Consider the following 45,453-nt stretch of genomic DNA (forward strand, 5'->3'; position numbering starts at 1 on the left):
CCTTCCTGCTTCTTTTAACCACAGAGAGCACAGAGATACACAGGGATGATTCTATTTTTAAATGGTAAGCTATTCAAGTACGGAACAACTAAAAATGCACAAATCACTAATCCTTCCTGCTTCTTTTAACCACAGAGAGCACAGAGAACACAGAGATGGTTCTATTTTATTAACCACAGAGAACACAGGGATACACAGAGTTAAAAACAATCACATCAAGTTGCCATTCAACATATTTGAAAATCACATCAACTCGGTTGTTTTAACTACTTTTAATGCTCACAATTCAACCTTAAATTAAACAAGCAAAACACACTTTTATGAAACGTAAGCTAAAACTCATCCTCATTGCCATTTTCATCCTGGCAGTTCACAATTCCTATGGGCAAAAAGATCCTGTGGTAAAAAAAATTATCGAGATTGGAAAAACCGACAACCAGTGCATGGATCACCTGGATATCCTGAGCAACCGCTTCGGAGGCAGACTAATTGGTTCGAATGCCTATGACAATTCTGCTGCATGGGCAGCAAGCAAATTCAAAGAATGGGGCATGGAAGTGATCATGGATGAAGTTGGCAGTCTACCCGTAGGCTTTAATCGTGGTCCATGGTTCGGAAGAATGCTTGGCGGAGACAACATGCACCTGCACTTTGCAACTCCTTCGTACACAGTAGGAACAAAAGGAGTACAAAAAGGACATGTGCTGTTAGAACCCAAAACTCAACGTCAATTCGATCGCATGAAGGGCAAACTAAAAGGTGCCTGGGTGCTTATTGGTGGAAAAAACAAAGGGTGGCCAATCGATTATTCGGAAAAAGCAGAAGAACGCAGAGCAGAAATTCGTGCAGAAAATGCAAAAATTGAGAAGAAAAACGACAGCATCAGAAGAATTAACTGGAGAAACAGACATGGAGAACAAGTTGAATTGATTCCCCTAAAAGAAGAGCCAGCTTTATTCTACAAACAAATGGTAAATGCTGGTATTCTGGGAATTATTCAGTCGGCTAAACTTCCAATTGCTGCCATGTACGACAGAAAGAACCTGATGGATATGACTTTTGAGACACTTCCCGAAATTCCGGACATCAAACTGAATGAACATCAATACAAAACCATTGCTCAAATGGCAAAAGAACGCCAACGATTTGAACTGGAGTTTGACATTCGCAATCATTTTAGAATGGGTCCCGTGAAGTACCATAGTGTAATTGGTGTCATCAAGGGAAGCAAATACCCGAATGAGTATGTAATTATGGGTGGACATTTGGATGCTTTTGATATTGCAACAGGAGGTGTTGATAATGGATCTGGTGTTTCGCCAGCCATGGAAGCTGCCCGCCTGATCATGAAAGCAGGTGGAAAACCAAAGAGAACGATTTTGGTTTGCCTTTGGGCCGGTGAAGAATTTGGCTTATTAGGTTCAAAACATTGGATCAAAACCAACCCGGAAAAGTTGGATAAAATTGCGAACATGTTTAATCGCGACAGCGGACCAACAGCTACCACTAGCCTGAGCGTTACGGAGGCCATGTGGGACGACATGGAAAAGATCTGCAAACCACTCTCAACCATTAATCCAGATATTCCTTTTACACTGAAAAAGCGACAGGCAACCAAGCGTCCTAAAACGCCATGGGGAACCGACAGTGGTCCGTTTGCAGTAGCAGGCGTTCCTACAATGGAATTTGGAAAAACCGATCATTTTGGATATGATTTCAGCTACAGGGAAATCTGGCATACCGAGAGAGATTTGTACAACATGAGTATTGCAGAATACCAGGAACATTCTTCTATTGTAACAGCCGTTGTGGTATATGGAATTGCGAACCTGAATCATCTTCTCTCCCGTGAAGGATATTATATAAAGGAAGGGGACAAGAAGGAGATGACGGAGAAGTAAATGAGTAAATGAGTGAATGAGTAAATGGGTGAATGAGTGAATGAGTAAATGAGTGAATGTAGATAGAACTCATGTCATTTCACCCTTTTACCAAAAGAGAGAAAAAACAAAACAAGCCAGGGTAAGAATGCTGATAAACTTCAACCCTGGCTTTGTATTTTCAAATCAATCTCGCTGCCACTTGCAAGGAGATCATCCTCAATTTCATAACTTTTCCTTACAGGTCCTTATAAATTCTCACCTGCCTGAAACCAAGAACAAAAAGAGCAAGTAACTTGATCACTTCCATTGCTATATACATTAAATGAACCGAGCTTTTTTCGGGCTGCATTCCTTGCATGATTAGTTGTGTATGCTCATTAAGTTCTGGCAGGAGATAACCCGATTGTGCCACAATAAATGTAAAGATTGTGATCCCGGTTACCACTACCACCTTATCGGTATAGTATACAAACAGGTACACCAGCATAATAGCGGTAAAAATCCGCTCTACAAAATTCAATGCCCCAAACACATGCATTCCTACCTCTAAAGCCGTTGGAGTATCTAGTGATTCTGCACGAAATTTAACCCAGGCCTCCATAAAACTAATGGCAAGAATAAAACCTGCCCAAATAAAAGTGACTACAAAACCGTATTTTATAAATTTACTCATATCTTATTTTATTATTTTGAATGAATAAAAATAAGAAAAGAATCATTAGCTCAAACAAAAAAAAGAAGTACCGATTCAAAAAAATCAATGAGAATCCGAACTCAAGTCGGAGTCTCAAACTGCTAAAATTTAAATCCGCGTAAATCCGTTGCATCCGTGTCATTCGTGTTCCATGACCTCCACTCAGAAGCCCTGGAGCCGGACAATTAAGAAGCTAACCTGTGCAAATCATTGATATTATTATTTCACTTCACGAACTACTATTTCACTGCTCTAGCCGCAGAGGCTCTTACTTTTTCCATTGATAAAAAAGTAAGCAAAAAATCTAGGGCGAGTAAGCTCAAACCACCTATACTTGAAAACTTAAAGTGCGGCCGGGTGATCTTCGAACAAAGTTCTCAGCTTCCCGGTCTTACTAAAAGTTTTCTGCGTCTATCTGGCTTGATCTTCCAATGCCCCGTTGGGCCGCCATAAGCCTGTAACTCCCTTTAAGAATTTCAAACCAAGATGACACTTCTAGCAAGTTAATACATGAATCATTTCCGAACCTTCATTCACAAAAAAGGCCTCATTAAAAATGAAGCCTCTCCTTTATCTTATATAAATCATTACTCTCTCCTACCCATATACATCATCACGTAATACATTAGCGTAGCCAAAGAAGACAATGCAGCAACAATGTATGTATATGCTGCCCATCGCAATGCATCATCTGCACTTTTTTGTGACTCGTAAGTAGTAATCCCGGTTGTCTTCAGCCACTTTAGCGCCCTGTTACTGGCATCAATTTCAACTGGCAAAGTAATAATACTAAACAAAGTAGTTGCTGCAAACATTACAATACCCGCAAGTAGTAACTGTGGAAAGGAATTAATCATGATAATACCAGCCAATAAAATCCACTGCACCCATTTCGAGCTAAAGCTTACCACCGGCACCAAAGCCGATCTCATTTGCAACCACGAATAAGCCTGTGCATGCTGAATTGCATGTCCTGTTTCGTGAGCAGCCACTGCAGCAGCTGCAACATTTCGTCCATGATACACTTCCTGGCTCAAGTTAATTGTTTTCTCAGCCGGATTGTAATGATCTGACAACTGTCCACTTACTGATCCTATCCTAACTCCCGTTACTCCATGATCTCTCAACATCTGCTCTACCACCTCTTTTCCACTCATTCCATTTGAGGTAGGAATTTGAGAGTATTTTTGAAATCGCGACTTTAACTGATGACTTACCAGCCAACTCAACAAAGTAAATCCTATAAAAATTATCCAAATGCTCATATTCTCTCGTTTTATTATTTCAATTCACTTGAATCAAATTCTTTGCCAATATATAATCATTTCATATTAGTGCCGATTTGTCAGTCACAACTTTGAGCTCATGCTGTTTGTATCACAATCAAAATCACCCCCCTAAACTTGTTATCCTAAAATCCAAATCTTTGAATTTCAGACAGATTTACAAGCTGAAAATCCAAAAAATCGTTACATTTTCTTAGATTTACACATATAATGCTTATTTTTGCCACTCCTTAAAAAACTAATTCAACCAAAGAATGATCACCGAATCAGATTTTGATGACATAAGACCATATAACGATTCAGAGGTAGTTGAAGTCATTAATCGCCTTCTTCAGGAAGAAGCGTTTATTAAATTTGCGCAACAACTTTTTCCAGGTTTCACAAAAGAAATGATAGAAAAAGCCTTGAGCGAAGTGAAAAGCATCAAGGAATTCCAGGGTAATTTTATTATCCGATTGGCGCAACACATTATCGACAACACAACCAAAGGAATCACAATTGACGGATTGGAAAACTTAGACCCTAACGAAAGTTATCTATTCATTTCTGATCATCGTGATATTATCCTTGATTCAGCACTACTTAATGTAATGCTACATCACCATGGTTTTGAAACCACTGAAATCGCAATTGGAAGTAACCTATTGATTCAGCCATGGATTGCTGATTTAGTAAAGCTGAACAAAAGTTTTGTTGTAAACAGAAATGTAACCGTTCGCCAGATGTTGGAAAGCTCAAAACAACTTTCGAATTACATCAACTTTGCTTTGAACACCAAGAAATCCTCTATTTGGATTGCCCAGCGTGAAGGACGAACAAAAGATGGTGATGACAGAACGCAACAAAGTCTTTTAAAAATGCTACAAATGAGTGGTGGAAAAGAATTTTGTTCTCACTTTAAAAATCTAAGAATTGTTCCTGTTGCCATTTCTTATGAATACGAGCCTTGCGATGCAATGAAAACGCTCGAAGTTCATTTAAAAGAAACCGAATCCGGATATCAAAAAACTGCGAAAGATGACTTAAGAAGTATGATTCGCGGAATGATCAACGAAAAAGGTCGTGTTCACTTCCACATTGGCAAACCAATATCTCAAATGTTGGATACCATAGAGGACATGGATGAAAGCAAAGATAAATTCAAAGCACTTGCTGATTTAATTGATTACAGAATTCACAAAAATTACAAATTGTGGCCTGACAATTACATTGCTTACGACATTGTAAACAACAGCAAAGAGTTTCTTGACAAATACACCATTGAGGAAAAAGAATTGTTCCTTAAACATATGGAAAAGAAAATTGCTACAATCGAAGACCGTGCAGAAAACATGGAAAGATTACACCAGATCTTCTTTGAGATTTACGCAAACCCTGTAAAAAACAGGTTAGAATTAACAAAACCAGAATTTGTTGAAGATTAAATAACTCAAAAGGCTTTCATAACGAAAGCCTTTTTTATTGCTTTTTCTTTTTATTGAACGAGAATTTTAATAATTTCGGTCAACGAAAAATCAACTATACAATTATGAAATTGATAAAGTTTCTTCTGATCATGTCTACCTTTTTAATAATGGTAGCCGCAATTTTTAATCTTTTAAATGCCAATGCCGAAACACCGGACAGAACCGGCGTTTACATCGAGCTAGTTGTAATGTTTGTACTTACGCTTACGATGGTATTATTGAACAACGTAGAAAAAAAGATGAAACAATTGGAAAACAAACAGGATCAGGAGCTTTAACAGCTCCTTTTTTTATGCCCAAAACCTACAAATCACAGGCATTAAAAAGTTTGAAAAATTGAATTACCCAAATCCTAAATAATGTTAAGGCTTGTTAATGCATTCAATATTTCAATAAAGATTTTGGTATATTCGAATGCAAGCTCAAAACAAAAAGAAAAAAGTAATGCTAGAACAAACAAAAATTGTACTATCTAACGTCAGCTTTGACTTAGGCTTATTTCGAAAAGAACTTATTAAGGCACTTAAATGGTTACAACCATCAGAAGTTGCCGCTCTTAAAAATTGGTGTTCGGAAAATTTTTCAGGCCGTTTCGATGAAATCGCAACTGAAGTTCTCCATCCACAATTGTCTTTATAATATTTATAGCAAGAAATAATACAGAGAGGTACAACACACCTCTCTTTTTTTTTGTTTGTAATACCGATTATGAATTAGAATGGCTCTATGTGATTTATAATGGGTAATTCTAAAGAAGTGCCTAAAGTACTTAGAATACTTGCAGTACTTAAAGTATTGGTACGATAATGTTTTTTTAATCCCTTTATTCAATACAAGCTTAAATGAGTAATTGTAATGTTTATACCATACATTTTAATTTTAAGTACTATTTAGTAACTCACCCACTAAAAATCATTTAGAACCATTAGAATGAACCTTTTGTTCGCATTACTCCAAAAGACTAACCAATTATATATCGGCATTTCAATTTAACATTCCACAGTTTCGCTAAAGCTCTCCCGATTGCAATCGGGACTGAAATTTAAGTGGTATAATTTCCTATCAGTGACCCATTTCCAATTCGAAAAATTAGCTTAACTTCGCAGCTGATAAAATTTAAAGAGATGATAAAGTTTAAACGTCATATTAAAGTTGATGATCAGGTATTCGAAACCTGGTTTGGGATGGACATTAAGAAAAAAGGTGGAAAACCTAATGTGAGTATATTTTACTATACCGATGATCCAAACGAAGAATTAAGTGTTCACCAACTAATTAAAGGGAATTTTACAAGCAAAGATGAAGCTGTAAAATATGGAACACGTTTTATGCGTAGAATGTATCAAGATATGATTAAACGTGAAAATGAAGGCAACAGTCAAGACAATGATGCAAATGAAGGCAGTGAGCTTTTAGACTGATCTCCTAATAATAACATGAGTATTTAAATGATGAGGCTGTCCAAAAAAGTAAGATTGCCAGTATTATTTATGAAAGCCATTGAGCCTGCATAAAAGTTACTTTTTTGAACAACCTCATCAAGAGCAAGAGTACGGGAGTATCACTCTAAGCGACTCCCAGGAGTTTTAGTTAACATCCCACCATAAGCTGGTAGTGGCAAGGTCACCACCAATAGCTTTGGCAGCAGCAGCATAATTAGGATTCATATCATTCTCGTCGAAAGGATAAGGATATCGCTTAGGAATGTCTTTATACTTCATCTCTTCAGGAACATTCAAAACTGGGAAATCCAACCTTCTCCATTCAGTCCAGCCTTCTACTCCACGGTTATACATTGCAATCCATTTCTGTGTTCCAATCTTTTGTTTCCAGTCGCCTACTGCTGTAGCATATGCAACTTCCGGTTTTGCCAGATAAGTCGCAGCATCTGCAGCGGTTCCTCCATAATAAAGGATATTGGCAGTTATTGCATTGTTATAATGTTGTTCCGCCGTTCCTCCTACAGCATATCCTCTTTCTACAGCTTCGGCCAGGAAAAATTCCATTTCCACATAATCAGCTAAAATTACAGGCAAATCGGCCTTGAAAAACATAGCAGAAAAATGTGAAAAATTATCGTATGTTCCACCGTCAGTTTTACCATAAGTCAACCCCACATAAGCTCCGTCCTTTTGTGAAAACCACAACGCACGTCTGGGGTCATCCAATTTATTCATGATATCAATCAATGTATTTGATGGCACATAGTCGGATCGATTATCTATAACAAACCCACGATATATCGTATTTACATAAGGGTCCGTTCCAAGATATTTAAAAATGGCACCTTCTCCACCAGCATTATAAATCCCTGCTGTAACCGCAGCCTCTACTACCGATTTTGAGTTAAACGAAGGTACATCAGCCATTCTCATTCCCATTCTTACTTTCAAAGCATTTCCATAAGTTTTCCACTTGTCAATATCTCCTCCAAAGAATATATCTTCAGCACCAAACGAACCCGCACCTGCTTTAAATGATTTCAAGGCAGCATCAAGACGCTTAAACAGGTCGGCATATACTGTTGCTGCATCATCATACTTAGGTGTAGTATTTTCAAGCCCTTTCAGAGCTTCAGTATAAGGGATATTACCAAATGTTTCGGCAAGCAAAGCGTATGAAGCAACTTCCATTATCTCGATGATAGCCTTTTGGTTATTTGCCTTTTCAGCCAAAGCTCCTGTGAATCCGGCATCCTTAATAATCCTTTTTGCTTCATGAAGGTCTTGTAGCACATCCCTATATATTTCAAGCCAAAACCCATCAGAAATACCTCTATCCTGGAAGTTATACCTACTTTCGTCTGTATAAGTTGTTTCCATCCAATATTGGGCTAACAAACGTGAAATATTATAATTCACACTCATATTATCATATTGGTTAACAAACTGAATCTGAGCATTTGTCAACAGTGTTCCTTCCGGCACTTTGGTTGCCTTTTTAGGGTCAATATTATCATCTAGTTCACATGAAGTGAAGCCAATGCCCATCAACAGGGCACCAATTATAAAGTATGTTATTTTTTTCATCATGTCAATTTTCATAAGTGGTTAGAATCCTAATGTGATATTAAATCCAAAAGACCTGGTAGTTGGATAAGATGCATTTGCAATACCTTGCCTGTTACCGGAACTTTGACCTGTTTCAGGATCGAACCCGGGAGTGTTTTTATGAAGAATTGCCAGGTTGCGGCCAATAGCAGAAATTACAGCTTTTGTAAAAAAAGTTTTGTTTAAAACACTTTTAGGAAGACTATAAGACAATGAAACTTCTCTTAACTTCACATACGATGCATCATAAATATATCGAGCCGTTGGAGTACGTCCGTAATACTGGTCTCCTCCCCAGGAATCAGCTCTTGCGTATATTGTATTTTGGGAACCATCTTCGAGAACAGCTTCGGCATGTAAAATACCACCACCATCGGCAACAGCATCTCGTTTAGGATTGCCTTTTGAATTTAAGCCGGCTGTTTCTTTGTATAAACCTGTTGCAAGGCCATATTTACGATCTACCGAATAAATATCGCCACCTTGTTGAATATCAATTAAAGCTCTCAACACAAATCCTTTGTAACTAAATGAATTTGTAATACCTGCATTCCAATCCGGCTGAATATTACCAATAACATTATCAGTTTCTGCTGTTTTCTTATAATAACCTCTTGAATCAACTGTTTTCCTACCTTTGGTGTAAACAAAATCGGTACCTCTAATCACACCATATGGTTCACCAACCTGGGCATTCACAGTAACATCCCATGCTGAAGTGATCAAGATATTATCAACACCATTATAAAGTGATTTTACTTCATTTTTGTTCACAGCCCAGTTCGCATTCAAATTCCATTTGAAATCACCTGATTGAACAGGTGTTGCATTCAAACCTAACTCTATCCCCTTGTTTTCAATCTCACCAGAATTCACATAAACTCTTGAGTACCCCGAAGCACTAGATACATTAACTGGCATGATCTGATCAAAAGAATTGGATTGATAAAAGGCCAGGTCGAACCCAACACGATTATTAAAAAAGTTAGCTTCCAATCCAACTTCATAACTTTCTGTCTTTTCCGGTTTTAACTTAGGATTCTGAAGGGTATTATTGACAGAAAAGGGTGCCTGATTCTCCCAATTCTTTCCCTTAACATAGGTTGAAATTAAATTATATGGCCCGGTATCATTACCTACTTCTGCGTAATTTGCTCTTAACTTAGCAAATGACAAGAAGTTTAAATCTTTCAATCCCTCCAATTCAGAAAGAATAAAACTGGTAGATACTGCCGGATATACATACCTGTTTTCATCAGAAGGTAAAGTAGATGATTCGTCAACTCTTACCGAACCTTCAACGTAGGCAATATTTCTATAGCCTACAGAAAAATTAGCATAAACACTATTCAGGTTGTTTTCATACAAATTTTCTGTTGGCGATGCTTCAACTTTAGAATTGGCAACAGTATAAAGCAAAGGCACAATTAGCCCCCCTTGCGTATATGACCAAATTGTTGAAACTTTATTTTCCCTGTAGGCAATACCAGCCAATCCGCTCAAACTAAAATCATTAACCTGTTTTTTAAATTTCAGCATAACATCACTATTCAACTCCTTAAAAGTTCTCCTGAAGTTGGTAAACTCAGATTGCCCATTGCTGCCTACTGCTATTCTTTCATTTTGTTCTTCATGGTAATAATCCAGAGCAGTTCTCCAACTTAAAGTAAACATGTCATTGAACTCATACTCTAAGGTGGCAAACCCATAAATACGATTTCTTGTATCTTCCTCAAAGTTCATATAACGAGTCCAATATGGATTGTTTGCATAAATTGGATCCAGGTTCGTCGGACTTTTTGCATTCCAGGTACGCTGGTCACCATCGGGAGCTTTGTAGTTATTCTTTAAACGTTTGAAATCAACATTTGTCTGGAACCATTGTGCAAAGTTCTGCATTGGGTTATTGTCATTATAACCAGTTCCATAACGACCTTTCCCTTTTGTATTCACATAGCTACCACTAAATTCAGCAGATAACTTATCATCCAAATGATATTTTGATCGAAACGAAACCGTATTTTTCTTGATTGAACTGTTTGGCAGAATGCCTGATTCATCAGAATTGGTATAAGCCAACCTAAAACTATATTCATCGCGACTACCTTCCAAGGCTACACTGTTAATGTATTTAATACCTGTTTCAAAGAAATCATACACTGTAGATTTTGGAGCAACCCAAGGTCGCTTCTCTGCAAAATTATCAGCGGCAGGGTCTAAAGCATCCCAGTGAACCACTTTCAAATTTGGATCGAAAGCAGGGCCCCAGGAGGCATCATCATTCACATTTACAATTCGTTCCTTTTTTCCATCCCCGTCAAGATCTTGCTCAAAACTCCATTCAGGGCTATAACCTGCACCATATTCATACTGATACTCAGGCATGGTACTCTTATTTATACGACTAAATGTAATACCGGAATTAATGGTAACCCCAATTCCTTTTTTCGTTTCACCTTTTTTGGTAGTAATTAAAATAACGCCGTTAGCAGCCCTGGAACCATACAATGCAGTAGCAGCCGCACCTTTCAGAATCGACACCGATTCAATATCTTCAGGATTAATATCCGATGCTGCATTACCATAATCGTATCCTCCCCAACCGGCAGTTTGATTACTAGAGTTCGTATTACTATTGTCAACTGGTACGCCATCAACAACAAATAAAGCCTGGTTGTTTCCGGTTAATGAAGCAGAACCTCGAATAACAATATTGGCCGATCCCCCCATGGTATTGGCTTGGCGCACCTGTACACCAGCTGCTTTACCCGATAGAGAATTAACAATATTGGTTTCCTTTACTTCACTAACATCATCCCCTCCTATTTCAGTAACAGCATATCCCAATGACTTTTTCTCTCTTGTCACGCCTAATGCAGTAACCACAACCTCATCCACACCAATTGAATTGGTTTCCATTACCACATTAACAACAGTTTTATTTCCAACTGTAATTTCTTGAGTTACCATTCCTACGAAACTAAACACCAGCACGTCTGATGGCGAAGCTACGAGCGAATATTTTCCATCTATACCAGTACTGGACCCAATGGTAGTACCCTTAACAATTACCGAAACCCCGGGCATTCCAAGCCCATCATCGGCCGAAGTAACAATCCCCGAAACTGTTTTGGTTTGCGCAGATACATATTGCAAACCAACACATGCAAGGATTACTAAAAAACAAATTACTTTTTTCATTGAATGTAAATAATTAGTTAATAAATATTTAATTATCACCTTTGTTGTAAAGGCGATTCGGTTAGACAGAACAAAAAAGAATGGCAAGCAATGAATTCAATAATATAAAAGAGGTAATTACCATTAACCACAATTTCATTACCTCTCTTTAGTACTAACCATATATGCTAAACATGCAGATATAATGATTGGAAAAACTACATGTGATTAGCCTAAACCAAAACGAGAGCAGGAACACAATCAACCCTTATTTTTTACGGATTACACATTGCCAACAACAAGAGATACGGGTATGTTAATAATATTAATTTGCACTTTCGTGCGGACAAGTGCCTGTGATATCCTACACACAATGCTAAGTTCTCTATTTTACATTTAGCAATTCTTGAACTAATTCAAGATCTTTAAAAAATTCAATATCATTTCACCATTAACATCGAGGCATGCTAAAATCATAGACCAGGCTTGGCATATTGACTCAAATTTTACCGCACCTAAACTGTTAATCTTTAAAATGATTTTGGAAAGTTGGTATTTAACGTGAGTTCGATAGGAAGCTTAGGTTAACAGGTGGTTGATAAGGATTGAGGTAAGAGGTCACTAACTTCAGATGCTTCACACCTGGTTTTTGAGAATTTTTTTGGGAGAAGAGAGTAATTCATATTTCTGAATTAAAACACTACGCACATATATTTATTTTAGTGGCTTAGAGCAGAAGAATGAAAACTTAAAACCAATCTATCTTATTGCTTTTCTTTAATTTACTTAACCATTCCTGGCTAATTCCCATAAATTCGGCAATATATTTCGATGGAATATTATAAATCAACTGGGGATGAAATTTTACCAAATAAGCATATAATTTTTCAGCAGGAAGGGAAAGCAACTTGCTCCTTAAAGTTATTTCGTCGCTTAAACTTGTAGTAAGCAATGAGAAATAAAGCTGATAAATTAAAGGAGCGCTTTTATACAATTCGGCAACTACAGGCCTTTTCAGTACAAGAACTTTTGACGGCCGAACTGCCTTTAGTTTATATTTCGATTTTTTATTAAAGAAATAGCTCTCTACCGAGGTCATAAACGGGTGAAAATAAGCTGTATGAAAATTCACAGTTCGTTCCACAAGCGACTCTTCCTCAAAATACTGGCAAACAAATGCACCATCAATCACCAAAAAACATTCTGAACACTGCATACCACAATCAACAACAACTTGCTGACTCCTAACCATTCTTAACTCTCCCACATCAGAAATAAACTCATAAATTTCAGGAGGTAAATCTACCGACAGGGCATTTTCACCATCAAAAAGAGTCTTTACCAACTGTAAAATTTCTTTATTTGATAAGCTTTTTAGATCCATTTTGTTTTCAACAAACAAGCAACAGGTACCTTCCTTAATTATAGGGGATATGCAAGAAAAACATCTGTTTAGCAAGAATTACGAAATAACAACGCCTGCTTGTTATAAACATAATCCAGTAAAGATATCAATTTTATTTGTTCGATATATTGAATTAATTCAACATCTTAATTTTGTTAGAAAAACTTTACATTATCTTAACATTAGGTGAGTTTGATATCAAACTTTTTGGTGTACAGGTGATTCAAGATTTCAGGCTTAACAGGTTGCTAAGTTCTGATACCAGATACTTTGTTTTTGAATATTTTAGCTTTTTACCTGAGTTCGTGTAGGTGAGATCATTTGTTATCCTTTTTAAGCAACTGCCGGATCTAGGGTAAGTACGATACAATCGTAGTAAAACAGGTGATTGTTAATGGATTATCCGCTTAAAAAAAATAGCAGAACACAGATAAAATCCGACTTATCCGTGTTCCAATAAGTGAGAAGAAACAAGACTATAAATTACCTCATAAAAAAACCCGATCAATTGATCGGGTTTTTCTTTATCTGAATTGTAAATTATTTTTTTCTATAGTCAAGTCCTAACTCCACCATTTGCTCATCAGCAATTGTTGAAGGTGAATCAATCATCACATCGCGACCTGAATTGTTTTTAGGGAATGCAATTACATCACGGATAGACTCGATTCCTGCAAACAATGATGCCAAACGGTCGAAACCAAAAGCAATACCACCATGAGGAGGTGCACCATACTGGAATGCATCCATTAAGAAACCAAACTGTGCTTTTGCTTCCTCATCGGTAAATCCAAGATGCTTGAACATTTGAGCTTGCAAATCGGTATCGTGAATACGGATTGAACCACCACCAATTTCAACACCATTAATAACAAGGTCGTAAGCATTTGCACGAACTTTTCCTGGCTCTGTTTCCAACATGTGGAAATCCTCTGCCTTAGGAGAAGTAAATGGGTGGTGCATTGCGTGGTATCTTTGAGAATCCTCATCCCACTCCAAAAGAGGGAAATCAACAACCCACATTGGTTTGAATACCTTGTTATCACGTAAACCTAGCTGAGTACCCATTTCCAAACGAAGCTCACAAAGCTGAGATAAGGTTGACTTCTTATCGCCAACCAAAATCAAGATCAAATCGCCTGGTTTTGCATTACAAGCTTCGGCCCACTTTTGTAAATCTTCAGCACTGTAGAACTTATCTACCGATGATTTAAATGAACCATCTTCGTTGTATTTCACGTAAACCAATCCTTTAGCACCAATTTGCGGACGCTTTACAAAATCGGTTAATTTATCCAATTGCTTACGGGTGTAGCTTGCACATCCTTCGGCACAAACTGCCCCAATATATTCTGCTTCGTCGAATACTTTAAAGTCATTTCCTTTTGCAATAACGCTTAAGTCTACGAACTCCATTCCGAAACGGATATCTGGTTTATCGCTACCATATTTTTCCATAGCTGTAGCGTAATCCATGCGTGGGAAATCGTAATCGATATCCACATTTTTCAATTTCTTGAATAAGTTTTTGGTCAATCCTTCGAAAGTATTCAAGATATCATCTTGCTCCACAAAGGCCATCTCGCAGTCAATTTGAGTAAACTCAGGCTGACGGTCGGCACGTAAATCCTCATCGCGGAAACATTTTACAATTTGATAGTAACGGTCGAAACCAGAAATCATCAACAATTGCTTAAACACCTGTGGCGACTGAGGCAAAGCATAAAACTCACCCGGATTCATTCTCGATGGAACGATAAAGTCACGAGCTCCTTCAGGAGTAGACTTAATCAATACAGGAGTTTCTGTTTCGATGAAATTCAATTGGTCAAGATAGTTGCGAACCTCGATACCCATTTTGTGACGCATCACAAGATTTTCGCGAACACAAGAACGACGCAAATCAAGGTAACGATATTTCATTCTTAACTCATCACCACCATCGGTATCATCTTCAATTGTGAATGGAGGCAAAGCCGATTTACTTAACACCTCAAGTTTTTCAGCAATAATCTCCACATCACCTGTAGACATTTTATTGTTTTTGCTTTCTCTTTCTGCAACTTTACCTGTAATGGCAACAACGAACTCACGTCCTAGCTTACGAGCTTGCTCACACAATTCAGCATTTGTTTCCATATTGAAAACAAACTGTGTAATGCCGTAACGATCTCGAAGATCGACAAAAGTCATTCCACCCAAATCGCGTGCTTTTTGCACCCAACCACTTAATGTTACCGTTTCGTTTACATTCTCAATTCTTAATTCTCCGCAAGTATGAGTTCTGTACATCTTTTACCAATTAATTGAATTAAACTAGCTTTTAGCCTTTAGCTATTAGCTCTTAGCTTTTAAAATTCCACACCAGAACATCAAAATCACACCATCAATTCGAAAATGGAATTCATTCTTTGTTACTGGTTTTGTTAACTTTGCGAAAATACTAACAATTTGTGAAACAGAACAGCTTTCATTAACAGATTTATAAAAAAGATTATTTATGAATTCGAACGATACAATTACTCCATTCTCCGATGAATATTTTATGAAACAAGCCATGCAGGAAGCCTACAAAGCTTTCGAAGAAGATGAAATCCCTGTAGGTGCTGTAATCGTTAGTAACAATAGAATAATTGCCCGTTCGCACAACTTAACCGAGCGATTGAACGACGTAACTGCACATGCCGAAATGCAAGCCATTACTTCGGCTGCAAATTATTTGGGCGGTAAATATTTAAAAGATTGCACCCTTTACGTTACGTTGGAACCTTGCAACATGTGTGCAGGTGCTTTGGCCTGGTCGCAAATCACCCGAATTGTTTATGGTGCTGGCGATGAAAAAAGAGGCTTCACAAGATTTACGCCTTCTCCCTTGCATCCAAGAACCGAAGTGACATCAGGAATATTGGAAGAAGAAAGCTCAGAACTCATTAAAAGCTTTTTCTCAAAAAAAAGAAATTAGCCTTAATAAATTCATCGCAAAAGCGATGTAAAAAAAATCAAATCAGAATTATTTTTTTACAAAAAAAGATTACTTTTGTGCTCGGCTTTAAATTTTTAAGCAGATTTTGTTAGCAATAATTTCATCTGCCTTAAAGACGAAAAGCATACTACCGTCCAATCCATTTTATAATCCATTCTCTTTTTTTAGAAAGCGAGTAAAGCGCAATATTAATTGCGGTATAATTAATTGTATACGTAAAAATATTATCTTTATTAGTAATTATTAAAAAAAGGATACCATGAGTGCACACAACGAAGCAAAAATGGGCGAAATTGCCGAAACTATACTTTTACCAGGCGATCCACTAAGAGCAAAATATATTGCTGATAACTTTCTGGAAGATGTAGTATGCTACAACCAAGTAAGAAACATGCTTGGATTTACCGGAACCTATAAAGGAAAAAGAATTTCGGTTCAAGGAACAGGAATGGGAGTTCCATCAATCTCTATTTACACTCATGAGTTAATCAACCAATATGGTGTAAAAAACTTGATTAGAATTGGAACTTGTGGTTCATTCAACAAAGATGTTCACGTACGCGACGTAATTTTATCGATGACATCATGTACCGATTCTTCAATTAACAAGAATTTGTTTAGAGGTATGGATTATGCTCCTTGTGCTGACTTTGGCTTGTTAAGCGATGCGCACAAAGCTGCTGTTGAAAAAGGTGTGAATGTAAAAGTTGGATCAACTTTAACTTCTGATATTTTCTATCACGACCTTGACAACAATCCTGAACCATTTAAACTATGGGCAGATTATGGAGTATTAGCTGTAGAAATGGAAGCTACTGCTTTGTATACATTGGCTGCTCGTCATAACGCAAAAGCATTGGCAATTATGACTGTAAGCGATCACATCCTTACAGGAGAAGAAACAAGTGCTGATGAGCGTCAAACCACTTTGAACACAATGATTGAAATTGGTTTGGAAACTGCAATTAGGCAATAATTTAGATCAGATACATTTTAATGTACGGAATGGAGGGGCTATCGGGGCTCCTCTTTCTTTTTTTATAGAACCGTATAGAACGCGAATGACGCGGATTTTTACGAATTTTCGCAGATTTAGGTATTTTTCTACTGCATTATATAGAGATAAAGTATTATTTCACTCCTCTCCTATCGGGATTTCACCAAAACAGTGGAGAACTCCAGCATCATCGGCCTTCCCCAAAAAAAACCATGTCCAAAGTGCACTGCACCTCAAAAGTTGAACACAAGATTTAAGGTGCAGTTCATAAATTGTGAGTGGGTTAATTATTACAAATTGCTTGAATATTTTCTTAGTTTTCAAATGGGTGAAGTAATACCACTTTGCTTATAAAAATCAAAGGGTGACGATTTACATTTTGTAAGTTAGTCACCCTCTGAATTACTAGAAAATATAATTATCAGATTTACTTCTCTTCAACAGCAAATCCCAATTCCTGTAGCTGTTCCCAAAATTCAGGGTAAGATTTTTTCACCACTTGTGGATCGTCTATCAAAACATCCTTGCGTAAGATGGCAACCGGAGCAAATGCCATGGCCATTCTATGGTCGTGATAGGTTTCGATCACAATTTTCTCATCCTCCTCTTTTCGCTCTCCATCCCAGGCCAACTCACCTTCTGCTGGCTCATGAAGCACATATCCCAATTTGCCCAACTCGGTAATTAAAGCATGAATTCTATCGGTTTCTTTAATCTTTAAAGTCTCTAGTCCTTTAAAGTGAAAAGGAATTCCTTTTAAACAGGAACACACGGCAAAAGTCTGAGCCAAATCTGGCATTTGCAAGAAATCATACACCAACTTTTTGCAATCGCTCTCCTTCTTTTCTATAAACATGCCTCGTTTCGAGAATTGTGTTTTCACACCCAACTTTTCGAACACAGGCACCAAACCCGAATCTCCCTGGAAACTTCTTCTTCTCAATCCATCCAGGTACAATTTCCCTTCAGCTGCCAAAGCCATAAACGACCACCAGTATGATGCTCCTGACCAATCGCCTTCAACCGTATACGGAATTCTTTGGTAAGCTTGTTTGGCAACAAATATCTCCTGTCCTTTAAATTCCGATTTTACACCAAACTCTTCCATTATATTCAGAGTCATTTCGATGTAGGATCGTGAAACCAAATCACCTTTTAATTTAATGCGCAATCCATTTTCCAATGTTGGCGCAATTAGTAAAAGTGCCGATATGTATTGCGAACTGGTATCGCCTTTCAGCTCTACTTCTTTACCAGTGATATTTGATCCAAAAATCTTTAAAGGCGGATATCCTTCTTTCTCCAAGTAGGAAATTTGAGCTCCCAACGAATTTAATGCATCCACCAAAACACCAATAGGGCGTTCTTTCATTCTATCAGATCCTGTTAAAGTCCATTCTCCAACAATTTTCGACAAATAGGCAGTCAAAAAACGCATGCTTGTTCCGGCATGACCTACATCAAAAGTATTGGTATTCGAGAATAAAATATTTTGCATTACTCTCGAATCATCACAATCCGATAGGTTTTTAATGGGCTCGAAACTATTGCTTAAAGCATTAATTATCTGCACTCGATTCGAAATACTTTTCGACGATGGAAGTACAACTCTTCCTTCCAGAACTTTATTGGTTTTAGAAATGGAATATTGCATGGTCTTTTGGTTTGATAGTTACACCGATTAATTTTAAATCGGAAGTTAAACATTTCTCTGTTCTCGAATGGATCACAGAGAAATTTATATGCTTATACAAAAATAGGCCAACAATTATGAACGATTGTTGGCCAACATATCATTAAAAGTAAAATCCTTTAAAAGTGGAATAAAGAATCTACTTCGAAATTCGTATTTAGCTTATCGCGACCTTTTAAAAAGTCAAGCTCCACAAGGAAATTTACAAAAGCCTTGTTCACACCACATTTTGCAAGTAGCTTGATAGAAGCTGCTGCTGTACCTCCTGTTGCCAACAAATCGTCATGCAACAAAACAACATCATCTTCACTTAAAGCATCCTGGTGAATGTGAATTTCATCCTCGCCATACTCTAAAGTATATTTTTCAGAATAAGTTGCAGCAGGCAATTTACCTGGTTTACGAATTGGTACAAATCCAGCATTTAATTTGTAAGCCAACACAGTTCCCAAAATAAAACCTCTACTCTCTAACCCTACTACCTTGGTAATTCCTTTGTCTTTATATTGCTCGTATAATGTTTCTACCAATGTTGCCAAATGCTTTTCATCTTTCAACATTGTAGTAATATCCTTAAAAACGATTCCTTCCTTTGGGAAGTCAATCACATCTCTGATTGAATCTTTTGCTTCTTGAAGTCTTGCTTCCATTATTAATTTATTTTTCCAGGTGTAAAAAACACAAATCCGAGTTGGCTAAAAGGCGCAACAATTCGGAAGAAGTGGAATATTCACCCCCTCATCACTTAATTATTCAAAATATTTACTTGATAAAGTGTGGGATAATTCCGGGTAAAAATAAAAAAGTCCGTTTAAATAAACATTCTAAATTGCAAAAATCGCACAATCTTTTTACAGATAGTTCAATAAAGACTATCAATCACATTTGGAAAGATATTTTCGATCAGTTCTTGTCGAATATATCCATTAGTTTTTACCTTTGATATGGAATTTTACACACATGCCATGACAATAAACAATCAAAATCGCGCAAGCTGGATTAAACTAGCCTACTATTTATTAATATTCCTTTTTTTAGCTTCAGTGATTCTTTTGTTGTATTTAAACATCAGCAAACCATACCAGGTAATCGGAATCATAAGTGCATCTGTTATTTCGGTAATTATCTTTTCATTTCATCTGAATTTTAATTTCATCATATATAAGGAAGGCGATGATAAAATCATTCTTCGATACTATCCTCTTCATCCCTTTCATGATAATTTTAAATCCATAGAGATTCCCAGGAATTGTCTTGCCAAGTACGATTTGGAGACAAAAACATTTGGACTTAAACCAATTGTTACACTATATCAATTAACCGAAAAAGGCATTGCAAAATATCCATCGGTTTGTTTGTCTGCACTTTCCAAAACTGAAAGAAAGAAATTAATTGAATCCCTATCCCGAAACAGCTTGAATAAATAATTAAGAGCATACTATAATTATATATTAAGCGTTAGCCATACCATTAACAAATACTATTAGGAATGAAAATTAAAACACTAGTAGCAATTTTGCTATGTACATTATCTTTAAGCACTTTTGCTCAAAACAACGATTTACGCCTTAATATAGGAATTCCTTTAGGCAAGTATGGCAAGTTCGATCACAAGTTTGCAGGATCCAATGAAAGCAACTATCCTTCTATTTTAATACAGCTTGAAAAAGAGTGGCAGGACAATTTTAGCATAGGTGCATACATTGGTTATGCCGGACAGAAACATGAATACGATTTTGGCCACAGCGAAACCAATTACAATTATTACAGGTTGGGAAGTGTACTTACTTATGAATTGAATGATTGGTTATCGGATATGAATATCTCGACAGGATATGATGTTGACCTGTACACATCGGTAAAAGCAGGCATTTCTTTGGAGCACAAGAAATATGAAAACACAAGTCCCAATGCCAGTTCAAATCCAGTATACTCTCACAACTCATCAAATGATTTGTTGTTTGACCTGGGAGTTGTGCTAGGTGCACGCTATCATTTTTCAAATCAATTTGGATTATTTACAGAAATAGGCTGGGCTAATGCCGGATTTTTAACCATCGGAACATCATTTACTTTATAAATCTTTTGTAAATTCATATCCAGATTGTAGTACTCCTATTAATAAGGTATGGATAGAATATACAAAATTGCAGTAAGTTTTATCAATGGTTTTGGACCTGTTAATATTAAAAAAGCCATTGCTTACACTGGCAGTATAGAAGCTTTCTTTTCTGAGAAGAAACAAAATCTTCTGAAAATTCCGGGAATAGGTCAGGCTTTTATTCAAAAGCTCGATCGAGAAGCAGCTCTTCTTCAAGCCGAAGAGGAGCTCAAATTTATCGAGCAGAATGAAATTCAAATAGCATTCTACTTAGATGCCGATTATCCACAAAGACTTCTTAATTGTTCCGATTCGCCTTGCACGCTATATTATAAAGGTAATGCAGATTTCAATGCCAGCAGAAACATCAGCATCGTTGGCACAAGAAATGCCAGCGATTACGGAAAAGAACAATGCACCAAACTGGTTAAGGATCTATCAGAAAAATCGATAAAAACTACAATAATTAGTGGTCTGGCTTATGGCATTGACATTTGCGCACACAAAGCTGCCATGCAATATCAACTTCCTACAATTGCCGCTATTGGTCACGGTTTTCAGCAAATGTATCCTGCTCAGCACAGAAACTATGCCGAGGAAATCATCCATAAAGGCGGAGCAATTGTTAGTGAATTCACCTCAAACAGCAAATTCGACCCCAAACACTTTGTCCGACGTAACCGAATAATTGCAGGAATGTCGGATGCAACCATAGTAATAGAATCTGCAAGAAAGGGCGGTTCGTTGGTTACTGCTAATATTGCCAATTCATACAATAGAGATGTATTTGCTTTTCCCGGAAGAATAAGCGACAAATATTCCGAAGGTTGTAATTTTCTCATAAAAACCAACCAGGCTCACTTAATCGAAAACATCAAAGACCTGGAGTATATCCTAGCTTGGGACGATGAAACCAAAAAAGCAAAGGAAATTCAAACGAAACTTTTTGTAGAGCTCACAAAAGAGGAAGAACAAATAATATCAGCACTTCGAGATCTGGAAAAAACACCGATAGATTTGATTTGTTTGAAGAGTTCATTTCCGATGAGTAAGGTGTCAAGTTTGCTCTTAAAATTAGAATTTGATGGCATGGTGAAGTCACATCCGGGAAAAATCTACTCCCTAAATTCCTGAAAATTGTCAATTTTTATGGTTTCATGTTGTAGAACAGAAATCACACCTTTATATCTGTCTGATTTCCTGCGTTTTAATTTTTACGAAAACGTTGTAAAAAAAATCAGCTTTTAATTTGTGATTATTAAAATTTGTATACATTTGACACCAAGAACTAATAATTAAAACACAACAAACAATTTTAATTTCATAACAAGTTTGGATATGGAAGCAAAAATAATTGAATTCATGGATAGCCTTAAGGCTAAAACTCCAGGTGAAGCTGAGTTCCATCAGGCAGTACAAGAAGTAGTAGAAACAGTTTGGGATACTTATGATGCAAATCCTAAGTATAAAGCTGCAAAGATTCTTGAAAAAATGTGTGAGCCTGAGCGCGTAATCATGTTCCGCGTACCATGGATCAACGATAACGGTGAAGTTGAAATCAACCGTGGTTACCGCGTTGAATTCAATAGTGCAATTGGACCTTACAAAGGTGGTTTACGTTTCCACCCTTCTGTAACGTTAAGTGCTTTGAAATTCTTAGGTTTCGAGCAAACTTTCAAGAATTCATTAACTACTCTACCTATGGGTGGTGGTAAAGGTGGTTCAGACTTCAACGCTAAAGGAAGATCAGATAACGAAATCATGCGCTTCTGCCAAAGCTTCATGACTGAGCTTTGCAAGCACATTGGTCCTAACACTGACGTACCAGCAGGTGATATAGGTGTAGGTGGTCGCGAGATCGGATACCTATTCGGACAGTACAAGAGAATCCGTAACGAGTTTACTGGTGTATTAACTGGTAAAGGTCTTGAGTACGGTGGATCATTAATTCGTCCTGAAGCTACTGGTTTTGGTGCTGTATACTTCGCTCAACACATGTTGGCTGAAAACAACGAAGATTTCAAAGGAAAAACTGTTGCTCTTTCAGGATTCGGTAACGTAACTTGGGGTGCTGCTCTTAAATTGGTTGAGCTAGGTGCTAAAGTTGTTACAGTTTCAGGTCCTGACGGATATGTATACGACAAAGAAGGTTTAGATGCTGAAAAGATTGAATACTTATTGGATCTTAGAGCTTCTAACAACGACGTTGTTGCTCCTTACGCTGAAAAATTCGGTGCTGAGTTCTTCCCTGGTAAAAAACCTTGGGAATGTAAAGTTGACCTAGCTTTCCCTTGTGCAATTCAAAACGAATTGAACGAAGAAGATGCTAAGCTATTGGTTGAAAACGGATGTAAGTATGTAGTAGAAACTTCTAACATGGGTTGTACTGCTGAAGCTATGATCTACTTGGTAGAAAATTGCGCATTCGCTCCTGGTAAAGCTGCTAATGCTGGTGGTGTAGCTGTTTCTGGTTTAGAAATGTCTCAAAACTCTATGCGTTACAACTGGTCAGCTGAAGAAGTTGATGAGAAATTGGGTCGTATCATGAAAGATATTCACGATACTTGTGTACGTTTCGGTAAAGAAAACGGTCACATCAACTACGTTAAAGGTGCTAACGTTGGTGGATTCGTTAAAGTTGCTGAAGCTATGCTAGCTCAAGGTTGCGTTTAATATACAATCACGCCTAATATATAAAAAAGCCGGCTCTGCCGGCTTTTTTTTTAACTAATTTCTGTTCCATTTCCTTTTGTATTCCTAGTGCGATTCAATAAGTTTGCACAAAAAGTAAAAACATGAATCTAATCGATACACATTCACATATTTATTCAGAAGATTTTAATGGTGACATTCATCAAATCATTGAAAATTCGAAAGAGGCAGGAGTTGAAAAAATACTTTTACCAAACATCGATTCTGAATCAATTGACCCAATGCACTCTTTGGAAAAAATGTTTCCGGGATATTGTATTCCCATGATGGGCTTACATCCAACATCGGTAAAGGAGAATTATCAGAATGAATTAGACATTTGCAAAAATTGGTTAGATTCGAGGAAATACTGTGCAATCGGTGAAATTGGAATTGATTTGTATTGGGATAAAACATTTGTAAAAGAACAACAAATTGCATTCGATACTCAAATCAATTGGGCTTTAAAATTGAACCTGCCAATCGTAATTCATTCCAGGGAATCTTTCGGTGAAATATTTGAGATTTTAGAGAATTATAAGAATACAAACTTAAAGGGAGTATTCCATAGTTTCTCAGGAAATCTTGAGCAAGCAAACAAAGCTATGGAATTGGGTTTTTTACTTGGTATAAATGGCATCGTAACTTTTAAAAATTCAGGTTTAGACAAAACCCTTGCTGAAGTACCTCTTGAAAAGTTAATACTGGAAACTGATGCTCCTTACCTGGCTCCTGTTCCCAAAAGAGGAAAACGAAACGAAAGCTCATACCTAAAGTACACCGCACAAAAAATAGCAGAAATTTATCAAACCAAAATAGAAAGGGTGGCAGAAATAACCAGCCACAATGCAAGAAATTTGTTCAACTTATAATACCTCTCTCAATGGACAAAAAACAAACTTCTATTCTTATATTATATACCGGAGGTACAATCGGTATGGTAAACGATCCTGAAACAGGTTCGCTAATCCCATTTGATTTCGATCACATCCTAAAACAAGTTCCGGAATTAAAAGAGTTCGGATACGAACTTACTTCCATTGCCTTTGACCCATTAATCGATTCTTCAAATTTAAATCCTGAAGTTTGGATAAAAATTGCAGAACTGATTAAGGAGAACTATAACAACTATGACGGATTTGTGGTTCTTCATGGGACAGATACGATGTCTTTTACCGCATCTGCATTAAGCTTCATGCTTGACAACTTGCAGAAACCAGTAATCTTAACCGGATCGCAACTTCCAATAGGCACATTAAGAACCGACGGTAAAGAAAACCTGATAACTGCTATTGAGATAGCAGCAGCATACAAAAATGGACAAGCAATGGTACCTGAGGTTTGTATTGTTTTCGAGAACCAATTGTTCAGAGGAAACCGAACCACAAAACACAATGCAGAACATTTTAATGCATTCTACTCATACAACTATCCTGATTTGGCAAAAATCGGAATCAATATCAATTACAATTATTCCGCAATCCATTATCCAAGTCATCCAAAACAACTTGAAATTAGCACTGAGTTTGATACCAACATTGCGATTTTAAAAATCTTTCCTGGAATCAATAAACAGGTTGTCGATTCCATTTTAAATATAGAAGGATTAAAAGGAGTTGTAATGGAAACTTATGGTGCAGGCAATGCTCCAACCGATAAATGGTTTATCGACTCCATTAAAGAGGCTATCAACAGAGGAATTGTAGTCTACAACATTACTCAATGCGCAGCAGGAAGTGTTGAAATGGGCTTGTATGAAACAAGTTTAGAACTACTTAAGGCAGGTGTAGTAAGCGGACACGACATCACTACTGAGGCTGCAATTGGCAAACTCATGTTCATCTTAGGTAAAAAGCTTGACATGGAACAAACCAAATTGCTTTTAAATAAATCTCTAAAGGGCGAATTAAGCCAATAGAATATTTGTTTTTCACATTTTTTTTGTAATTTGGTGCACTGTTTAAAGCTTTCTATATTACATAAATACCTAATCGAAGGTTGTTGAAAGCATTAAAAACAGAATAGTTTTAAAGAATAATACACAAACAACTAAGGAATTAGTTGTGTATGAGATCGCAATCGTTTAATTTTGTAAAAAATAATTTCGTTAATTAAAATTTGAAAAACAGACTATGAAAAAGTTATTTGCATTTATAGCAGTTATCGGGATGCTAAGCTTAGGAGCATCATCTTATGCAGTTGCTCAGGATGAGACAGCAGAAACTGTAGACACAACTCAGGTTGCAGAAGAAACGACTGTTGAAGAGCCTGCAGCTCCAGTTTTGGAAGAAGAAGCTATCGAAAGCACATCTTTCCACAAAGTTGTTAAGAAGCAATTCATCCAAGGTGGTGCAATGTTTATGAGCTTCGTATTGCTAGCTCTTATCTTAGGTCTTGCTTTGTCAATTGAAAGAATCATTTACTTGAACCTTTCAACTACAAACACTAAGAAATTAATTGCTAACCTTGAAGATGCATTAAACAACGGTGGTGTTGAAGCTGCTAAAGAAGTTTGTAGAAATACTCGTGGTCCTATCGCAAGCATTTTCTACCAAGGTCTTGACCGTATCGACGAAGGTATTGAAGTAGTAGAAAAATCAGTTGTTTCTTACGGATCAGTTCAAATGGGTCTATTAGAAAAAGGTCTTTCTTGGATTGGTTTGATGATCGGTTTGGCTCCTATGTTAGGATTTATGGGTACTGTAATCGGTATGATTGACGCTTTCGACTCAATTCAGTCTATGGGTACTATTTCTCCAGCAGCTGTAGCAGGTGGTATTAAAATCGCTTTGATTACAACTGTATCTGGTTTGATCGTAGCAATGATCCTTCAAGTATTCTACAACTACTGTACTGCTAAAGTTGACAGTATTGTAAACAACATGGAAGATGCTTCAATCTCTCTTCTAGATATCCTTGTAAAATACAACATGAAAAAATAATTATAGACTATGTCAAATACATTGAGTAAATATTTAAATATTCTTACCTATGTAATGATTGGTCTAACAGCTATTTTTGTGATCATGTTTTACTTAGGTGGAGAAATCCCAAACCAAGCACACACAACTCCAGTTTACACTGATCTTTTGATCAACTGGGCTAAAGTATTGTTTATTGCATCAGCTGCATTATCAATTCTATTCCCAATCGTTCAGATCGTTGTTAACCCTAAAGGAGCTCTTAAAGGTTTGATGGGATTAGTAGTACTTGGATTAGTAGTCCTTGTATCATACAGCATGTCAGACGCTACTTTGTTAGACCTACCAGGTTATACAGGTACTGACAACAACCCTGCTTCACTTCAATTTGCAGACACAGTACTTTACACTATGTACATCTTAGGTATAGGAACTGTAGCTTCAATTGTAGTTACTGAAATTATTAGAAGATTACGTTAAGAATATGATCCGAATTTACGGATTCGGATCGCAATACCTTTATTATGGCAAGAAAAACACCAGAGATTAACTCAAGTTCGATGGCCGATATTGCATTCTTGTTGCTGATTTTCTTCTTGGTATCAACTACTATGGATGTGGATACTGGTATCTATAAAAAGTTACCTCCTATCCCTGAAAAACAAGAAACACCAGAAGATATTAAGGTAAAAAAACGTAATGTTTTAGCGATATTGGTAAACCGTAACGATGAGTTGTTGGTGAATGGTGAACTTTTGGACATTTCACAATTGCGTGAAAAAACCAAAGAGTTTATCCTGAATCCAAACAATAGTGATGAACTTCCTGAAAAACAAGTTAAAACAGTTCCATATTTTGGAGATGTTATGGTTTCGAAAGGATTGGTTTCATTGCAGAACGACCGCGGTACGAGTTACGAAATGTATATTAGAGTTCAGGATGAGCTAGCCATTGCTGCTCGTGAATTAAAAGACGAAAAAGCAATGTCTAAATGGGGAAAAGTTTACAGTGAGTTGGATAAAGAACAACAAGATGCTGTAAAGAAATATGTCCCAATGGCAATTTCCGAGGCTGAACCTAAAAACGTAGGAGGGAAAAGATAATGTCAAAATTTAGAAAAGAAGGAGGCAAAGAACTTCCAGAAATTTCAACAGCGTCACTTCCTGATATCGTATTTATGCTTCTATTCTTCTTCATGGTATCAACTACCATGCGTGATGTAGAATTGAACGTAAGCTATCTACAGCCACAAGCTAAGGAATTGACAAAGCTAGAGAAAAAGGACTTGGTAAGTAACATCCATGTAGGTGTTCCTTTAAGAAAATACCAAAAAACTTTTGGTACTGAATCAAGAATCCAGCTGAACGATCAGTTTGCAACTGTTGACGATATTCAATCTTTCATTGCTTCGGAAAGAGAAGCAAGAAAAGAAGAATTACGTAACAAGTTGACAACCTCTCTAAAAGTTGACAGATACACAAAAATGGGTATCATTGTTGACATCAAACAAGAGTTAAGAAAAGCAAGTGCTTTGAAGCTGAACTATTCAGCTCTTCAAGGTGCTGACGAAAACTAAAAATTTTCGCGCTTAAAATATAAAAGGAGTCCATTAGGGCTCCTTTTTTTATGCAATGAATTGTATAGTATAAAAAAAAAGCTTGGAAATACATCCAAGCTTTGTGACCCGTACAGGATTCAAACCTGTGACCTTCAGAACCGGAATCTGATGTTCTATTCAGCTAAACTAACGGGCCAATGTGTGCACAAATTTAAAAAATTATTTTGTTCTCCTTTCCTACTCCAACATTCAATCTGTAATTGATTTTCAATAACTCTTCTAATCCTCTATTAACCAATTTTTAATAATAACATCAGTTCACTCAAAAACAGCCCTTTTATTTATAAACTTTTACTAATTTTGCGGACTGAATACATTGAAATAACCATATTTTATCAAAATATTACAATGGAGTACACATTTAAAGAAATAGAACAAAAATGGCAGAAGTACTGGAACGACAATAAAACCTACAAGGTTGATGTCGATGCAGACAAGCCAAAATTTTATGTGCTTGATATGTTCCCATACCCATCAGGAGCGGGATTACATGTTGGTCACCCACTAGGTTACATTGCATCTGATATCTATTCTCGTTACAAAACCCTCAAAGGTTTTAATGTACTCCACCCAATGGGATACGATGCATACGGATTGCCTGCAGAGCAATATGCAATCCAAACTGGGCAACACCCGGCAATTACCACAGAGCAAAACATTACACGCTATAGAGAACAATTGGATAAAATTGGCTTTTCATTCGATTGGGACAGAGAAGTGCGCACTTGTAATCCTGAATATTACAAATGGACACAATGGGCATTTATTCAAATGTTCAACCACTATTTCGATAACGAGACAGAAAAAGCTCAACCAATTTCAGCATTGGTAGCAAAATTCGAAGCAGAAGGAAATGCAAATGTAAATGCTGCTTGTTCTGAAACTGAAATTTTTACAGCTGAACAATGGAAAGCTTTATCAAATACAGCACAGCAGGAAATTCTTTTGAATTATCGCCTGGCTTACCTTGCGGATACAATGGTAAACTGGTGTCCTGAATTAGGAACTGTTTTAGCCAACGATGAAGTAAAAGATGGTTTATCCGAACGTGGAGGACATCCAGTAGTTCAAAAGAAAATGCGTCAATGGTCACTTCGAGTATCTGCTTATGCAAAAAGATTACTTGATGGTCTTGACAATTTGGAATGGACAGATTCTTTGAAGGAAATTCAGAAGAACTGGATTGGTCGTTCTGTTGGTGCAGAGGTGAATTTTGGAGTGAAAGATTCCGATATCAAAATGGAAATCTTCACCACTCGTCCCGACACCATCTTTGGAGTTACTTTTATGGTATTGGCACCAGAAAGTGAATTGGTTGATACTTTAACCACTACTGAGTGCAGAGAAAAAGTTGATGCATATATTGAAGCTACCAAGAAAAGAACCGAAAGAGAACGTTTGGCTGATGTAAAAACAGTTAGCGGTGAGTTCACAGGTGCTTATGCAATTCACCCATTCACAGGAGAAGAAATTCCAATTTGGGTAAGCGATTACGTGTTGGCTGGATATGGAACTGGAGCTATTATGGCAGTACCTGCTCATGATAGCCGTGACTACTCATTTGCCAAACATTTTGATTTACCAATCATCCAGGTTGTTTCTGGTGGTGATATTTCGGAGGAATCATATGATGCCAAGGAAGGAAAATCGATGAACTCTGATTTCCTAAACGGATTAGATGTTAAAGATGCGATTGTAAAAGCAAATGAAGAGGTAGAAGCAAGAGGCTTAGGAAAGAAAAAAATAAATTATAGATTGAGAGATGCGATTTTCTCTCGTCAGAGATATTGGGGTGAACCATTCCCAGTGTATTTCAAAGAAAACATGCCATACATGATGGAAATGGATCAGTTGCCTTTGGAATTACCAGAAATTGACAAGTACTTGCCAACTGAAAGTGGGGAACCACCATTGGGACGTGCTAAAGATTGGAAAACAGCAGATGGTCACCCAATTGAATTGAATACAATGCCTGGTTTTGCAGGATCATCAGCATATTATTTGCGTTATATGGATCCACGCAATAACGATGCGCTAGTTTCTAAGGAAGCAAATGAATACTGGCAAGATGTTGACTTGTATATCGGTGGAACTGAGCATGCAACTGGTCACTTGATTTATTCACGTTTCTGGAACAAGTTCTTATTCGATATCAACGAAGTTTGCAAAGATGAGCCTTTCAAGAAATTGATCAACCAAGGAATGATTCAAGGGCGTTCGAACTTTGTTTACAGAGTTAAGAACACCAACAAATTTGTTTCTTATGGATTGAGAAAAGAGCACGATACCACTGCAATTCACGTTGATGTAAACATCGTGAAGAATGATGTATTGGATACAGAAGCTTTCAAAGCCTGGAGACCAGAATTTAAGGATGCTGAATTTATTCTTGAAGATGACAAATACATCTGCGGATGGGCTGTTGAAAAAATGTCGAAATCGATGTTCAACGTTGTTAACCCGGATGTAATTGTAGAAGAATATGGTGCTGACACACTTCGTTTGTACGAAATGTTCCTTGGACCATTGGAAGCTCACAAACCTTGGGATACTAATGGTATTGATGGTGTTCACAAATTCTTAAAGAAACTTTGGAGATTATTCTACAAAGGTGAAAACTTTGAAGTTTCTGATGCTGAACCTACAAAAGATGAATTAAAAGTTCTTCACAAAACCATCAAGAAAATTCAGGATGATATCGAAAGATTTTCTTTCAACACATCAATTTCTGCTTTCATGATTTGTGTGAACGAATTAAGTAGCTTAAAGTGTAACAATAAGGCTGTACTAGAAGATTTCTTAAAGCTTCTTGCTCCTTTCGCACCGCATATTTCAGAAGAATTGTGGAACAAATGTGGCAACAAGGATAGTATAACCAAAGCAAGTTTCCCTGAATTCAATGAAAGCTTTGTTGCTGAAGATACTCATTCATACCCAGTGTCATTTAATGGTAAAATGAGGTTTAAGCTAGAGCTGTCACTAAGTATGAGTAAGGATGAAATTGAACAGGAAGTCCTGAATTGTGAACAGGCTCAAAAATGGATTGATGGAAAAACACCTAAGAAGGTAATTATCGTTCCTAAAAAAATCATCAACATAGTAGTATAAAGTAGAAAACAATAAGCACAATTTATAATCAGGCTTCGTTTTTCTAATAAACGGAGCCTTTTTTCTTCACATTGAATTATTTTTAAATTACAATGAAATTCTCTATTAATGAATTAAAATCATATGCTATTATTACACTTGGTTTGTGTGTTTATAGCTTTGGATGGACTGCATTTTTGATTCCTTCAGAAATTGTAGCAGGAGGTGCCGGTGGTATTGGGACCCTTATTTATTACGCATCAGGTGAGACAATTCCTGTTGGGTACTCCTATCTTGTAATTAATGTTTTTTTAATTTTAATTGCTTTACGTGTACTTGGGAGCAAATTCGGGATAAAAACCATATTTGGAATTGTTGTAGGTTCCCTTTTATTAACATTGCAACAAAGAGTATTTTCAGAACCTCTGGTAGATGACAAATTTATGGCAACCATTATTGGAGGAATCCTAGGCGGTGCTGGTATTGGAATCACTTTTACACAAGGAGGAAGTACAGGAGGAACTGATATTATTGCAATGATGGTAAACAAATATTACAATATCAGTCCTGGCAGAATCATTCTCTATTTAGATATTTTTATCATTGCATCTTCCTATTTTCTTTTTAAAGATATTTCTACCATTGTATATGGATACGTAGTAATGGGCGTTGCTGCTTATACCATAGATATGATGATTTCCGGTTCAAAACAATCGGCTCAGCTTTTTATTATTTCCAAAAACTACGAAGAAGTTGCAGCTAAATTAAGCGAAGAAACCGGACGTGGACTCTCTATGGTGCATACAACAGGTTGGTATACTCGTGAGGAAACCAAGATGTTAATGCTTGTAATTAGGAAGCATGAAACGCAGAACGTATTTAAAGTAATTAAGGAAGTAGATCCACAAGCATTTATCTCCATGGGAAGTGTAATGGGCGTTTACGGATTAGGTTTTGAAGAAATTAGAGCATAAAAGAAAAAATAATGGCTACTCAGAAAATCAGTTTATCAGAAAACATTCGTTCCTATTTAATTATTACCATAGGATTGCTTATTGGTTCTTTGGCATGGACCGGTTTTATAATACCATCTGGAATTGTAGGATCGGGCGTAAGTGGAATTGCAACCATGATATATTTTGTAACCGGAATAAAGGTTGGTTATAGTGTATTTTTAATCAATACAGTATTTCTACTGATATCATTACGTGTACTTGGCTTCTCTTTTGGAATAAAAACATTGTATGGAATTACCGTAATTTCATTTTTCCTATGGTTGTTTCAATCCATTATCACCGAACCTCTGGTTTCCGACAGGTTTATGTGTGCTATCATTGGAGGTATTATGGCTGGCGCTGGTGCAGGAATGATCTTATCGCGTGGTGGAAGCACAGGCGGCACCGACATTCTGGCCATGATGATAAACAAGTACAAGAACTACAGTCCGGGCCAGTTGCTTTTAACTATCGACGTAATAATAATATCATCCTCTTATTTTTTGGAGAATTCCATAGAACAGGTTGTATACGGATTTGTTACCATGGGAGTAAGTGCTTATTGTGTAGATATGATTATTGAAGGAAGCAAGCAGTCTGTTCAAATAATAATATTTACACAAAAACCTGAATTAATTCGCAAGGAAGCAATTCACAATTTAGATCAAGGACTTACTGTAATAAATGCAACTGGAGGCTATAGTAATGAGGATGTAAAAATCCTAATGCTTCTGGCCAAAAAACGTGATTCACAGACCATTTTAAATATGATAAAGCATGTAGATCCAGATGCATTCATATCTATGGGCAGTGTAATGGGCGTTTACGGTCAAGGTTTCGACAAGATCAAATCTTAAAACTTAAAAAAGCTTAAAACCTACAATCCTTAGATTATCCAGTTGTGTGACTATAAAAATAGTTATACCTTTAGGCTCGAATTCAAAATTTCCTAAATGAAAAAGTTCTTCAACTATAAAACTCTAATTATTGCAGCGCTTGTAATGATTGGTCTCTTTCTTTTTAAAAACTTTAAATCAGATGTACCTGAAGAAGTAAAAAGCGATAGTCATGAAATGATCGATTCAACCGCATTAGAACCTGTTAATTTAAAATATGGCTTTCCAATTGATGATTTTGAACATGAAGAGGGCAAAGTAAAGAGAAACCAGAGTTTGTCTACAATTCTAAGACAATACGATGTTTCATATGCTGCAATCGATAAAATTGCAAAAAAAGCCAAAAAAGTTTTTAATGTAAGACGAATTAAATCGGGACGCGAATATTCAGTTTTATTCTCTAAGGATAGCTTAAGAACTCCAGAGTACTTTGTATACGAAAACACACCCGTAGAATATATTGTTTTTGATTTACGAGATACTTTGCATGTATACAAAGGGGAAAAAGAGATTATTTACAAGCGTAGACAAATCAAAGGAACCATTGAAAGTTCGCTTTGGAATGCCATGGTTGAAGCTAATGCAGATCCTGTTTTATCCATCGAATTATCTGAAATCTATGCCTGGACAATAGATTTTTTTGGAATTGGTAAAGGCGATGAGTTCAATATCATTTATGAAGAAGCTTTTGTAGATGATAAACCAATAAGTGATATCAAAGTACTTGCCGCCAACTTTATTCATCACAAATCAGATAATTATGCTTTTGCTTTTAAAGAAGGTGATAAAGATGGATTTTTCGATGAAGAAGGAAAAAGCTTACAAAAGGCATTTTTAAAAGCACCATTGCGTTATTCCAGAATCAGTTCCAGATTTTCTAACCGCAGATACCACCCTGTTTTAAAAAGATACAGATCTCATCATGGGGTTGATTATGCTGCACCAACTGGAACTCCGGTTCACACAATTGGCGATGGAGTGATTATTAAGAAAGGCTACCAAAAAAGAGGCGGCGGAAGATATTTAAAAATAAAACACAACAGTGTATACACCACAACCTATATGCATTTATCCCGTTTTGCCAAAGGAATGAACACAGGTGTTAGGGTAAAACAAGGTCAAACCATTGCTTATGTAGGTTCTTCAGGCTTATCAACAGGGCCACATCTCGATTTTAGGGTACATAAAAATGGAAGTCCAATTAATCCATTAAGAATGAAATCACCTCCTGTAGCTCCCGTTAAGAAAGAAAATCAGGCTCAATTTGAAGCTCTTAAAAACAAATTGATGCAAGAATTGAATGGATTAGACAGTATTCCTGAGCCATTACTTCCTGATTCAATAAATAATACACTTACATCTACAAAGGAAGAGACAGTCCAAAAATAATAACCTGAGTTCGCTTAAAAATAATAGAGCAATTACATTAAAGTAATTGCTCTATTATTTTTGGGAAGTGTTCATATTCCAATTTGTGAACTTTATTTGCAACATCCTCGGCTGTATCATCAGGTTCGACCGCACATTTGGCTTGAAATACAATTTCACCTTCGTCGTATTTCTCACTTACCATGTGTATGGTAATTCCTGATTCTGATTCGCGATTTTCTACTACCGATTTGTGAACATTCATACCATACATCCCTTTCCCACCATATTTTGGCAACAAAGCCGGATGTATATTTACAATTCTACCTGAATATTCTTTTAGCAAATTAGTGGGAATCAACCATAAAAACCCAGCCAACACAATAAAATCAACTTGCTTTTCTTTTAAATAATCTACCACTTTTGATGTTTCCTTAAAGTCTGATTTAGAAAAAACTAAAGAAGGAATTTTTAACTTTTCGGCTCGATTTAGCACAAAAGCATTAGAATTATTTGTAAGAACACAAGCAATCTTAACATTCGAATTATTTTTAAAATACAATGCTATATTCTCTACGTTAGTTCCTGACCCCGAAGCAAATAAGGCGATTCTTTTCATGGTAAATATGTTGTTTAAAAAGTATGTTCAAAGGTATATAAAAGCCATTGGATGTAAAATAATTTCGCTAGAAAAGGAAAAAGAATTACATTTGTCCCCAACTTTGTGAAAAAGATTTGAATTTTTTCAAGTAAATTTATTTCTTTGCACAGTTGAAAATTAATTAGTTTAATATTAATCATTTAAATTTTAAAGTTATGTCTGATATTGCATCTAGAGTAAAAGCTATCATTGTTGATAAGTTGGGTGTAGACGAAACTGAAGTAACTCCAGAAGCTAGCTTCACTAACGATCTAGGAGCTGACTCATTGGATACAGTTGAGCTAATCATGGAATTCGAAAAAGAGTTTAACATCGCTATTCCAGATGATCAAGCAGAAAACATCGGTACAGTAGGTGACGCTGTTTCTTACATCGAAGAAAACGCTAAGTAATTATTAACCAGACCCTTTTTTATGGAATTTAGAAGAGTAGTTGTAACTGGGCTCGGAACAATTAACCCTATTGGTAATAGTATTGCCGAATATTGGGAGAATTTGGAGAATGGTGTAGGCGGTGCTGGAATGATCACTCATTTCGATGCCTCTAAATTCAAGACCCAGTTCGCTTGCGAAGTTAAAAATTTCGATGCTAAAGAGCATTTTGATCGTAAAGAGGTTCGCAAACTGGATTTATATACTCAGTATGCACTTGTAGCTGTTAAAGAAGCTATGGCTGATTGCGGTTTAGATCTTGAGTCGGAAGATTTAACAAAAGCCGGAGTAATTTGGGGTTCTGGTATCGGCGGTATTAAAACTTTCTTAGATGAAGTTAAAGGATATGCAAACGGGGATGGAACTCCTCGTTTCTCTCCGTTTTTCATCCCTAAGATGATTTCTGATATTGCTGCCGGCCATATTTCGATGAAGTATGGATTCCAAGGACCAAACTACGGTACAGTTTCTGCATGCGCCTCCTCTTCACACGCAATTATTGATGCGATGAACTACATCCGTCTAGGTAAAGCTGATGTCTTTATCACAGGTGGATCTGAAGCATCAGTAAATGAAGCAGGATTAGGTGGTTTTAATTCAATGCAGGCATTGTCTACTAACAATGATGAGTTTGAAACTGCATCTCGTCCGTTCTGTAAAACTCGTGACGGTTTCGTTATGGGTGAAGGAGCAGGCTGTTTAATTCTAGAAGAATATGAACATGCCAAAGCACGAGGAGCTAAGATTTATGCTGAAGTTGTTGGTGGAGGAATGTCCGGTGATGCTTATCACCTTACTGCAACTCACCCTGAAGGTAGAGGAGCCATTAACTCAATGAATATGGCTTTGAATGACGCTGATTTGAAACCAGAAGATATCGACTATATCAATGTTCACGGAACATCAACTCCAGTTGGTGATATTCCTGAAACTAAGGCGGTACAAACTGTTTTCGGCGAGCATGCATATAAATTAAACATTAGTTCTACAAAATCGATGACAGGACACTTGTTAGGTGCTGCAGGATCTGTTGAAGCAATTGCTAGTATCTTAGCAATGAACAACCAAACAGTTCCTCCTACCATCAATCACAAGGAGCAAGATCCACAAATCGATGAAAGACTAAACCTTACACTTCACAAAGCTCAAAAGCGCGAAATCAGAGCTGCTTTGAGTAATACTTTTGGTTTTGGCGGACACAATGCATCCGTAATTTTCAAATCATTTAGTGAATAATTTGTGATTAAGTCTATTATTCAATCCATAAAACTTTTTTTCTTTCCTAGGAGGGAGTTTTATGGATTGTTATTTGATTTTCTAGGGTTTTATCCTAACAAACCCGACTTGTATGAATTGGCTTTCATACACAAATCGGCCAGTATACCTAAGAATGGCTTTAACATGAATAATGAACGTCTGGAATATCTGGGCGATGCAATTCTTGGTGCCGTAATTGCCGATATCCTTTACAAGTATTTCCCTAACAAAGACGAAGGTTTCCTAACTCAAATTCGTTCTAAAATTGTTAGTCGCGAATCGCTAAACAAACTTGCCCTTAAAATTGGCTTGGATAATCATGTTGTATCTAATGTAAATATGAATAACAACAAACATATTTATGGAGATGCATTCGAAGCTTTAATTGGAGCAATTTATCTTGACCAGGGGTATCTTAAAACCCGTACTTTTATCGAAGATAAAATCTTTAAGAAATATATCAATTTGGAAGAAGTTGTGACAGTAGAAACCAACTTTAAGAGCAAATTGATTGAATGGGCACAAAAGAATAAAAAAGACGTTTTCTTCGACACACAAGAAGATGGTGTTGATAAGACATTGCGTTTGCCTTTATTTATTTCTGAAGTTGAAGTAGAGGAAGTAAAAATGGGTAAAGGTATTGGTACTTCAAAGAAAGAAGCACAGCAGAAAGCTGCTCGTGAAGCCTTGAAAAGAATCAACCAGAAAGAACTGGCATCCTAATTCAATTTATCCTTTGTATTATTAAAATTCTTCAGGTGATTTAATAAATCAAGCTGACAGGAATTGCCATGTCTAAATGTAAGCATATTTTGGTGAATACCAGATACAAAAAAAAGGACGGTAACCACAACCGCCCTTTCATCTAACTATTAACCAAAATTTTTAATCAAGGAGATTGTTCCTTATAGATTCGCTCTCCGATAGCAAATATAGTATCAAATTATAAACTTCAAATACCTTTTCAGTAAAAATTTGTTGAAATAACGAATTTTTCCACTAATTATAATCAATCCTAATTTAGAGAAGCTATATTTCATTAAAATATTCTAATTTCCTGATCAATAACAAACTTATACATCACTTGTGTTAAAGATTGTTAAGTCGTAATTGTAGGATAATGATTTTTTTATCTTTGTATACGTGAAACAAGCATGATTAAAATAATTATTCAAAACACACTACAGTAATTGTTTTTATCTTGCAGCTTCCTCCCGGTAATATTGGGATGACTAATGGAAGAAAATAAAAAAAGATGAATCAGAAGTACATTTGGTTAGTTACGATTGTTTTGTGTATATCATTGTTTGGATTGATATTGGTCCAAATAAAATACTTTCAATCTGCATCAAAACTTAAAGAAGAACAATTTGCTTTAACCGTTAGCAAAGCTTTAGATCAAGTTGTTAAAAAGTTGGAACATGATGAAAAATGGCATTCTATCGTAAAGGGGAATGGCACGAATAGCTCTGGTACTTCCGGACAAACTTCCATCATAAATGAAAGTTCCAAGTTTACCTATACCATGGATCCAAAACACGATATGTTGACCTTTAGTATTTCTCATGAGAACAAAAATATTAATATCGCTTCAGGACCATTAAAATCAGGTGGATTAGCAAATTTTCAGCAGCAATTCAATAAAGCCCTAAAAAATAGTGGGGGTAATATTGGTCAATTTGCATCCAAACTAAGAAATGAAAATTTAAAACTAAACGATCGTATTGATCTTAAGGAACTTCCAAAACTAATAAAGCAAATACTGCGAGATAATGGTATTAATTTAAATTTCGAATATGCCGTCAAAGTAAACAATATCAAATTTGAAACTGCATCGAAAAATTACTTTAGGAATCCATCGGTCATCAGGTATACAAAATTAATGTTTCCAAATGATGTTTTTGCCAGTTCAAATGTTTTACACATTTATTTTCCTGGCCAACAAAAGCATATGATTCAATACACCATGCTGTTTCCTTCATTTATTCTTACATTGGTATTGATACTTTGCAGTGCTTTTACAATTTTCATCATCTTCCGCCAAAAAAAATTGTCGAAAATCAAAAACGATTTTATCAACAATATGACTCACGAGTTTAAAACTCCGATTTCAACAATATCATTGGCATCACAAATGTTGAAAGACAATAGTGTTGCAACCACACAAAGCTTTATCGATCATATTGCAAAAATCATTAACGATGAAAGTAAACGATTAACTTACCAGGTTGAAAAAGTATTGCAAATGGCAGTATTTAATGAAGCCAGAATGAAGTTAAAGTTGAAACCTATAAGTGTTCATAAAATAATTCAAAATTTATTACCTAACTTTACTATTAGAGCAGAAGATAAAAGTGGTAACATGTATCAAAATTTAGACGCCAGCCAGGATACAATTATGGCGGACGAGGTTCATGTTAGCAATGTTATCTCAAACCTGTTGGACAATGCAATTAAATATTGCAAGGACAATCCGGAAATCAGTATCAGTACCAGAAACAAAGACAAGGGTATTGTTATTTCGATTACTGATAATGGCATTGGAATATCGAAAGAAGATCAGAAAATGGTTTTCGAGCGCTTTTTCCGTGTTCATACAGGCAACGTGCACGATGTAAAAGGATTTGGCTTGGGCTTATCCTATGTGAAGAAAGTTGTTGATGCACACAATGGTGAAGTAAATGTAGACAGTGTTCTCGAAAAGGGATCCAAATTTGAAGTATATCTTCCTTTAAAAAAATAGACGCAATGGAACAAGTTAAAATCTTATTAGCCGAGGATGATGCGAATCTAGGCCTTTTGCTTAAAGAATATTTAATCGCTAAAAATTATAACACTACTCTTTGCGAAGATGGTGACAAAGCTTACGATGAGTTCTTGAAGAATCCATACGACCTGTGCATTTTTGATATCATGATGCCTCATCGGGATGGTTTTACACTTGCAAAGGATATTCGTTTAATCAATAGCGAAATTCCAATTATCTTTCTTACTGCAAAATCGATGAAAGAAGATGTTCTGGAAGGTTTCAAACTTGGTGCTGATGATTATATGACCAAGCCATTTAGTATGGAAGAACTTTTGGTAAGAATAGAAGCTGTATTGAGACGAACTTCGGGAGTAAAACCTGAAAACAACCAGGAAGAATTTAAATTGGGTCGTTATACTTTCGATGCTAAAAAGCAATATTTGGTTGATGGAGATGAAACCATTAAACTAACAACCAAAGAATCGGAACTTTTAAAGCTACTTTGCAACAATGTAAATAAGGTATTGGAGCGAAACCTGGCATTAAAAACCATTTGGTCCGACGATAATTATTTCAATGCGCGTAGTATGGATGTTTACATTACAAAACTTCGTAAACACTTAAAGGAAGAGCCAAGCATCGAAATTATAAACGTTCACGGTAAAGGTTATAAACTGATAATGTAATCCACCAGATATCAAAAAAGCTGCTTTAAAAAGCAGCTTTTTTTTGATTATGAGGGCAAGAAACTACTCCTTTTGTTTCTTCGATTTCTTTCTTTTAATCTTTTTCACCTTCTTTCCATCCTTCTCCTCTACCGTAACCTCAACATCCACTTCGTGATCTCCATGTTTCTCAATCCAAACATTGTCTTTGCCCGAACTCTTAATTTTAATAATTTTCACACCATCCTCCTCAGTAATTTCAACATCGTCGGAATCTTGAATGATGATAATTTTTTCTGCTTTTTTCCCATGAAATGGAAGTACATTTAATTTGTGTTTACCTCCTTTAAGCATTTCAATATGGATGTCTTTCGAAATACAAGAATCACCTGAGTGAAAAATAAAATCCTTATCCGGGAACTTAAATTTCTTCATTATTCTTATTGCATCCCCATCAAAAGTAGAGTCGACATTAAAAACAAAGCTCTCGATCATTTTGGAATGCTTTCCATGCTTTTTATCATCATTAGAATACCAAACCATATGCTTTCTCATTAAAGAGTCTGGCACACCCTTTAATTCAATAATTTTCATGATTTCATCATGATCTTTATGCTCGTAGAAAATCGTATCGATAACAGTTTCTTTTCCATCTTCAACCACTTTAACCTTTACATGTACCTCATGTTTTTCCTTTTTCTTATCCTTCTCTTGAGCGAAAGTAACTTGTGACATCAACAAAACAGCACAACACAGGCTTAGTAAGAGTCTAAATCGTTTCATAACCATTGTATTTAAATTTGACTTGAATTATCTACTTTCAAAATTATCATACAACTGAAAAAAAGGCAGTTAAGCTTTAGCTAAAAAGAGTTAAGGAAAGGTTAAAATAGCGATCAGCAGTCAGCTTTCAGCTACTAGCCCCAAGCTATAAAACTTATTACGCTTAAAATTGTTATTATAAGCCTCTTTAGCGCTTGGAGTAAAAAAAAAGCTGTCCGAAAAATCGAACAGCTTTGTATATTTTTTTATGCTGACAGGATCTCCGAACGCTGTCAGATTACATTATTAGTCTAACTTAAGAACCGCAAGGAAAGCTTTCTGAGGTACTTCTACGTTACCCACCTGCTTCATACGCTTCTTCCCTTTTTTCTGCTTTTCCAAAAGTTTACGCTTACGCGTGATATCACCACCATAACATTTAGCAGTTACATCTTTACGAACAGCCTTAACAGTTTCACGAGAAATAATTTTGGCTCCAATTGCCCCTTGAATGGCAATATCAAACTGCTGTCTTGGAATCAATTCTTTCAGCTTCTCACACATTCTTCTACCGAATGCCTGTGCATTATCGAAGTGAATTAAAGTAGAAAGTGCATCCACACCTTCACCATTCAACAGAATGTCCAGTTTTACCAATTTTGCAGGACGGAATCCAATCTGGAAATAATCGAAAGAAGCATATCCTTTCGAAATACTTTTTAGCTTATCGTAGAAATCGAATACAATCTCACCCAATGGCATTTCGTAAGTCAGCTCTACCCTGTCGCTGGTCAAGTATTGCTGATTGGTCATGATACCACGTTTGCTCATACAAAGTGTCATCAACGGACCAACAAACTCCGATTTAGAGATAATCTGAGCTCGAATAAATGGCTCCTCGATATAATCCAATGCATTCGGATCTGGCATATCTGATGGATTGTGCATCTCGAACTCATCACCTTTCTTGGTGTGTGCAATATACGATACGTTAGGAACCGTGGTAATTACGTTCATATCGAACTCACGATCCAAACGTTCCTGAACAATTTCCATGTGCAATAGTCCCAGGAATCCACAACGGAAACCAAAACCAAGTGCCAATGACGATTCCGGCTCAAAAGTCAGGGAAGCATCATTCAGCTTCAATTTCTCCATTGCTGCACGCAAATCTTCATAATCTTCCGAATCGATTGGGTAAACCCCGGCAAATACCATTGGTTTTACTTCCTCGAAACCTTCAATGGCTGCATCGCAAGGATTCGCTTTGTGTGTAATGGTATCCCCTACCTTTACCTCGGTTGATGTTTTAATACCCGAAATGATATAACCTACATCACCCGTTTTCAGAACCTTTCTTGGTTCCTGAGTCAAACGCAGCACACCAATTTCATCGGCCTGGTATTCCTTCTCGGTATTTACGAATTTTACCAAATCACCTTTGCTGATTTCACCATTCAAAATACGAATGTAGGTAATGATACCACGGAACGAATTGTATTCCGAATCAAAAATCAAAGCTTGCAATGGTGCATCAGGATCTCCTTCCGGAGCTGGAACACGATCAACAATGGCTTCCAATATATCAGGAACTCCCTCACCGGTCTTTCCACTGGCAGCCAAAATCTCACTCTCATCACATCCCAACAAATCCACAATCTGATCCTTCACGTCTTCAGGATTCGCATTTGGCAAGTCAATCTTGTTCAAGACCGGAATAATTTCCAAATCATTTTCGATTGCCAAATAAAGATTGGATATGGTTTGTGCCTGAATTCCCTGGGTAGCATCAACAATCAACAATGCTCCTTCGCAGGCAGCAATCGATCTTGACACCTCGTAAGAGAAGTCAACGTGACCCGGTGTATCAATCAGGTTTAAGGTATACTTTTCACCATCGCGCATATAATCCATTTGGATTGCATGACTCTTGATGGTAATCCCACGCTCGCGCTCCAAATCCATATCATCTAGTACCTGCGCCTGCTTTTGGCGGTCGGTAATGGTGTTGGTAACGTCTAACAAACGATCGGCCAAGGTAGATTTACCGTGGTCGATGTGGGCTATGATGCAAAAATTTCGAATGTTCTTCATTGTCAATTACGAATTACGATCCCGATAGCTATCGGGAATAAATTACCAATTAGAAGTTACAAATTACGAAAGTTTTATCCCGATTCGTAATTCGCAAATATAAATTCCTAATTGAATCCGCAAAGATATTTAATTCCTTGGACTTTGGAAAGTTGAATTGCGAAATCGCATCGAAGAAATTGGGAATTAAGAAAATGTGATGATTCCCAGCAAAAAAAGTAGCAACTTGAAGTCTGCAAGCAGCATGACAAGCATGAAAAATGCATTCTCTTCTCGTTCTTTAAGAAGGTAGTAAATATTTTATCGAGCCATCCACACCCCCAAGAACTCACCCATTTCGAAAACCTGCATGCCTACAATGGTCATCAATGCAAATAAACAGGTCAACTCTTCCTTGCTCAATTTTATTCTCTTCATCGTATTCTAAATTTTAAATTTCTTTTTTAAGGTTCTTCCGATAAGCAACAAGCCTATTCCAATACCATTGCATAACAATCCCATTATTAAATACAAAGGATCTGCACCTGCCAATATTCTTGTGATTAGGTATAAACCTATAAAGAAAAGAAGAGTTGACAGAATAAGTATAATTGTAGAAAATTCCTTCATAACGTAATATGTGTTAAATATACTAATTCTTTTTAGTATACCATTCATACCGCTCAACAGAATAATAATTAATAACGATAATTTAAAATAAATTGCCACTTTATTCTAAGTGAGAATCACATTTACTGCTAATATACAAGCAAATAAGCCTGAACTTAAATTATCTAATTTATCCATTTTACAACTTTTGAAGAAAGAGCTACTCCTTGTGAAGAAACCCACAGGAAGGTTTAATGGTCTTAATATTGAATTATACAGGTTAGATATCAACCAAATTTTCAATTTGATAAAAATAAAATGCCACAAAATCATGCCTATTAGGGGTGCCATAATATCGTAAATATCAAAATTTCGTCCTGCTTTAAAAAGATCATATTCCATTAGAATAATTGAAACGATACTTATGAAAAAAAACCAAACTACATTTAACTTAGGGTAAAGAAATCGCAATGTTATTGGAAAAATAAGTCCAATATCTAAAAGACATGTTTTTTTCGATACAAAAGGTGTATTAAAATAATTGCTATAACTGTAAGAAACGTGCAAAGTATTGATCCTTCGAAGCCAAAATCACCACCATTAAAGATATTTTTTACAGATATATCAAAAGTAACAAAGGAATTGATATTTATCCCACTCACATTATAATCAAATACACAAGCTTGAATAAAATTCCAAAACAAATGTAAACTAATAGGATACCAGATATTTTTGGTATAAATATATGTACTGCCTAAAAGAATCCCTGCCAATACAAGATTAAGAATACTCAACCAATTTAGATTATCATTGAAGCTATGAAGTAATGCAAATATGCAGGATGTTATTATTAATGCCCATTTTTTATTCATAGTATCCATCAGATTATTAAGAATATAACCTCTACATAATACTTCCTCTCCTAAAGATATTGTTGCAAAAAGAAGAATTCCATAAATAAAATCACTTCTATCAAAATCAATAGAAATAATGCTAATTTGATTAAATACCACTAGTATTACAGTGCCAAAACATATAATAAAAATAGCTGTAAGTCCTCCCAATACAATATCCTTAACTTTATTTGTTAATGAAAAGCCCATTGAGACAATACTCTTTAAATCAGCACATCTACGAAATACAAATACTACTAATAAAGTACCGATTAATCCAATCCCTTGACAAATAAAATTTTGCTTTAAAGATAAATTCTGAGGTTGAGAAAAATTATTTAGATTACCATCAACGATTAAATATCCGAATAAACCAAAAAGGCCACTAACAAACACATAGCTTATTAAGATTAGGATTATTCTTACTCCTATGGGAAGAATTGGAATGGGTTTATTGTTTGTCATCTATTTTCATTTGTAAAGTATTCTTCTATCCCAAAAAACTTGTGTTGTTGGGATAGAAGAAATTTATATTATTTACTTCCCATCATATCCCATGGTGCATGTGAATTGTGCTTCCCATAGTGATAATTATTACTTACAAAAAAACCAAGGAATTCAGCCATCCAACCTCCTCCATTAATTGATTTTAATTCTCGTTTAGATAGGTCTTTTATTTTTTTAGATTTCATAATTTTAATTTTTAGTGTTTATTGATAATAATTGGCAGCTGAATCCCATCCACTTTTATAATCATCAGGATTATTTTGAGCATCATTAATACACGCTCCAATAAACAAGGCTAAAGATAACCATACTAGTCCTCCATCAGTGCCTTTTAATTCCTTAGCATCCATTTCAAGAACGCCGTACTTTTCTAACTTTTTCATATTCACAAAATTTTAAATTGTTTATTAAATCAATTAATTTTGTGCAGGCTTTTAAGCTAAGTCCGATGAACAGCATGGGTTCTCCAAAACACTTCTGTTTTTCGGGCTTTTTAACCTACACTTTATATATTCGCATTGGCCAAATTTGA

General features: G+C 36.3%; 42 protein-coding genes and 1 tRNA gene. 27 read left to right on the forward strand and 16 right to left on the reverse strand.

The features are described from left to right. The first annotated feature begins 94 nt into the window (after positions 1–94). Together NQ163_RS16710 and NQ163_RS16715 are read left to right on the forward strand one after the other, a co-directional pair. Positions 95–301 carry a hypothetical protein gene (locus NQ163_RS16710; protein WP_268191484.1) on the forward strand — a complete coding sequence of 69 codons (207 nt, stop codon included), beginning with the start codon at positions 95–97 and terminating at the stop codon, positions 299–301. Between the two features lie 19 nt (positions 302–320). Next, positions 321–1,901 (forward strand): M20/M25/M40 family metallo-hydrolase, encoded by a 1,581-nt coding sequence (locus NQ163_RS16715; protein ID WP_268191485.1) that lies wholly within the window; start codon positions 321–323, stop codon positions 1,899–1,901. Positions 1,902–2,118: 217 nt separating this feature from the next. Here the strand turns inward: NQ163_RS16715 and NQ163_RS16720 are convergent, their stop codons facing one another. Next, complete coding sequence (locus NQ163_RS16720) at positions 2,119–2,556, reverse strand: hypothetical protein (protein WP_268191486.1); 438 nt, start codon at positions 2,554–2,556, stop codon at positions 2,119–2,121. A gap of 608 nt (positions 2,557–3,164) precedes the next feature. Continuing rightward, positions 3,165–3,842: a zinc metallopeptidase gene (locus NQ163_RS16725; protein WP_268191487.1), complete on the reverse strand. Its 678-nt coding sequence runs from the start codon at positions 3,840–3,842 to the stop codon at positions 3,165–3,167. A gap of 275 nt (positions 3,843–4,117) precedes the next feature. Here NQ163_RS16725 and NQ163_RS16730 point away from each other — a divergent pair, with 275 nt between their 5' ends. From NQ163_RS16730 to NQ163_RS16745, 4 genes are all read left to right on the forward strand, one after another. Next, positions 4,118–5,287: a 1-acyl-sn-glycerol-3-phosphate acyltransferase gene (locus NQ163_RS16730; protein WP_268191488.1), complete on the forward strand. Its 1,170-nt coding sequence runs from the start codon at positions 4,118–4,120 to the stop codon at positions 5,285–5,287. Positions 5,288–5,418: 131 nt separating this feature from the next. Next, positions 5,419–5,607: a hypothetical protein gene (locus NQ163_RS16735; protein WP_268191489.1), complete on the forward strand. Its 189-nt coding sequence runs from the start codon at positions 5,419–5,421 to the stop codon at positions 5,605–5,607. A gap of 166 nt (positions 5,608–5,773) precedes the next feature. Then, complete coding sequence (locus NQ163_RS16740) at positions 5,774–5,968, forward strand: hypothetical protein (RefSeq protein ID WP_268191490.1); 195 nt, start codon at positions 5,774–5,776, stop codon at positions 5,966–5,968. Between the two features lie 485 nt (positions 5,969–6,453). Further along, positions 6,454–6,750 carry a hypothetical protein gene (locus NQ163_RS16745; RefSeq protein WP_268191491.1) on the forward strand — a complete coding sequence of 99 codons (297 nt, stop codon included), beginning with the start codon at positions 6,454–6,456 and terminating at the stop codon, positions 6,748–6,750. A 165-nt stretch (positions 6,751–6,915) separates the two neighbouring features. Here the strand turns inward: NQ163_RS16745 and NQ163_RS16750 are convergent, their stop codons facing one another. From NQ163_RS16750 to aspS, 4 genes are all read right to left on the reverse strand, one after another. Beyond that, positions 6,916–8,358 carry a SusD/RagB family nutrient-binding outer membrane lipoprotein gene (locus NQ163_RS16750; RefSeq protein WP_268191492.1) on the reverse strand — a complete coding sequence of 481 codons (1,443 nt, stop codon included), beginning with the start codon at positions 8,356–8,358 and terminating at the stop codon, positions 6,916–6,918. Positions 8,359–8,379: 21 nt separating this feature from the next. Beyond that, entirely contained in the window at positions 8,380–11,580 is a 3,201-nt protein-coding gene (locus NQ163_RS16755; protein WP_268191493.1) for a SusC/RagA family TonB-linked outer membrane protein, read from the reverse strand. A gap of 727 nt (positions 11,581–12,307) precedes the next feature. After that, positions 12,308–12,943, reverse strand: coding sequence for a Crp/Fnr family transcriptional regulator (locus NQ163_RS16760; protein WP_268191494.1), 636 nt, complete (start codon positions 12,941–12,943; stop codon positions 12,308–12,310). 561 nt (positions 12,944–13,504) lie between these two features. Beyond that, positions 13,505–15,256 carry an aspartate--tRNA ligase gene (aspS, locus tag NQ163_RS16765; protein WP_268191495.1) on the reverse strand — a complete coding sequence of 584 codons (1,752 nt, stop codon included), beginning with the start codon at positions 15,254–15,256 and terminating at the stop codon, positions 13,505–13,507. Positions 15,257–15,464: 208 nt separating this feature from the next. Between aspS and NQ163_RS16770 the strand changes: the two genes are divergently transcribed. Further along, on the forward strand, positions 15,465–15,926 hold the full coding sequence (locus NQ163_RS16770) for a nucleoside deaminase (RefSeq protein ID WP_268191496.1): 462 nt from the start codon (positions 15,465–15,467) through the stop codon (positions 15,924–15,926). A gap of 280 nt (positions 15,927–16,206) precedes the next feature. Beyond that, positions 16,207–16,923, forward strand: coding sequence for a purine-nucleoside phosphorylase (gene deoD, locus NQ163_RS16775; protein WP_268191497.1), 717 nt, complete (start codon positions 16,207–16,209; stop codon positions 16,921–16,923). A 448-nt stretch (positions 16,924–17,371) separates the two neighbouring features. Here deoD and NQ163_RS16780 read toward each other — a convergent pair whose 3' ends face one another. Next, positions 17,372–18,598, reverse strand: coding sequence for a 3-phosphoshikimate 1-carboxyvinyltransferase (locus tag NQ163_RS16780; protein WP_268191498.1), 1,227 nt, complete (start codon positions 18,596–18,598; stop codon positions 17,372–17,374). 158 nt (positions 18,599–18,756) lie between these two features. Then, positions 18,757–19,287: an adenine phosphoribosyltransferase gene (locus tag NQ163_RS16785; protein ID WP_268191499.1), complete on the reverse strand. Its 531-nt coding sequence runs from the start codon at positions 19,285–19,287 to the stop codon at positions 18,757–18,759. 315 nt (positions 19,288–19,602) lie between these two features. Here NQ163_RS16785 and NQ163_RS16790 point away from each other — a divergent pair, with 315 nt between their 5' ends. From NQ163_RS16790 to NQ163_RS16835, 10 genes are all read left to right on the forward strand, one after another. Beyond that, complete coding sequence (locus NQ163_RS16790) at positions 19,603–20,064, forward strand: hypothetical protein (RefSeq protein ID WP_268191500.1); 462 nt, start codon at positions 19,603–19,605, stop codon at positions 20,062–20,064. A gap of 62 nt (positions 20,065–20,126) precedes the next feature. Further along, positions 20,127–20,717, forward strand: a complete 591-nt coding sequence (locus NQ163_RS16795) for an outer membrane beta-barrel protein (RefSeq protein ID WP_268191501.1) — start codon at positions 20,127–20,129, stop codon at positions 20,715–20,717. A gap of 48 nt (positions 20,718–20,765) precedes the next feature. Next, complete coding sequence (gene dprA / locus NQ163_RS16800) at positions 20,766–21,872, forward strand: DNA-processing protein DprA (RefSeq protein WP_268191502.1); 1,107 nt, start codon at positions 20,766–20,768, stop codon at positions 21,870–21,872. Positions 21,873–22,076: 204 nt separating this feature from the next. Continuing rightward, positions 22,077–23,411 (forward strand): NADP-specific glutamate dehydrogenase, encoded by a 1,335-nt coding sequence (gene gdhA, locus NQ163_RS16805; protein ID WP_120241741.1) that lies wholly within the window; start codon positions 22,077–22,079, stop codon positions 23,409–23,411. A gap of 122 nt (positions 23,412–23,533) precedes the next feature. Next, a complete protein-coding gene (locus NQ163_RS16810; RefSeq protein ID WP_268191503.1) occupies positions 23,534–24,301 on the forward strand; it encodes a TatD family hydrolase in 768 nt (255 codons plus the stop codon). 11 nt (positions 24,302–24,312) lie between these two features. Next, the gene (locus tag NQ163_RS16815; RefSeq protein ID WP_268191504.1) at positions 24,313–25,347 is read left to right on the forward strand and encodes an asparaginase; all 1,035 of its coding nucleotides are present in this window, start codon (positions 24,313–24,315) and stop codon (positions 25,345–25,347) included. Positions 25,348–25,561: 214 nt separating this feature from the next. Next, on the forward strand, positions 25,562–26,371 hold the full coding sequence (locus NQ163_RS16820) for a MotA/TolQ/ExbB proton channel family protein (RefSeq protein WP_268191505.1): 810 nt from the start codon (positions 25,562–25,564) through the stop codon (positions 26,369–26,371). Positions 26,372–26,380: 9 nt separating this feature from the next. After that, entirely contained in the window at positions 26,381–26,830 is a 450-nt protein-coding gene (locus tag NQ163_RS16825; protein ID WP_268191506.1) for a hypothetical protein, read from the forward strand. A gap of 44 nt (positions 26,831–26,874) precedes the next feature. Beyond that, positions 26,875–27,453, forward strand: coding sequence for an ExbD/TolR family protein (locus NQ163_RS16830; RefSeq protein WP_268191507.1), 579 nt, complete (start codon positions 26,875–26,877; stop codon positions 27,451–27,453). Beyond that, entirely contained in the window at positions 27,453–27,926 is a 474-nt protein-coding gene (locus tag NQ163_RS16835) for an ExbD/TolR family protein (RefSeq protein ID WP_268191508.1), read from the forward strand. Before NQ163_RS16830 ends, NQ163_RS16835 begins: the two co-directional genes overlap by 1 nt. A gap of 104 nt (positions 27,927–28,030) precedes the next feature. Here NQ163_RS16835 and NQ163_RS16840 read toward each other — a convergent pair. After that, positions 28,031–28,104, reverse strand: a tRNA-Arg gene (locus NQ163_RS16840). A 212-nt stretch (positions 28,105–28,316) separates the two neighbouring features. Here NQ163_RS16840 and leuS point away from each other — a divergent pair. The 4 genes from leuS (at position 28,317) to NQ163_RS16860 (ending at position 34,335) form a co-directional block, all read left to right on the forward strand. Continuing rightward, the gene (gene leuS, locus NQ163_RS16845; RefSeq protein ID WP_268191509.1) at positions 28,317–31,076 is read left to right on the forward strand and encodes a leucine--tRNA ligase; all 2,760 of its coding nucleotides are present in this window, start codon (positions 28,317–28,319) and stop codon (positions 31,074–31,076) included. 92 nt (positions 31,077–31,168) lie between these two features. Beyond that, a complete protein-coding gene (locus tag NQ163_RS16850) occupies positions 31,169–32,029 on the forward strand; it encodes a YitT family protein (protein ID WP_268191510.1) in 861 nt (286 codons plus the stop codon). 11 nt (positions 32,030–32,040) lie between these two features. Then, a complete protein-coding gene (locus NQ163_RS16855; RefSeq protein WP_268191511.1) occupies positions 32,041–32,907 on the forward strand; it encodes a YitT family protein in 867 nt (288 codons plus the stop codon). A 96-nt stretch (positions 32,908–33,003) separates the two neighbouring features. Continuing rightward, a complete protein-coding gene (locus tag NQ163_RS16860) occupies positions 33,004–34,335 on the forward strand; it encodes a M23 family metallopeptidase (protein WP_268191512.1) in 1,332 nt (443 codons plus the stop codon). A 37-nt stretch (positions 34,336–34,372) separates the two neighbouring features. On the opposite strand, the gene purN is transcribed toward NQ163_RS16860, so the two are convergent. Then, entirely contained in the window at positions 34,373–34,933 is a 561-nt protein-coding gene (gene purN / locus NQ163_RS16865) for a phosphoribosylglycinamide formyltransferase (RefSeq protein ID WP_268191513.1), read from the reverse strand. 197 nt (positions 34,934–35,130) lie between these two features. Here purN and NQ163_RS16870 point away from each other — a divergent pair, with 197 nt between their 5' ends. From NQ163_RS16870 to rprY, 5 genes are all read left to right on the forward strand, one after another. After that, positions 35,131–35,367 carry an acyl carrier protein gene (locus tag NQ163_RS16870; protein ID WP_054718918.1) on the forward strand — a complete coding sequence of 79 codons (237 nt, stop codon included), beginning with the start codon at positions 35,131–35,133 and terminating at the stop codon, positions 35,365–35,367. 21 nt (positions 35,368–35,388) lie between these two features. After that, positions 35,389–36,642 carry a beta-ketoacyl-ACP synthase II gene (gene fabF / locus NQ163_RS16875; RefSeq protein ID WP_268191514.1) on the forward strand — a complete coding sequence of 418 codons (1,254 nt, stop codon included), beginning with the start codon at positions 35,389–35,391 and terminating at the stop codon, positions 36,640–36,642. 3 nt (positions 36,643–36,645) lie between these two features. Next, positions 36,646–37,386, forward strand: coding sequence for a ribonuclease III (gene rnc, locus NQ163_RS16880; RefSeq protein WP_268191515.1), 741 nt, complete (start codon positions 36,646–36,648; stop codon positions 37,384–37,386). Positions 37,387–37,918: 532 nt separating this feature from the next. Next, entirely contained in the window at positions 37,919–39,406 is a 1,488-nt protein-coding gene (locus NQ163_RS16885) for a sensor histidine kinase (protein WP_268191516.1), read from the forward strand. A 5-nt stretch (positions 39,407–39,411) separates the two neighbouring features. Beyond that, the gene (gene rprY, locus NQ163_RS16890) at positions 39,412–40,098 is read left to right on the forward strand and encodes a response regulator transcription factor RprY (RefSeq protein WP_268191517.1); all 687 of its coding nucleotides are present in this window, start codon (positions 39,412–39,414) and stop codon (positions 40,096–40,098) included. A gap of 63 nt (positions 40,099–40,161) precedes the next feature. Here rprY and NQ163_RS16895 read toward each other — a convergent pair whose 3' ends face one another. From NQ163_RS16895 to NQ163_RS16920, 6 genes are all read right to left on the reverse strand, one after another. Further along, entirely contained in the window at positions 40,162–40,860 is a 699-nt protein-coding gene (locus NQ163_RS16895) for a hypothetical protein (RefSeq protein ID WP_268191518.1), read from the reverse strand. A gap of 285 nt (positions 40,861–41,145) precedes the next feature. Further along, positions 41,146–42,933 (reverse strand): translation elongation factor 4, encoded by a 1,788-nt coding sequence (lepA, locus tag NQ163_RS16900; RefSeq protein ID WP_268191519.1) that lies wholly within the window; start codon positions 42,931–42,933, stop codon positions 41,146–41,148. Between the two features lie 423 nt (positions 42,934–43,356). Beyond that, a complete protein-coding gene (locus tag NQ163_RS16905) occupies positions 43,357–43,542 on the reverse strand; it encodes a hypothetical protein (RefSeq protein ID WP_268191520.1) in 186 nt (61 codons plus the stop codon). A gap of 476 nt (positions 43,543–44,018) precedes the next feature. After that, positions 44,019–44,879, reverse strand: a complete 861-nt coding sequence (locus NQ163_RS16910; RefSeq protein WP_268191521.1) for a CPBP family intramembrane glutamic endopeptidase — start codon at positions 44,877–44,879, stop codon at positions 44,019–44,021. 68 nt (positions 44,880–44,947) lie between these two features. Beyond that, the gene (locus NQ163_RS16915; RefSeq protein ID WP_268191522.1) at positions 44,948–45,106 is read right to left on the reverse strand and encodes a hypothetical protein; all 159 of its coding nucleotides are present in this window, start codon (positions 45,104–45,106) and stop codon (positions 44,948–44,950) included. A gap of 18 nt (positions 45,107–45,124) precedes the next feature. Continuing rightward, positions 45,125–45,304, reverse strand: coding sequence for a hypothetical protein (locus NQ163_RS16920; RefSeq protein WP_268191523.1), 180 nt, complete (start codon positions 45,302–45,304; stop codon positions 45,125–45,127). Positions 45,305–45,453 lie beyond the last annotated feature (149 nt).

Origin of the sequence: Marinifilum sp. D737, assembly GCF_026672275.1 — a bacterium.
GTDB lineage: Bacteria > Bacteroidota > Bacteroidia > Bacteroidales > Marinifilaceae > Marinifilum.

Bases quoted from the DNA above. Each gene is read 5' to 3' on its own strand.
- NQ163_RS16820 (WP_268191505.1), top strand. From the start codon at position 25,562: ATGAAAAAGTTATTTGCATTTATAGCAGTTATCGGGATGCTAAGCTTA.
- NQ163_RS16830 (WP_268191507.1), top strand. From the start codon at position 26,875: ATGGCAAGAAAAACACCAGAGATTAACTCAAGTTCGATGGCCGATATT.
- aspS (WP_268191495.1), bottom strand. From the start codon at position 15,256: ATGTACAGAACTCATACTTGCGGAGAATTAAGAATTGAGAATGTAAAC.
- NQ163_RS16710 (WP_268191484.1), top strand. From the start codon at position 95: ATGCACAAATCACTAATCCTTCCTGCTTCTTTTAACCACAGAGAGCAC.
- NQ163_RS16790 (WP_268191500.1), top strand. From the start codon at position 19,603: ATGACAATAAACAATCAAAATCGCGCAAGCTGGATTAAACTAGCCTAC.
- NQ163_RS16905 (WP_268191520.1), bottom strand. From the start codon at position 43,542: ATGAAGGAATTTTCTACAATTATACTTATTCTGTCAACTCTTCTTTTC.
- rprY (WP_268191517.1), top strand. From the start codon at position 39,412: ATGGAACAAGTTAAAATCTTATTAGCCGAGGATGATGCGAATCTAGGC.
- NQ163_RS16855 (WP_268191511.1), top strand. From the start codon at position 32,041: ATGGCTACTCAGAAAATCAGTTTATCAGAAAACATTCGTTCCTATTTA.
- NQ163_RS16885 (WP_268191516.1), top strand. From the start codon at position 37,919: ATGAATCAGAAGTACATTTGGTTAGTTACGATTGTTTTGTGTATATCA.
- NQ163_RS16780 (WP_268191498.1), bottom strand. From the start codon at position 18,598: ATGCAATATTCCATTTCTAAAACCAATAAAGTTCTGGAAGGAAGAGTT.
- NQ163_RS16730 (WP_268191488.1), top strand. From the start codon at position 4,118: ATGATCACCGAATCAGATTTTGATGACATAAGACCATATAACGATTCA.
- NQ163_RS16835 (WP_268191508.1), top strand. From the start codon at position 27,453: ATGTCAAAATTTAGAAAAGAAGGAGGCAAAGAACTTCCAGAAATTTCA.
- NQ163_RS16870 (WP_054718918.1), top strand. From the start codon at position 35,131: ATGTCTGATATTGCATCTAGAGTAAAAGCTATCATTGTTGATAAGTTG.
- NQ163_RS16740 (WP_268191490.1), top strand. From the start codon at position 5,774: ATGCTAGAACAAACAAAAATTGTACTATCTAACGTCAGCTTTGACTTA.
- dprA (WP_268191502.1), top strand. From the start codon at position 20,766: ATGGATAGAATATACAAAATTGCAGTAAGTTTTATCAATGGTTTTGGA.
- NQ163_RS16910 (WP_268191521.1), bottom strand. From the start codon at position 44,879: ATGACAAACAATAAACCCATTCCAATTCTTCCCATAGGAGTAAGAATA.
- NQ163_RS16915 (WP_268191522.1), bottom strand. From the start codon at position 45,106: ATGAAATCTAAAAAAATAAAAGACCTATCTAAACGAGAATTAAAATCA.
- NQ163_RS16785 (WP_268191499.1), bottom strand. From the start codon at position 19,287: ATGGAAGCAAGACTTCAAGAAGCAAAAGATTCAATCAGAGATGTGATT.
- NQ163_RS16755 (WP_268191493.1), bottom strand. From the start codon at position 11,580: ATGAAAAAAGTAATTTGTTTTTTAGTAATCCTTGCATGTGTTGGTTTG.
- gdhA (WP_120241741.1), top strand. From the start codon at position 22,077: ATGGAAGCAAAAATAATTGAATTCATGGATAGCCTTAAGGCTAAAACT.
- NQ163_RS16715 (WP_268191485.1), top strand. From the start codon at position 321: ATGAAACGTAAGCTAAAACTCATCCTCATTGCCATTTTCATCCTGGCA.
- NQ163_RS16735 (WP_268191489.1), top strand. From the start codon at position 5,419: ATGTCTACCTTTTTAATAATGGTAGCCGCAATTTTTAATCTTTTAAAT.
- NQ163_RS16725 (WP_268191487.1), bottom strand. From the start codon at position 3,842: ATGAGCATTTGGATAATTTTTATAGGATTTACTTTGTTGAGTTGGCTG.
- deoD (WP_268191497.1), top strand. From the start codon at position 16,207: ATGAGTGCACACAACGAAGCAAAAATGGGCGAAATTGCCGAAACTATA.
- NQ163_RS16815 (WP_268191504.1), top strand. From the start codon at position 24,313: ATGGACAAAAAACAAACTTCTATTCTTATATTATATACCGGAGGTACA.
- NQ163_RS16760 (WP_268191494.1), bottom strand. From the start codon at position 12,943: ATGGATCTAAAAAGCTTATCAAATAAAGAAATTTTACAGTTGGTAAAG.
- NQ163_RS16720 (WP_268191486.1), bottom strand. From the start codon at position 2,556: ATGAGTAAATTTATAAAATACGGTTTTGTAGTCACTTTTATTTGGGCA.
- NQ163_RS16770 (WP_268191496.1), top strand. From the start codon at position 15,465: ATGAATTCGAACGATACAATTACTCCATTCTCCGATGAATATTTTATG.
- NQ163_RS16795 (WP_268191501.1), top strand. From the start codon at position 20,127: ATGAAAATTAAAACACTAGTAGCAATTTTGCTATGTACATTATCTTTA.
- lepA (WP_268191519.1), bottom strand. From the start codon at position 42,933: ATGAAGAACATTCGAAATTTTTGCATCATAGCCCACATCGACCACGGT.
- NQ163_RS16825 (WP_268191506.1), top strand. From the start codon at position 26,381: ATGTCAAATACATTGAGTAAATATTTAAATATTCTTACCTATGTAATG.
- purN (WP_268191513.1), bottom strand. From the start codon at position 34,933: ATGAAAAGAATCGCCTTATTTGCTTCGGGGTCAGGAACTAACGTAGAG.
- NQ163_RS16750 (WP_268191492.1), bottom strand. From the start codon at position 8,358: ATGAAAAAAATAACATACTTTATAATTGGTGCCCTGTTGATGGGCATT.
- NQ163_RS16745 (WP_268191491.1), top strand. From the start codon at position 6,454: ATGATAAAGTTTAAACGTCATATTAAAGTTGATGATCAGGTATTCGAA.
- NQ163_RS16895 (WP_268191518.1), bottom strand. From the start codon at position 40,860: ATGAAACGATTTAGACTCTTACTAAGCCTGTGTTGTGCTGTTTTGTTG.
- NQ163_RS16920 (WP_268191523.1), bottom strand. From the start codon at position 45,304: ATGAAAAAGTTAGAAAAGTACGGCGTTCTTGAAATGGATGCTAAGGAA.
- leuS (WP_268191509.1), top strand. From the start codon at position 28,317: ATGGAGTACACATTTAAAGAAATAGAACAAAAATGGCAGAAGTACTGG.
- NQ163_RS16860 (WP_268191512.1), top strand. From the start codon at position 33,004: ATGAAAAAGTTCTTCAACTATAAAACTCTAATTATTGCAGCGCTTGTA.
- fabF (WP_268191514.1), top strand. From the start codon at position 35,389: ATGGAATTTAGAAGAGTAGTTGTAACTGGGCTCGGAACAATTAACCCT.
- NQ163_RS16850 (WP_268191510.1), top strand. From the start codon at position 31,169: ATGAAATTCTCTATTAATGAATTAAAATCATATGCTATTATTACACTT.
- NQ163_RS16810 (WP_268191503.1), top strand. From the start codon at position 23,534: ATGAATCTAATCGATACACATTCACATATTTATTCAGAAGATTTTAAT.